The sequence below is a fragment of the Microbacterium sp. 3J1 genome (genome assembly GCF_001049495.1).
In the GTDB taxonomy this organism is placed as follows: domain Bacteria; phylum Actinomycetota; class Actinomycetes; order Actinomycetales; family Microbacteriaceae; genus Microbacterium.
The window spans coordinates 171,019-227,667 of the sequence record NZ_CDWI01000011.1 but is presented as its reverse complement, the minus strand read 5'-3'; the positions used below and the strand labels follow the sequence as shown (position 1 = coordinate 227,667).

General features: G+C 69.9%; 50 protein-coding genes and 1 riboswitch (1 of these 51 only partly in view). Of the genes, 35 read left to right on the top strand and 15 right to left on the bottom strand.

The window, feature by feature from the left end:
• Positions 1–53: 53 nt before the first annotated feature.
• The 8 genes from BN2660_RS10110 to BN2660_RS10075 all read left to right on the top strand — a co-directional run bounded on the left by BN2660_RS10110 (position 54) and on the right by BN2660_RS10075 (position 6,826).
• A complete protein-coding gene (locus BN2660_RS10110) occupies positions 54–473 on the top strand; it encodes a pilus assembly protein CpaE (RefSeq protein ID WP_091231141.1) in 420 nt (139 codons plus the stop codon).
• An 89-nt stretch (positions 474–562) separates the two neighbouring features.
• On the top strand, positions 563–1,540 hold the full coding sequence (gene paaA, locus BN2660_RS10105; protein WP_091233509.1) for a 1,2-phenylacetyl-CoA epoxidase subunit PaaA: 978 nt from the start codon (positions 563–565) through the stop codon (positions 1,538–1,540).
• Positions 1,540–1,845: a 1,2-phenylacetyl-CoA epoxidase subunit PaaB gene (paaB, locus tag BN2660_RS10100; RefSeq protein ID WP_091231138.1), complete on the top strand. Its 306-nt coding sequence runs from the start codon at positions 1,540–1,542 to the stop codon at positions 1,843–1,845. The genes paaA and paaB overlap by 1 nt, the downstream gene beginning before the upstream one ends.
• Positions 1,842–2,684 (top strand): 1,2-phenylacetyl-CoA epoxidase subunit PaaC, encoded by an 843-nt coding sequence (gene paaC, locus BN2660_RS10095; protein WP_091231135.1) that lies wholly within the window; start codon positions 1,842–1,844, stop codon positions 2,682–2,684. Before paaB ends, paaC begins: the two co-directional genes overlap by 4 nt.
• Entirely contained in the window at positions 2,681–3,187 is a 507-nt protein-coding gene (gene paaD / locus BN2660_RS10090) for a 1,2-phenylacetyl-CoA epoxidase subunit PaaD (protein WP_091233508.1), read from the top strand. Before paaC ends, paaD begins: the two co-directional genes overlap by 4 nt.
• A complete protein-coding gene (paaE, locus tag BN2660_RS10085) occupies positions 3,187–4,365 on the top strand; it encodes a 1,2-phenylacetyl-CoA epoxidase subunit PaaE (RefSeq protein WP_091231132.1) in 1,179 nt (392 codons plus the stop codon). Before paaD ends, paaE begins: the two co-directional genes overlap by 1 nt.
• A 10-nt stretch (positions 4,366–4,375) precedes the next feature.
• Positions 4,376–5,146: an enoyl-CoA hydratase/isomerase family protein gene (locus BN2660_RS10080; protein WP_091231128.1), complete on the top strand. Its 771-nt coding sequence runs from the start codon at positions 4,376–4,378 to the stop codon at positions 5,144–5,146.
• A gap of 156 nt (positions 5,147–5,302) precedes the next feature.
• Positions 5,303–6,826 (top strand): ATP-dependent DNA ligase, encoded by a 1,524-nt coding sequence (locus tag BN2660_RS10075; RefSeq protein WP_091231124.1) that lies wholly within the window; start codon positions 5,303–5,305, stop codon positions 6,824–6,826.
• Positions 6,827–6,835: 9 nt separating this feature from the next.
• Here BN2660_RS10075 and BN2660_RS10070 read toward each other — a convergent pair whose 3' ends face one another.
• Positions 6,836–7,345 (bottom strand): phosphoribosyltransferase, encoded by a 510-nt coding sequence (locus BN2660_RS10070; protein WP_091231119.1) that lies wholly within the window; start codon positions 7,343–7,345, stop codon positions 6,836–6,838.
• A 172-nt stretch (positions 7,346–7,517) separates the two neighbouring features.
• On the opposite strand from BN2660_RS10070, the gene BN2660_RS16790 reads away from it, so the two are divergent.
• Both BN2660_RS16790 and BN2660_RS10050 read left to right on the top strand, forming a co-directional pair.
• On the top strand, positions 7,518–9,380 hold the full coding sequence (locus BN2660_RS16790) for a thiamine pyrophosphate-binding protein (protein ID WP_255305112.1): 1,863 nt from the start codon (positions 7,518–7,520) through the stop codon (positions 9,378–9,380).
• Between the two features lie 26 nt (positions 9,381–9,406).
• Positions 9,407–10,258 (top strand): PhzF family phenazine biosynthesis protein, encoded by an 852-nt coding sequence (locus BN2660_RS10050; protein WP_091233506.1) that lies wholly within the window; start codon positions 9,407–9,409, stop codon positions 10,256–10,258.
• Positions 10,259–10,350: 92 nt separating this feature from the next.
• On the opposite strand, the gene BN2660_RS10045 is transcribed toward BN2660_RS10050, so the two are convergent.
• A complete protein-coding gene (locus tag BN2660_RS10045) occupies positions 10,351–10,731 on the bottom strand; it encodes a VOC family protein (RefSeq protein WP_091231116.1) in 381 nt (126 codons plus the stop codon).
• Between the two features lie 661 nt (positions 10,732–11,392).
• The gene (locus BN2660_RS10040; protein WP_091231113.1) at positions 11,393–13,258 is read right to left on the bottom strand and encodes an FAD-dependent monooxygenase; all 1,866 of its coding nucleotides are present in this window, start codon (positions 13,256–13,258) and stop codon (positions 11,393–11,395) included.
• Between the two features lie 132 nt (positions 13,259–13,390).
• Here BN2660_RS10040 and BN2660_RS10035 point away from each other — a divergent pair, with 132 nt between their 5' ends.
• Entirely contained in the window at positions 13,391–14,089 is a 699-nt protein-coding gene (locus BN2660_RS10035) for an IclR family transcriptional regulator (RefSeq protein WP_091231110.1), read from the top strand.
• Positions 14,090–14,291: 202 nt separating this feature from the next.
• Here BN2660_RS10035 and BN2660_RS10030 read toward each other — a convergent pair whose 3' ends face one another.
• Complete coding sequence (locus tag BN2660_RS10030) at positions 14,292–15,671, bottom strand: MFS transporter (protein WP_091231107.1); 1,380 nt, start codon at positions 15,669–15,671, stop codon at positions 14,292–14,294.
• A 161-nt stretch (positions 15,672–15,832) separates the two neighbouring features.
• Between BN2660_RS10030 and BN2660_RS10025 the strand changes: the two genes are divergently transcribed.
• From BN2660_RS10025 to BN2660_RS09995, 7 genes are read left to right on the top strand one after another with little or no spacing between them, the layout of a single operon-like run.
• Positions 15,833–17,353 carry a fumarylacetoacetate hydrolase family protein gene (locus BN2660_RS10025; RefSeq protein WP_091231104.1) on the top strand — a complete coding sequence of 507 codons (1,521 nt, stop codon included), beginning with the start codon at positions 15,833–15,835 and terminating at the stop codon, positions 17,351–17,353.
• A complete protein-coding gene (locus BN2660_RS10020) occupies positions 17,350–18,036 on the top strand; it encodes a GntR family transcriptional regulator (RefSeq protein ID WP_091231101.1) in 687 nt (228 codons plus the stop codon). Before BN2660_RS10025 ends, BN2660_RS10020 begins: the two co-directional genes overlap by 4 nt.
• Complete coding sequence (hpaE, locus tag BN2660_RS10015) at positions 18,033–19,571, top strand: 5-carboxymethyl-2-hydroxymuconate semialdehyde dehydrogenase (RefSeq protein WP_091231098.1); 1,539 nt, start codon at positions 18,033–18,035, stop codon at positions 19,569–19,571. The genes BN2660_RS10020 and hpaE overlap by 4 nt, the downstream gene beginning before the upstream one ends.
• Before the next feature lie 25 nt (positions 19,572–19,596).
• A complete protein-coding gene (gene hpaD / locus BN2660_RS10010; RefSeq protein WP_091231095.1) occupies positions 19,597–20,760 on the top strand; it encodes a 3,4-dihydroxyphenylacetate 2,3-dioxygenase in 1,164 nt (387 codons plus the stop codon).
• Between the two features lie 26 nt (positions 20,761–20,786).
• On the top strand, positions 20,787–21,572 hold the full coding sequence (locus BN2660_RS10005; protein ID WP_091231092.1) for a 2-keto-4-pentenoate hydratase: 786 nt from the start codon (positions 20,787–20,789) through the stop codon (positions 21,570–21,572).
• Positions 21,557–22,360, top strand: a complete 804-nt coding sequence (locus BN2660_RS10000) for an HpcH/HpaI aldolase family protein (RefSeq protein ID WP_091231089.1) — start codon at positions 21,557–21,559, stop codon at positions 22,358–22,360. Before BN2660_RS10005 ends, BN2660_RS10000 begins: the two co-directional genes overlap by 16 nt.
• A 53-nt stretch (positions 22,361–22,413) precedes the next feature.
• Positions 22,414–23,136, top strand: coding sequence for a DUF6882 domain-containing protein (locus BN2660_RS09995; protein WP_091231086.1), 723 nt, complete (start codon positions 22,414–22,416; stop codon positions 23,134–23,136).
• Positions 23,137–23,156: 20 nt separating this feature from the next.
• Here the strand turns inward: BN2660_RS09995 and BN2660_RS09990 are convergent, their stop codons facing one another.
• Positions 23,157–23,633 carry a DUF4188 domain-containing protein gene (locus BN2660_RS09990; RefSeq protein ID WP_091231083.1) on the bottom strand — a complete coding sequence of 159 codons (477 nt, stop codon included), beginning with the start codon at positions 23,631–23,633 and terminating at the stop codon, positions 23,157–23,159.
• 66 nt (positions 23,634–23,699) lie between these two features.
• Between BN2660_RS09990 and BN2660_RS09985 the strand changes: the two genes are divergently transcribed.
• Entirely contained in the window at positions 23,700–24,260 is a 561-nt protein-coding gene (locus tag BN2660_RS09985) for a TetR/AcrR family transcriptional regulator (RefSeq protein WP_091231080.1), read from the top strand.
• A 55-nt stretch (positions 24,261–24,315) separates the two neighbouring features.
• Positions 24,316–24,855: a hypothetical protein gene (locus BN2660_RS09980; RefSeq protein WP_091231077.1), complete on the top strand. Its 540-nt coding sequence runs from the start codon at positions 24,316–24,318 to the stop codon at positions 24,853–24,855.
• A gap of 89 nt (positions 24,856–24,944) precedes the next feature.
• On the opposite strand, the gene BN2660_RS09975 is transcribed toward BN2660_RS09980, so the two are convergent.
• Both BN2660_RS09975 and glyA read right to left on the bottom strand, forming a co-directional pair.
• Positions 24,945–25,823, bottom strand: coding sequence for a bifunctional methylenetetrahydrofolate dehydrogenase/methenyltetrahydrofolate cyclohydrolase (locus tag BN2660_RS09975; RefSeq protein WP_091231075.1), 879 nt, complete (start codon positions 25,821–25,823; stop codon positions 24,945–24,947).
• Positions 25,820–27,094 (bottom strand): serine hydroxymethyltransferase, encoded by a 1,275-nt coding sequence (gene glyA, locus BN2660_RS09970; protein ID WP_091231072.1) that lies wholly within the window; start codon positions 27,092–27,094, stop codon positions 25,820–25,822. The genes BN2660_RS09975 and glyA overlap by 4 nt, the downstream gene beginning before the upstream one ends.
• A 35-nt stretch (positions 27,095–27,129) precedes the next feature.
• Positions 27,130–27,214: riboswitch (ZMP/ZTP riboswitch) on the bottom strand.
• 54 nt (positions 27,215–27,268) lie between these two features.
• Here glyA and BN2660_RS09965 point away from each other — a divergent pair.
• The 6 genes from BN2660_RS09965 (at position 27,269) to BN2660_RS09940 (ending at position 34,735) form a co-directional block, all read left to right on the top strand.
• On the top strand, positions 27,269–28,786 hold the full coding sequence (locus BN2660_RS09965; protein ID WP_091231070.1) for a family 20 glycosylhydrolase: 1,518 nt from the start codon (positions 27,269–27,271) through the stop codon (positions 28,784–28,786).
• Entirely contained in the window at positions 28,783–29,949 is a 1,167-nt protein-coding gene (nagA, locus tag BN2660_RS09960) for an N-acetylglucosamine-6-phosphate deacetylase (RefSeq protein WP_091231067.1), read from the top strand. The genes BN2660_RS09965 and nagA overlap by 4 nt, the downstream gene beginning before the upstream one ends.
• Before the next feature lie 473 nt (positions 29,950–30,422).
• The gene (locus tag BN2660_RS09955) at positions 30,423–32,573 is read left to right on the top strand and encodes a sigma-70 family RNA polymerase sigma factor (protein WP_091231064.1); all 2,151 of its coding nucleotides are present in this window, start codon (positions 30,423–30,425) and stop codon (positions 32,571–32,573) included.
• Positions 32,574–32,602: 29 nt separating this feature from the next.
• Complete coding sequence (locus tag BN2660_RS09950; protein ID WP_091231060.1) at positions 32,603–32,974, top strand: YrdB family protein; 372 nt, start codon at positions 32,603–32,605, stop codon at positions 32,972–32,974.
• On the top strand, positions 32,971–34,335 hold the full coding sequence (locus BN2660_RS09945) for an FAD-binding oxidoreductase (RefSeq protein WP_091231057.1): 1,365 nt from the start codon (positions 32,971–32,973) through the stop codon (positions 34,333–34,335). The genes BN2660_RS09950 and BN2660_RS09945 overlap by 4 nt, the downstream gene beginning before the upstream one ends.
• Positions 34,328–34,735 (top strand): NUDIX hydrolase, encoded by a 408-nt coding sequence (locus tag BN2660_RS09940; protein ID WP_091231054.1) that lies wholly within the window; start codon positions 34,328–34,330, stop codon positions 34,733–34,735. Before BN2660_RS09945 ends, BN2660_RS09940 begins: the two co-directional genes overlap by 8 nt.
• Before the next feature lie 30 nt (positions 34,736–34,765).
• Here the strand turns inward: BN2660_RS09940 and nagB are convergent, their stop codons facing one another.
• From nagB to BN2660_RS09915, 5 genes are all read right to left on the bottom strand, one after another.
• Complete coding sequence (gene nagB, locus BN2660_RS09935) at positions 34,766–35,545, bottom strand: glucosamine-6-phosphate deaminase (RefSeq protein WP_091231052.1); 780 nt, start codon at positions 35,543–35,545, stop codon at positions 34,766–34,768.
• The gene (locus BN2660_RS09930; RefSeq protein WP_176697158.1) at positions 35,538–36,503 is read right to left on the bottom strand and encodes an ROK family protein; all 966 of its coding nucleotides are present in this window, start codon (positions 36,501–36,503) and stop codon (positions 35,538–35,540) included. The genes nagB and BN2660_RS09930 overlap by 8 nt, the downstream gene beginning before the upstream one ends.
• Before the next feature lie 40 nt (positions 36,504–36,543).
• Positions 36,544–37,701, bottom strand: a complete 1,158-nt coding sequence (locus tag BN2660_RS09925) for an ROK family transcriptional regulator (RefSeq protein WP_255305111.1) — start codon at positions 37,699–37,701, stop codon at positions 36,544–36,546.
• A 109-nt stretch (positions 37,702–37,810) separates the two neighbouring features.
• Positions 37,811–41,065 (bottom strand): family 20 glycosylhydrolase, encoded by a 3,255-nt coding sequence (locus tag BN2660_RS09920; RefSeq protein ID WP_091231043.1) that lies wholly within the window; start codon positions 41,063–41,065, stop codon positions 37,811–37,813.
• A complete protein-coding gene (locus BN2660_RS09915; protein ID WP_255305110.1) occupies positions 41,056–42,273 on the bottom strand; it encodes an alanine racemase in 1,218 nt (405 codons plus the stop codon). The genes BN2660_RS09920 and BN2660_RS09915 overlap by 10 nt, the downstream gene beginning before the upstream one ends.
• Positions 42,274–42,298: 25 nt before the next feature.
• Here BN2660_RS09915 and BN2660_RS09910 point away from each other — a divergent pair, with 25 nt between their 5' ends.
• Positions 42,299–42,706: a RidA family protein gene (locus BN2660_RS09910; RefSeq protein ID WP_091231040.1), complete on the top strand. Its 408-nt coding sequence runs from the start codon at positions 42,299–42,301 to the stop codon at positions 42,704–42,706.
• Positions 42,707–42,838: 132 nt separating this feature from the next.
• Positions 42,839–44,353 (top strand): L,D-transpeptidase family protein, encoded by a 1,515-nt coding sequence (locus BN2660_RS09905; RefSeq protein WP_255305109.1) that lies wholly within the window; start codon positions 42,839–42,841, stop codon positions 44,351–44,353.
• 112 nt (positions 44,354–44,465) lie between these two features.
• Here the strand turns inward: BN2660_RS09905 and BN2660_RS09900 are convergent, their stop codons facing one another.
• On the bottom strand, positions 44,466–46,685 hold the full coding sequence (locus tag BN2660_RS09900) for an NADP-dependent isocitrate dehydrogenase (protein WP_091231037.1): 2,220 nt from the start codon (positions 46,683–46,685) through the stop codon (positions 44,466–44,468).
• A 180-nt stretch (positions 46,686–46,865) separates the two neighbouring features.
• On the opposite strand from BN2660_RS09900, the gene BN2660_RS09895 reads away from it, so the two are divergent.
• The 7 genes from BN2660_RS09895 (at position 46,866) to BN2660_RS09865 (ending at position 55,565) form a co-directional block, all read left to right on the top strand.
• Complete coding sequence (locus BN2660_RS09895) at positions 46,866–47,324, top strand: GNAT family N-acetyltransferase (RefSeq protein WP_091233492.1); 459 nt, start codon at positions 46,866–46,868, stop codon at positions 47,322–47,324.
• Positions 47,325–47,535: 211 nt separating this feature from the next.
• Positions 47,536–48,549 carry a LacI family DNA-binding transcriptional regulator gene (locus BN2660_RS09890; protein ID WP_091231034.1) on the top strand — a complete coding sequence of 338 codons (1,014 nt, stop codon included), beginning with the start codon at positions 47,536–47,538 and terminating at the stop codon, positions 48,547–48,549.
• Between the two features lie 130 nt (positions 48,550–48,679).
• A complete protein-coding gene (locus tag BN2660_RS09885; RefSeq protein ID WP_091231031.1) occupies positions 48,680–49,987 on the top strand; it encodes an ABC transporter substrate-binding protein in 1,308 nt (435 codons plus the stop codon).
• Positions 49,988–50,045: 58 nt separating this feature from the next.
• A complete protein-coding gene (locus tag BN2660_RS09880; protein WP_091231027.1) occupies positions 50,046–51,011 on the top strand; it encodes a carbohydrate ABC transporter permease in 966 nt (321 codons plus the stop codon).
• On the top strand, positions 51,011–51,898 hold the full coding sequence (locus BN2660_RS09875; protein ID WP_091231025.1) for a carbohydrate ABC transporter permease: 888 nt from the start codon (positions 51,011–51,013) through the stop codon (positions 51,896–51,898). The genes BN2660_RS09880 and BN2660_RS09875 overlap by 1 nt, the downstream gene beginning before the upstream one ends.
• Positions 51,898–54,132 (top strand): alpha-xylosidase, encoded by a 2,235-nt coding sequence (yicI, locus tag BN2660_RS09870; RefSeq protein WP_091231022.1) that lies wholly within the window; start codon positions 51,898–51,900, stop codon positions 54,130–54,132. The genes BN2660_RS09875 and yicI overlap by 1 nt, the downstream gene beginning before the upstream one ends.
• On the top strand, positions 54,129–55,565 hold the full coding sequence (locus BN2660_RS09865; RefSeq protein WP_091231019.1) for a GH1 family beta-glucosidase: 1,437 nt from the start codon (positions 54,129–54,131) through the stop codon (positions 55,563–55,565). The genes yicI and BN2660_RS09865 overlap by 4 nt, the downstream gene beginning before the upstream one ends.
• A 35-nt stretch (positions 55,566–55,600) precedes the next feature.
• On the opposite strand, the gene BN2660_RS09860 is transcribed toward BN2660_RS09865, so the two are convergent.
• Together BN2660_RS09860 and BN2660_RS09855 are read right to left on the bottom strand one after the other, a co-directional pair.
• Positions 55,601–56,404 carry a hypothetical protein gene (locus BN2660_RS09860; protein ID WP_091231015.1) on the bottom strand — a complete coding sequence of 268 codons (804 nt, stop codon included), beginning with the start codon at positions 56,402–56,404 and terminating at the stop codon, positions 55,601–55,603.
• 136 nt (positions 56,405–56,540) lie between these two features.
• Positions 56,541–56,649, bottom strand: the end of a protein-coding gene (locus tag BN2660_RS09855) for an ABC transporter ATP-binding protein (protein ID WP_091231011.1). Its footprint extends 1,706 nt past the window's final position; 109 of the gene's 1,815 nt are visible here — the last part of the coding sequence; the start codon falls outside the window, past its right edge; it ends in the stop codon at positions 56,541–56,543.

The window sequence follows — 56,649 nt, the reverse complement described above, 5'->3', positions numbered from 1 at the left end:
ATCCACAGCCTGCACCTCGCCATGACCCCGCGCACGTCGTCTAGCGTGGAGAGATGATCACGCGTGAACTGGCCGTATCCCTGCGCGACGCGGGTCTCATCTGGCACCCGGCGGAGGGAGACCGCTTCCAGCTCGACCTCCCCGGCGACGTCGAGCTCGAGGCGGAGGCCGACGTCTTCACGGTCAGCGAGATGACGATCGAGGCGCGTCAGACACCGAGCGGCACCGATCTCGCGTTCAACGGCACGACCGAATGGGCGCTCGACGCCGTCACGCTCGCCGACGCCGTCTGGCTCCCCCAGGAGGATCAGCTGCGGGACCTGCTCCGTGGCACGTTCCGCTCGCTCACCCGCCTCGCCGACGCCTTCGTCGTCGAGGTCGAGATCGCGGGCGAGACGCTGAGGTTCGAGCATCCGGATCCCGCCGAGGCCTACGGCCGCGCGCTGCTCGATCTCGTCTCCCGCTCTCGCTGAGCGGGGCTTCTTGCGTGCCGTCGACCTCCATGTCAGAATTACCTAACGAACGGTCAGTAAAAAAAGGACCGGACACGGAGGAGTCGATGATGACCAGCCCCGCAGACCTCTCGATCGTCGACGAAGAGCTCTCCGACGAGGAGCGGCTGTTCGACGAGCTCGTCGCGAACGAGCAGCGCATCGAGCCCCGTGACTGGATGCCGGACGCCTACCGCAAGACGCTGATCCGGCAGATCTCGCAGCACGCGCACTCCGAGATCATCGGCATGCAGCCCGAAGGCAACTGGATCACCCGCGCGCCGAGCCTCAAGCGCAAGGCCATCCTCATGGCGAAGGTGCAGGACGAGGCGGGCCATGGGCTCTATCTCTACTCCGCCGCGCAGACCCTGGGCATCACCCGCGATGAGATGACCGATCAGCTCATCAGCGGCAGGGCGAAGTACTCGTCGATCTTCAACTACCCGACGCCGACCTGGGCGGACATGGGCGCGATCGGATGGCTGGTCGACGGCGCCGCGATCTGCAACCAGGTGCCGCTGTGCCGAGCGTCCTACGGCCCCTACGGCCGCGCCATGGTGCGCGTCTGCAAGGAGGAGTCGTTCCACCAGCGCCAGGGTTTCGAGATCCTGCTCGCTCTGATGCAGGGTACGGACGAGCAGCGACGGATGGCGCAGGACGCCGTGAATCGCTGGTACTGGCCGAGCCTCGCGATGTTCGGACCGCCCGACGACCAGTCCCCCAACTCCGCACAGTCGATGAGATGGAAGATCAAGCGCTTCTCGAACGACGAGCTGCGCCAGCGCTTCGTGGGGATGCTCGTGCCGCAGGCGGAGATCCTGGGCATCACCCTCCCCGACCCCGATCTGCGCCTCGACGAGCAGACCGGACGGTACGAGATCGGCGAGATCGACTGGGACGAGTTCTTCGAGGTTCTGCGCGGCAACGGACCGTGCAACGCCGAACGGCTCGAGCGCCGCCGCACCGCGCACGAGGAGGGCGCGTGGGTGCGCGAGGCGGCAGCCGAGTACGCCCGCAAGCAGGCACTGAAGACGAAGGCCGTGGCGTGATGGCCACCCCGGGCGCCGACGAACGGGAGCCCTGGCCGCTCTGGGAGGTCTTCGTGCGCGCGAACCGCGGACTCAGCCACGTGCACGTCGGCTCGCTGCACGCACCGGACGCCGAGATGGCGATCCGCAATGCCCGTGACCTCTACACGCGGCGTGGCGAGGGCGTGTCGATCTGGGCGGTGCCCGCGGACTCGATCACGACCAGCGACCCCGACGCCAAGGGCGCCTACTTCGAGAGCGCCGCGGGCAAGAACTATCGGCACGCGGTGTACTACACGGCGTCCGAGGGGGTGCCGCACCTGTGACCCCCGGACACGCGGAGGCGCCCGCCGATGCGCACGGGGACGTCTCGGTCGACCAGCTCCGTCTGAGCGACGAACTCGTCGGCGCAGGATCCACCGCAGCATCCGCCGATGTCGCCGAGTACGCACTCTGGCTGGGTGACGACGCACTGATCCTCTCCCAGCAGCTCGGTGCATGGATATCGCGCGCGCCCGAGCTCGAAGAGGATGTCGCGCTGGCCAACATCGCCCTCGACCTGCTCGGCCACGCGCGCTCGTTCCTCCACTACGCCGGTTCGCACGACGGTCGTTCCGAGGACGACCTCGCCTACTTCCGAGACGAGCCGGCGTTCCGCAGCTCCTGGATCGTCGAGCAGCCCAATGGCGACTTCGCGCAGACGATCGCCCGTCAGTTCGTCGTGTCGACCTACATGGTCGAGCTCTACGGGAGCCTGCGCGACAGCACCGACCGAACGCTCTCCGCGATCGCCGAGAAGTCGGCGAAGGAGGTCGACTACCACCGCGATCACGCCGTCCAGTGGGTGCTGCGGCTCGCGGGCGGCACGGATGAGTCGCGACGCAGGATCATCCGCGCCCTGGCCGACGTCTGGCCCTACGTCGACGAGCTGTTCCGCGACGAGGCGCTGATCGATCGCCTCGGCGAGGCGGCGGCACGGCCGTCGAGCCTGCGCCTCGGCTTCGACGCCGTCGTCGACGCCGTCTTCGCCGAGGCGCAGCTGACCGTTCCCGCGGTCACCGCATCGTCCGCCGGCGGCAGGCGGGGAGCGCACGCGACTCCCCTGGGTCATCTGCTCGCCGAGATGCAGGTGCTGGCGCGACGGCATCCGGGAGCGACGTGGTGACCGGGGCCCTGCGGGCGGACGCCTGGCGGATCGCCGCGGCCGTCCCCGACCCGGAGGTCCCCGTCCTCACCATCGCGGATCTCGGAGTCCTGCGCGGCGTGGAGGTCGACGGCGACGTCGTCCGGGTACACATCACCCCCACCTACAGCGGATGCCCCGCCATGGACACGATCCGCGACGACATCATCCTCGCCCTCACCGCCGCCGGGTTCCCGCTCGTCGAGGTGCGGACGGTGCTGTCCCCCGCGTGGACGACGGACTGGATGTCGGATGCCGGCAGGCAGAAGCTCGCCGCCTACGGCATCGCCCCGCCCACCGGCCGCTCGGCCTCGGGGAGCCGCGGGTCGACGCGGAGCCCGATCCGCATCGCCCTCAGTGTCCGCTGCCCTCGGTGCGGCTCGGTCGACACCAGAGAGGTCTCGCACTTCGGCTCGACCTCGTGCAAGGCGCTGTACGAGTGCCGCGCCTGCCTCGAGCCCTTCGACCACTTCAAGGTGCACTGATGTCGCTGTTCACTCCCCCCGGCGCCGCACCGGCGACCGCTCCGCGCCCCGCCCCTCCGGCGACGAGAAAGCGGGCGCGCTTCCACACCCTGACCGTCGAAGAGGTGCGTCCCCTGACCGACGACTCCGTCGAGGTGACCTTCACCGTGCCCGCCCCGCTCGCCGACGACTACGACCATCTGCCGGGACAGTACGTGGCGCTGCGGACGACGCTCGACGGCGTGGAGGTGCGCCGGTCCTACTCGCTGTGCCGGACTCCCGAGCACCGCTCCGCAGAGCAGATCGCCGCCGGCATCCCCACCCGCCTCAGCGTCGCGGTGAAACGCGACGAGGGCGGACTGTTCTCCACCTGGGCGCAGACGGGGCTGCACCCAGGGTTCGAGATCGACGTGATGAGCCCGCAGGGCACCTTCACCTCGGGGCTCGACGACCTCGACGGCCGCCATGTCGTCGGCATCGCCGCGGGCTCGGGCATCACCCCGCTCATGGCTCTCGCGCACACCGTGCTGACGCGTTCCGAGTCCGCCCGCTTCACCCTCCTGTACACGAACCGCTCGACGCTCGACGTGATGTTCCTCGAGGACCTCGCCGACCTGAAGGACCGCCATCCGGCGCGGCTGACGCTGCACCACGTGCTCTCGCGCGAGCAGCGCACGGCACCGGTGCTCTCGGGGCGCATCGACGAGGAGAAGCTGCGCACGATCCTGGGGATGCTCATCGACCCTGCCGGCGTCGACGAATGGTTCCTGTGCGGTCCCCTCTCTCTCGTCGAACTGTGCCGCGAGGTGCTCGCCGACGTCGGAGTGCCGCGAGAGCGCATCCGGTTCGAGCTCTTCACCACCGGCGACGAGCCGAGGCGCGAGGGGCGTCAGGTCGAGGTGCGCGCCGGCCAGCGCACGACTCGGATCGAGGTGACTCTCGACGGCGTGTCGTCGACCGTCGAGAGCCCGGTCGACGCCCACGAATCCGTGCTGAACGCCGCGCTGCGCGTGCGGCCCGACGCCCCGTTCGCGTGTGCGGGAGGCGTGTGCGGCACGTGTCGGGCCCGAGTGATCGAAGGCAGCGTGACGATGAGCGAGAACTACGCGCTCGAACCCGACGAGCTCGAACGGGGCTACGTGCTCACCTGCCAATCCCATGCGACGAGCGACCGGATCGTCGTCGACTACGACGTCTGAGGAGCACCCCATGATCGATCTCGTCATCGACGACGACGTCGCCACCGTCGTCCTGAACGCACCGTCGAAGCTGAACGCACTCGACGAGCGGGCCGTGAGCGACCTCGGCGAGGCGTATCGCGAGGCCGAGGCGGCCGGGGTGCGCGCGCTCGTGCTCCGCGGTGAGGGGCGCGCGTTCTGCGCCGGGCGCGACATCTCGGCGGTCGACCCCCGAGCCGACGACGTGATCGGCTATCTCGGCGAGCTCGTGACTCCGCTGCTGCAGCGGATGTCGCGCTTCCCGGCCCCGACCTTCGCAGTCGCCCACGGCGCCTGCCTGGGCGTCGGTCTCGGGCTGCTCATCGCGACGGATGTCGTCTACGTCGCCGAGTCGGCGAAGATCGGCTCTCCGTTCGCCGCGCTGGGCGCCGCACTGGACTCCGGCGGGCACGCGCTCTTCGTCGAGCGCCTCGGCGCCCACCGCACTCTCGATCTCATCTACACAGGGCGTCTGATGAGCGGAACGGAGGCCGTGTCGGCGGGGCTCTTCTCCCGTGTCCTCCCCGACGACGAGGTGATCAGCGCGACGACGGATGCGGCGGCGGCCGCCGCCCACGGCGCCACCGCGGCGTTCCTCGCGAGCAAGCAGCTGGTCGCCCGGATCCGCGACGAGCGGCTCGGACTCTGGGACTCCATCGGGATGGAGAACGCCGCACAGGCGGCCCTGTCGAGCACCGACGACTACCGTGAGGGCTTCGCCGCGTTCCAGCAGAAGCGCAGACCCGAGTTCCGTGGACGGTGACGCGCCCGCGATGCTCGCATAGTGCCGCGCGGTGACGCGCCCGCGATGCTCGCATAGTGCCGCGCGGTGACGCGCCCGCGATGCTCGCATAGTGCCGCGCGAACAGGGACCGCAAGGGCATCGCCCGATGTCGGATGCCGGTGCGAGACTGCCCCGATGAAGATCGCTGATGTCGTCGCCACGGCCGAGGAGGTCGCGTCGACCGGTTCGCGCCTCGCCAAGATCGACGCTCTCGCGCGGCTGCTCGCACGCGCGGACCGCGAGGAGATCCCTACGCTCGTCGGACTCCTGCTCGCCGCTCCTCGGCAGGGGCGGCTCGGCGTCGGCTGGCGCGGCATCGCGGCGCTCGACGTGCAGCACGCGGCAGAACCCACCGTGACGCTGACCGACGTCGATGCCGCGTTCGATGCGCTCACGGCATCCGCCGGATCCGGGTCAGCGGGGCGCCGCACCACGATCCTGTCGGGCCTCGCCGCTCAGGCCACAGCCGCGGAGTGGGACTTCCTCTCGCGGGCGATGCTGGGCGAGCTCCGCACCGGAGCACTCGCCGGCGTGCTGATCGACGCGATCGCCCGGGCCGCCGATCGGCCGGTCGTGCTCGTCCGTCGCGCCGCCATGCTGTCCGGCGATCTCGGTGAGACGGCGATCCTCGCCCTCACCGGCTCGCCCGACGACCTCGAGGCCGTCGGGCTCGTCGTCGGTCGACCGGTGCTGCCGATGCTCGCGTCGACCGCCGCTACTCCTACCGCAGCGCTGGAGATCACGGGCGCCGCGTCCGTCGAGTACAAGCTCGACGGCGCGCGCATCCAGGTGCATCGCCGCGGCGACGAGGTGAGCGTGTACACCCGCAGTCTCGCCGACATCACGCATCGGGTCCCCGAGATCGTCGACATCGTGCGCCGGCTCCCCGCGGACGACCTGATCCTCGATGGCGAGACGCTCTCGTTGGACGAAGACGGCGGTCCCCGGCCGTTCCAGGAGACGATGTCGCGCTTCGGCGCCGATGCCTCGCGCGACCTCGCTCTCCGACCCTGGTTCTTCGACATCCTGCACGTCGACGGCCGCGACCTCCTCGACGAACCGCTCGCGGCACGCCTCGCCGAGCTCGAACGGGTCGTCGGCGATTGGCGCATGCCCGGCATCGTCACGGCCGACCCCGACGCGGCCGAGCAGCTGTCGCGGGACGCACTGGCCGCCGGGCACGAGGGCGTGCTGGTGAAGGGCATCGAGTCGAGCTACACCGCCGGACGACGGGGCAAGTCCTGGGTGAAGGTCAAGCCCGTGCTGACCTACGACCTCGTCGTGCTCGCCGCGGAGTGGGGGTCGGGCCGACGGCGCGAGTGGCTGTCGAATCTGCATCTCGGCGCGCTCGATCCCGACGGGGAGTTCGGCGAGCCGGGGGGACTCGTGATGGTCGGCAAGACCTTCAAGGGCCTCACCGACGAGCTGCTGCGCTGGCAGACGACGTCGTTCCCCGAGCACGAGGAGAGGCGCACGGCATCCACGGTGTTCCTGCGTCCGGCGTTCGTCGTGGAGATCGCGATCGACGGGGTGCAGCGCTCCCCGCGCTACCCCGGCGGCATCGCCTTGCGCTTCGCGCGGGTCAAGGCGTATCGACCCGACAAGACCGTCGCCGAGGCCGACACCATCCAGACGCTCCGCACACTGCTGCGCGGCTGACCGCAGCTGTCACGCGGTCGGTGCGAGACCGAGGTCCTCTTCGCGCACCGTGCCCTGGAACGACCACGGGAAGTCGATCCACAGGTCGGTGTCCTTCCAGGCGTAGTCGGGCTGGATCATCGTCGACGGCTTGGTGTAGATCGTCACCGACCGCACCTCCGCGCCCTTGTCGGTCAGCAGCTGCACGGCGAGGGCGAGGGTGCGCCCGGAGTCCGCGACGTCGTCGACGAGCAGCACGCGGCGACCGTCGAGATAGGCCATGTCGAGTTCGGGCGGGAGGATCTCGGGGGCGTCCAGCACGGTGCCGATCCCCGTGTAGAACTCGACGTTGATCGCGCCGCAGTTCTTCGCGCCGAGACCGTAGGCGATCGCGCCGGCCGGCAGCAGCCCGCCGCGAGCGATGGCCACCACGACCTCGGGCTCGAAGCCGCTGTCGAGGATGCGGCGCGCGAGATCCCTCGTCGCCGATCCGAAGCCGTCCCAGGTGAGCGTCTCGCGCTCGGTCGAAGCATCCGTCATCGTGCCATTCTCCCGCACGGCCCGCGCCTGCACGGCGCCGGGTCTAGAATCGACCCGTCCGGCATTCTGAGATGCCGGTGCTTGAAAAAGAAGCACGAAGCTCCGCGACGTCGCGGGCGAGACACATACGGAAACGCACTCGATCTCCGTCCCTGTCTCGAAAGGCTCTCGCATGCCCACCGTCTCCGCGCACGTCGCACTCACTCTCGCCCAGCACATCGACGCCGTCTTCGGCGTCATGGGCAACGGAAACGCCTACTTCCTCGATGCGCTCGAGACGCAGACCGATGCCGTCTTCACCGCGGTGCGTCATGAGCAGGGCGCGGTCGTCGCGGCGGACGCGCACTTCCGCGCCTCCGGTCGTATCGCCGCCGGCACCTCGACGTACGGCGCGGGATTCACCAACACCCTCACCGCCCTCGCCGAGGCGGTGCAGGCTCATGTGCCCCTCGTCCTGGTGGTCGGCGACGAGCCGACGTCGGGCCCGCGTCCGTGGGACGTCGACCAGATCGCGCTCGCCTCCGCTGTCGGAGCCCGCACCTATACCGTCGGCCGAGCGGATGCCGCGGCGACCACCGTCATCGCGATCGAACACGCCCTCACGTACCGCGTGCCGGTCGTGCTGGCGATCCCCTACGACGTCGCGTCGCTCGAGGCCGGCCCCGTGCCCGAGGCTCCCGCGCCGCGCCTCCCTGCTCCGCTCACCCCCCGCGGCGAGTTCGCGGACGGGATGCTCGACGAGATCGCCGCCGCACTCCGCTCGGCATCGCGTCCCTTCCTCCTGGCCGGCCGGGGTGCGTGGCTCGCAGGCGCCGGGCCCGCCCTCGGAGAGCTCGCCGCCCGCACGGGTGCGCTCACCGCCTCATCGGCCCTCGGCCGCGGCGTCTTCCCCGCGACGGAGTACGACCTCGGCGTGACCGGAGGGTTCGGCGCCGACGGAGCCATGGAACTCGTGCGCACCGCCGACGTCGCCGTCGTGTTCGGCGCGTCCCTCAACCAGTTCACGATGCGCTTCGGCGAGCTGTTCGCCCCCGGCACCCGGGTTTTCCAGGTCGACATCGCACCGGCGGCGACCCATCCGCACGTCGGCGGCTTCGTCCGGGCCGATGCTCGCGTCGCGGCAGAGGCTCTCGTCGAGCGCATCGACGCCCTGGCTTCCCCGTCCCCGTCCCCTTCGCCCTCCCCTTCCCCTTCCCCTTCCCCTTCCTCTTCCCCTTCCCCTTCCCCTTCCCCTTCCCCCTCCGTCTCACCCTCCCCTTCCCCTTCCCTCTCCCAGGGGCACAGCTTCGGAGCCGACGCCGGACACGCCGACGACGACGCCGATGCCTCCGGCGTGTCGCGCGCGGCATCCGCTGTCGTGCCGGAGGAAAGCGTCCGCCCGTGGCGCGAGACGGTGGACGTCGCCGCCGCTCGCACCTATGACGCCGGCGACGAGCTGGCCCCGGACGGCCGCCTCGACCCGCGGTCCGCCGCACGCCGCATCGCCGAACTCCTGCCGAGCGACCGGGTCGTCGTCTCGGATGGCGGCCACTTCATCGGCTGGGCGAACATGTACTGGCCGGTCGAGGCGCCCAACCGCATGATGATGGTCGGCACCGCGTTCCAGTCCATCGGACAGGGCTGGCCGAGCGTCGTCGGAGCTGCTCTCGCCCGTCGCGAGTCGACGGTCGTCCTCACCTCGGGAGACGGCGGCGGTCTCATGGCGATCGCCGACCTCGAATCTGCGGTCCGCGCGGCTCAGGGCCGGGGAATCGCGGTGATCTGGAACGACGCGGCGTACGGCGCGGAGGTCAACCTCTACGGCCTGAAGGGACTCGCGGAGGGCCCGATGCGCATCCCCGAGGTGGACTTCGCGGCCTTCGGCGCCGCCGTCGGCGCCGAAGGGGTGGCGGTGCGGACGCTGGCCGATCTCGACCGGCTGCGCACGTGGGCCGAGGAGGATGCCGCATCGCGGCGATTCCTGCTGCTCGACCTCCGGATCTCTGGTGATGTGATCGCGCCGTACCAGCAGGAGATCATCCGCGTGAACTCGTGATCCGAGCGATCGATAGGCTCGTCGACATGTCAGATGATGTCGATGTGCTCCGGTTCAGCGCGTTCGCCGCGACGCCCGAGGGCGGCAATCCTGCGGGCGTCGTGCTCGACGCGAGCGAGCTGACGGATGCCGACATGCAGCGCATCGCACGGGACGTCGGTTTCTCGGAGACCGCGTTCCTCGTCAGTCGTACGGATGCCGAGAACGTGACCCGCTACCGCGCGCGCTACTGGTCGCCGGTGGCGGAGGTGCCGTTCTGCGGGCATGCGACGGTCGCCACCGCCGTGGCCCTCGCCGAACGCGACGGTGCGGGGGATGTCGTGTTCGACACGAACGCGGGCCCCGTGAGCCTGCGGTCGCGGGTCGAGGACGGCGCCGTGACGGTGTCGTTCACGAGCGTGGAGCCTCAGGTGCGGGAACTCGACCCTGCGGTGCTCGATCGTCTGCTCGCGCTTCTCGGTGTCACACGCTCCGACCTCGATGCGAGCTTCCCTCCGCGCGAGGCCTTCGCCGGCAACTGGCATCCCGTGATCGTGATCGCTGATCGCGAGCTGTTCGATCAGTTCCGGTTCTCCCCGGTCGAGGTCGCTGCTCTCATGCGTGAGCAGGACTGGCTCGGCACTGTCACGGTGCTCCATGCGGCGAGCGCGACGGACTTCGATGCGCGCAACCTCTTCCCCGTAGGCCGCATCACGGAGGACCCGGCCACCGGCTCGGCCGCCGCGTCGACAGGCGCCTACCTACGAGACCTGGGACATGGGGAGTCGACGATCCGCATCCACCAGGGCGCGCACGTGCGTCGCCCGAGCCTCATCACCGTGACGATCCCGCCGAGCGGTGGCGTCGAGGTCTCGGGCGGCGCCACCCGCCTCCGGTGACCCACCGCGACCACATCCGCAATCGCATCCGCTGAGCTTGGAGATCGAGCGCTGAGGTCGGCGCCCGCTTCGTGCCGACCTCAGCGCTCCGCTCAGCTCTGCGCGCTGTAGTCGGGCAGCTCCTGCAGCGTCCACGTGTTGCCGTCCGGATCGTCGAACGTCACGAACCGGCCCCACGCCTGTTCGTCGACGCCCTGCGCCTCGACGTCGAGGCCTCGCAGATGTGCGAGCGCCTCATCGGCATCCGGAACGACCACCTGGATCGTGTTCTGCTGCCCGGGCTCGAGCCCTTCGCCGAGCCCCGAGCCGAAGGCGATCGAGCAAGCCGACCCCGGCGGAGTCATCTGCACGAAGCGCAGGCCCTCGTATGGCACCTGGTCATGGTCGGCGTTGAAGCCGATCTTCTCGTAGAACGCCTTCGACCGGTCGACATCCGAGACCGGGACGAAGATCAACTCGATCTTCCAATCCATCACGCTCTCCTCTCGGCGGGCGTCGGCGCCCGTCCGGGTCTCAAGCTACGCGGGGCCACGGACATCGCACCAGAGCATCCGCCGCCCCGCCATCACCACTTCCGCGCCACTTCCGCGTCCCCCGCGTCCCGCGCCCCCTCCGCGTCTCCGCGTTCCCGCGTTCCCCGCCCCTACGCGTCGGGAGGAGAACTCCGTCGCGGGCGCAGGAATCCTGCCCAGTCGTCCGCCCCATAGGGAGAACTCCGCCCGACGCGTGGTGGCCTCGCCCCGAAGATCGCCGCCTCCGCGGGGCGAGGAGAACTCCGTCACGGGCGGAGGAATCCTGCCCATTCGTCCGCCCCACAGGGAGAACTCCGCCCGAGGCGTCGTGATCTCGCCCCGAGGACCCCCTTCCGCCCTACGCGTCGCGGCCTCGACTCGAGGGCAGCCCCTACGCGCCAGGAGGAGAACTCCGCCCTACGCGTCGTGACCGCGACCCGAAGGCCGACCCCTACACGTGGGGAGGAGAACTCCGCCACGGGCGGAGGAATCCCGCCCACTCATCCGCCCCGCAGGGAGAACTCCGCCCGACGCGGCGCGAGGCGGCGCGAGCCGGCGCGAGGGGCGCGAGGAGAGCGAGCGCGCGCACGCGACGCCACACACCCGCACCCCGGCGAAGCGCTCAGGATGCCGGCAGCAGCGCCCCGTCGAAGAATGCGGCCAACTCCTCGACGCCGTCGAGCGGAAGGATCGCCGCGACGTACTGGTCGGGACGGACCACCACGACGACGCCGTCCCGCGACAGCTCCCTCGCCTCGAAGATGTCGGTGGTCGTCCACTTCGACGGACCGGCGGCGTAGACCTTCTCCCAGTCGGTCAGCCCGAGCGGGCCGGTCTTCGGCTGGAAGAGCGCCGGGGTCGACGTGACCTCCACCTCCTCGTACGGCTGCTGGTAGATCGCCTTCACGTCGAAGACCGCGTCCGCATCGGCATCCGCCGGGGTGAAGCGCGCGAACAGCGGCGCCGCACGATCCGCCCAGGCCTCGAGTGCCGAACCGTCCCTGTCTCCGAAGGCGTACACGCGCCAACGCCCGTCAGCCTTGGCGTGGTGACCCAGGTGGATCGCGTTGCCGTCTCCCACCCGCACGACCTCGGCCGACTTGAACCGCTTGCCGAGGGGGTATCCCGCAGCGAGGGCCTGATGCGCGTCCGTCCCGGTGATCATCGACGACGTGTACTGCGTCATGAACCCGGAGGGGAACTCGGCGGTGGCGAGGTAGTAGGTGGCGAGGTCGTTCGGATCCGTGATCTCCGAAGGTTTGCGCGCCATGAGCGACGACCACTCGCGATCGAAGTCGATCAGCTGCTGCGCGACCGGCCGCCGCTCGGCGCCGTAGGTGGCGAGCAGCGCCTCGGGCGCCCGACCGGTCAGCACCGAGCCGAGCTTCCACCCCAGGTTGAACCCGTCCTGCATCGAGACGTTCATGCCCTGCCCGGCCTTGGCGCTGTGCGTATGGCACGCGTCGCCCGTGAGGAACACGTGGGGCGTGCGCCCCGATCCGTCGATGACATCGTCGAAGCCGTCGGTGACCCGGTGGCCGACCTCGTAGACGCTGTGCCAGGCCACCTCCTTCACGTCGAGGGTGTACGGGCTGAGGATCGCGTTCGCCTTGCGGATGATCTCCTCGATCGGCGTGCGCCGCACGGCGTGGTCGTCGTCCGCCGCGACCTCGCCGAGGTCGATGTACATGCGGCTGAGGTACCCGCCCTCGCGCGGGATGTGCAGGATGTTCCCTGCCTCCGAGTTGATCGCGCATTTGGTGCGCCAGTCGGGGAAGTCGGTGTTCACGAGAACGTCCATGACGCCCCAGGCGTGCGCGGCGCTGGCGCCGACGTGGGTGCGGCCGATCGCCTGGCGCACGCCGCTGCGCGCCCCGTCGCAGCCGACGACGTACTTCGCCCGCAGGGTGCGCTCTTCGCCCGCGCGCTCCCCGGCGACGTGGCGCACGCTCACCTCGACGGGGAACTCCCCCTCGTCGTGCACGGTCAGACCGACGAACTCCACGCCGTAGTCGGGGGCGATCCGGGCGGGACCATGGGCTGCGGCCTCGGCGAAGTAGTCGAGCACCCGGGCCTGGTTGACGATGAGGTGCGGGAACTCGCAGATGTCATAGGCGTAGTCGGCGGTGCGCGACGTGCGCACGATCTCACCGGGGTTCTCCGGGTTCGGGCCCCAGAAGTTCATCCAGCCGATGTTGTACGCCTCGGCGACGATGCGCTCCGCGAACCCGAACGCCTGGAACGTCTCGACACTGCGGGGCTGGATGCCGTCGGCCTGACCGAGCACGAGGCGACCCTCGCGCTTCTCGATGATCCGGGTCGTCACCCCGGGGTACTGCGACATCTGCGCCGCGAGCAGCATGCCCGCCGGTCCCGAGCCGACGATGAGGACGTCGATCTCGTCGGGAAGATCGGCGCTTCGCTCGGCGACCTGGGCCGGAAGGACCCTCGGGTCACCCGAGACATAGCCGTGGTGGTGGAACTGCATCGTCGTCGATTCCTTCCGGACATCGCTGTCGGGGTTGCGGAGCGAACATCGCGTGTTCTATATTCGAACACAGTGTTCTACTAATGAACACAGCTTAGACAGCACCCCCGCCGGATGCAAGGGAGCACCCACATGCCGCACGCACCCGCCTCTCAGACGCTGAGCCGCGGCATCCGCATCCTCGAGGTGCTCGCGGACGCTCGCGGAGCGCTGACGATCGACGAGATCGCCGGCCGACTGGACGTCCACCGTTCGATCGCATATCGACTGCTGCGCACCCTGGAAGACCACCGGCTCGTCGGCCGCGACGCCGCGGGCGCGGTCACGCTGGGGCCGCGCATGGCGGCGCTGGCGGCGGGCGTGGCCCACGACCTTCAGGCCGAGGCCCTCCCCGAGCTGACCGCGATCGCGAACGAGCTCGGCATGACATGCTTCCTCGCGGTGCTCGACGGCGACGACTGCATCACCCTGGCGAGCGTCGAGCCGCGCCACGCGATCGCGAGCGTCGCCCAGCGCCCCGGAGCCCGTCATCCCGTGACGGTCGGCGCCCCCGGCAAGGCGATCCTCACCCAGCTCTCGCCCGCGGAGTGGCCCGAGGGCGGGCCGGCATCCCTCCGCAGCGAGGTCGGTGCGGCACGGGAGCAGGGCTTCACGACCAGCCACGACGAGGTGATCCCCACCGTGCGTTCGATCGCGGTGCCGCTCGCCCTGCGCGGACACCGCCCCGCCGCGATCGCCGTCGTGCATGTGGCGACCGACCTCGACGATGCGACGATCGCCCGCCGGCTGCGGGAGTCGGCGGCCGTCATCCGCTCCGCACTCGAGGGCTGACCCTCCGCGCGCCAGACCTCGTCTCCACCGGCGACGCCGGCACACACGAGCACACACTCGCACTCACACCCGCAGGCACGAGCACACACACGAGCACACACGAGCACACACGAGCACACACGAACGCTCCCGCCGCACCCTGCCCCGCCGGTCGCAAGAAGCGGGGAGAGGAGGATGCGGCGGGAGCGCGGCGACGTCCGGGTCAGGCCTTGGCGAATCCGTAGATCGGGCTCACGGACTGCTCGTCCTCGTGATCCGGGCCCAGCGGGATGCCGGAGCGATCGCGCAGCAGCAGCGTCGCGATGAATCCGAGCACCGTCATGCCTGCGAGGTACCACGTGACCGCCTGGGTCGACCCCGTGGCCTGCACGATGGCCGTGGCGATGGTGGGCGCGAACGCGCCGCCCGCGATCGCACCGATCGCGTACGAGATCGAGACGCCGGAGAAGCGGATGCTCGCGGGGAAGAGCTCCGTGTAGAGCGCGGCCTGGGGGCCGTAGGTGAAGCCGAGGCCGATGGTGAGGATCGCGAGTCCTGCGAAGAGCAGGCCGATCTCGCCCGTGTTGACCAGGGGGAACAGCGTGAAGACGCCGACGAGCTGCATCACCCAGCCGATGAGGTACGTCGTGCGGCGGCCGATCCGGTCGGAGATCCAGCCGGCGAGCAGGGTCGTGAGCAGCCAGGTCACTGCGGAGCCGGCCACAGCCCACAGCACCGGACCGCGCTCGAGGCCGATCGGCCCCTCGGGGTTGGTGGCGTAGCCCTGGATGTAACCGCCGGTGGTCATGTAGCCGACGGCGTTGTTGCCGGCGAACACGAACGCCGCGATGATCACGAGCAGCAGGTGCTTGCGGAAGAGCTGCACGATCGGCATCTTCGCCTTCTCCTTGCGCTCGGCGAGCTCGGTGAAGACAGGGCTCTCCTCGACCCGGCGGCGCACGTAGTAGCCGACGAGGATCAGCACGACGCTGAGCAGGAACGGGATGCGCCAGCCCCACTCGAGGAACTGGTCGCCGGGGGCGATCGCCGTCATGAGCGCCATGACGCCCGAGGCCAGCAGCAGTCCGAGCGGAACGCCGATCTGCGGCGAGGCGCCGAAGATGCCACGCTTCTTGCGCGGCGCGTGCTCGACGGCCATCAGCACCGCTCCGCCCCACTCGCCGCCGGCGGAGATGCCCTGGATGATGCGCAGGAGCACGAGGAGCACGGGCGCGGCGATGCCGATCGCCTCGTACGTCGGAAGGATGCCGATGAGCGCCGTGGCGGCGCCCATGAGGATCAGCGTCCACATGAGCACGGTCTTGCGTCCGAGCTTGTCGCCGTAGTGTCCGGCCAGGAACGCTCCGAGCGGCCGGAAGAGGAAGCTCACGCCCACGGTCGCGAACGCGATGAGTGCGCTGTTGGCTCCCAGAGGCTCGAAGAACAGCTGACCGAAGACGAGGCCGACGGCCGTGGCGTAGATGAAGAAGTCGTACCACTCGACGGTGGTGCCGACGACGGTGGCGAAGACGACGCGGCGCCGGTCGGCCGCTGTCGCGATGGTTCCGGTGGGCGTGAACCCAGCTTGTGACTGCCCGCTCATGGGGGTGTCTCCTTTGATTGTGACCGCATTGTCACGGCTCGCGTTACGAGGTGATCGAGTTGCTTGCCGAGGGGTGACACGATGATATATGATTTCGGATACGACGCACAAGGCGTCGGATCCAGCGCTCCGGCGCCGGCGACAGCGCGAGGAGGCGCCCCGTGACGGCATCCATCACCCGCCCCGGCAAGATCATCGCGATCCACCTGAGCTATGCCTCTCGTGCCGACCAGCGAGGTCGCCGCCCGGCTGCACCCTCGTACTTCTTCAAGCCCGCGAGCTCCATCGGAGTCTCCGGCGGCACCGTCGAGCGCCCGGCCGGCACGGAGCTCCTCGCCTTCGAGGGCGAGATCGCTCTCGTGATCGGCACCCCCGCGCGTCGCGTCTCGCTCGAAGACGCCTGGGAGCACGTCGCCGCGGTCACGGCCTCCAACGATCTCGGCCTCTACGATCTGCGGGCGAACGACAAGGGGTCGAACGTCCGCTCCAAGGGCGGCGACGGCTACACCCCGCTCGGCCCCGAGCTCATCGACGCCCGCTCGGTCGATCCCGCAGCGCTGCGCGTGCGCGCCTGGGTCAACGGCGAACTCCGTCAGGACGACACCACGGCCGGTCTCATCTTCCCGCTCGCGCAGCTCGTCGCCGACCTGTCGCAGCACTTCACCCTCGAGACCGGCGACGTGATCCTCACCGGCACACCCGCCGGCTCGTCCGTCGTCGTCCCTGGCGACGTCGTCGAGGTCGAGGTCGATGCTCCGGACGCCGATGACTCCCCCTCCTCGGGCCGACTCGTCACCACCGTCACGCAGGGCGAGGTCCCCTTCGACGGCGACCTCGGCTCGCTCCCCGCCGTCGACGACCTGCAGCGCACCGAGGCATGGGGCTCCCGCGACGCGGCGGGCCTCCCGTCCGAAGAGCAGCCCGGTGCGCGGCTCTCCCCCGAACTCCGCGCCAAGCTGCTCGAGGCGCCGACCGCAGGCCTGTCGGCGCAGCTGCGCAAGCGGGGGCACCACTCGTGCTTCGTCGACGGCGTCGCGGCGAACATCGCCGGATCCAAGATCGTCGGCACGGCGAAGACCCTGCGATTCGTCCCCTTCCGCGAAGACCTCTTCGCGTCGCACGGCGGCGGCTACAACGCCCAGAAGCGCGCGTTCGACGCCGTCGACGAGGGCGAGGTCATCGTGATCGAGGCCCGCGGCGACGCGACGACCGGCACTCTCGGCGACATCCTCGCGCTCCGCGCCCGTGCCCGAGGGGCGGCCGGAGTCGTCACCGACGGCGGTGTGCGCGACTTCGACGCTGTCGCCGAGATCGGGCTGCCCGTGTTCTCGCAGGGCGCGCACCCGTCGGTCCTCGGTCGCAGGCACGTCCCCTGGGATGTCGACGTGACCATCTCCTGCGGCGGCGCGACCGTGCAGCCCGGCGACATCATCGTGGGCGACGGAGACGGCGTCATCGTCATCCCGCCCTCGCTCGTCGACGAGGTGGTGGACGCCGCCCTGGCCCAGGAGATCGAGGACGCCTGGATCGCCGAGCAGGTCGCCGCCGGGCACCCGGTCGACGGGCTGTTCCCCCTCAACGCCGACTGGCGGGCGAAGTACGAGGCCGCCACCGCGGCCGCGCCGGCATCCGCACGCGCCTCCGCACCCGCGCCCGAGAACGGGGACGAGGACGAGCGATGAGCACCGTCTCGAGTGCCAGCAAGTCGGAGCAGGCGTACGCCTGGATCCGCTCCCGGATCTCGGGGCATGCGTTCGGCCCCGGGTACCGGCTCGTGCTCGGGTCGATCGCCGACGAGCTCGGCATGAGCGTCGTCCCGGTGCGCGAGGCGATCCGTCGCCTGGAGGCCGAGGGGCTCGTGACGTTCGAACGCAACGTCGGCGCCCGCGTCACCCTCGTCGACGAGAGCGAGTACGCCCACACGATGCAGACGCTCGGGCTGGTCGAAGGCGCGGCGACGGCACTGTCTGCTCCGCTGCTAAACGCCGCGACGCTGGACGCTGCCGAGGAGGTCAACGAGCGGATGACGCAGATGCTCGGGCACCTCGACGCCCATGCCTTCACCGAGCTCAACCGCCAGTTCCACTCGCTGCTCTTCGAGCCGTGCCCCAACCCGCACCTGCTCGACCTCGTGCACCGCGGGTGGGCGCGGCTCTCCGGCATCCGCGACTCGACGTTCGCGTATGTCCCCGGCCGTGCCCAGCACTCCGTCGAGGAGCACACCCAGATCCTCGAGCTGATCAGAGCGGATGCGGATCCCCTCGAGATCGAGCTCGCCGCCCGAAACCACCGTTGGCGCACGAGGGACGCGTTCCTCGATGCCCTTCACGCCCGTTCTCACCACGATTCAGGAGACGCGTCATGACCGATTCCCGCATTCCCGCAGACCTGCCCGATCACATCCGGCACTACATCGACGGCGCCTTCGTCGACTCGACCGACGGCGACACCTTCGACGTCCTTGATCCGGTGACGAACCAGACCTACACGACCGCAGCCGCAGGCAAGAAGGCCGACATCGAGCTCGCCGTCGCCGCCGCGAAGCGCGCGTTCGACGAGGGGCCCTGGCCCCGGATGCTCCCTCGTGAGCGCTCGCGCGTGCTGCACAAGATCGCCGACATCGTCGAGTCCCGTGACGCGCGCCTCGCCGAGCTCGAGTCCTACGACTCCGGCCTCCCCATCACGCAGGCGCTCGGTCAGGCGCGTCGTGCCGCAGAGAACTTCCGCTTCTTCGCCGACCTGATCGTCGCGCAGTCCGATGACGCCTTCAAGGTGCCGGGCAAGCAGATGAACTACGTCAACCGCAAGCCGATCGGCGTCGCGGGTCTCATCACGCCGTGGAACACGCCGTTCATGCTCGAGTCGTGGAAGCTCGGGCCCGCGCTGGCGACAGGCAACACCGTCGTGCTGAAGCCGGCCGAGTTCACGCCGCTCTCCGCATCGCTGTGGGCGGGCATCTTCGAGGAGGCCGGACTCCCGAAGGGCGTCTTCAACCTCGTCAACGGTCTCGGTGAAGACGCCGGCGACGCCCTGGTCAAGCACCCCGACGTCCCGCTCATCTCGTTCACCGGCGAGAGCCGCACCGGGCAGATCATCTTCGGCAACGCCGCCCCGTTCCTCAAGGGTCTGTCGATGGAGCTCGGCGGAAAGTCCCCGGCCGTCGTCTTCGCCGATGCCGACCTCGAGGCCGCCGTCGACGCCACGATCTTCGGTGTCTTCTCCCTCAACGGCGAGCGCTGCACCGCCGGCTCGCGCATCATCGTCGAGCGGTCGATCTACGACGAGTTCGTCGAACGCTACGCGGCGCAGGCCAAGCGGGTCACGGTGGGCTACCCCCACGACCCGGCGACCGAGGTGGGAGCTCTCGTGCACCCCGAGCACTACGACAAGGTGATGAGCTACGTCGAGATCGGCAAGACCGAGGGCCGCCTCGTCGCCGGCGGCGGACGCCCCGAGGGATTCGACGAGGGCAACTTCGTCGCGCCGACGGTCTTCGCCGACGTCTCCCCCGATGCGCGCATCTTCCAGGAGGAGATCTTCGGGCCGGTCGTCGCGATCACCCCGTTCGACTCCGACGAGGAGGCGCTCGCGCTCGCCAACAACACGAAGTACGGCCTCGCCGCCTACATCTGGACGAACGATCTGACGCGCGCCCACAACTTCGCGCAGTCGGTCGAAGCAGGCATGGTGTGGCTGAACAGCAACAACGTGCGCGACCTCCGCACCCCGTTCGGCGGCGTGAAGGCCTCGGGCCTCGGCCACGAGGGCGGCTACCGCTCGATCGACTTCTACACCGACCAGCAGAGCGTGCACATCACGCTCGGCGGTGCACACAACCCCACCTTCGGCAAGCAGGATCCGCACGAGCCCACCGATCTCGACGACCCGGACCCCCGCTGACCACTTCGCGAGCAAGGACGCTGACATGACGAACCGCCAAGAGATGACGCTGACCTCCTCGGGCTACTACGTGAGCCAGGAGGCTCCCATCCAGACCGACAACCCGATCGCGACGCCCGAGAGCACTCCGCCGGACGTGCTGCGTTGCGCCTACATGGAGCTGGTCGTCACCGACCTCGCGGCCTCCCGGGTGTTCTACGTCGACGTCCTCGGCCTGTACGTGACCGAGGAGGACGACGAGGCGATCTACCTCCGCTCGACGGAGGAGTTCATCCACCACAACCTCGTGCTGCGCAAGGGCCCGATCGCCGCGGTGGCCGCGTTCTCGTACCGGGTGCGTTCGGCGGAGGACCTGGATCGCGCCGTCGAGTTCTACACCGAGCTCGGCTGCGACGTCCGCCGCAACCCCGACGGCTTCGTGAAGGGCGTCGGCGACTCGGTGCGCGTGGTCGACCCGCTCGGGTTCCCCGTCGAGTTCTTCCACCAGTCCGACCACGTCGAGCGGATGTCGTGGCGCTACGACCTGCACATCCCCGGTGAGCTCGTACGGCTCGACCACTTCAACCAGGTCACCCCCGACGTGCCCCGTGCCGTGAAGTTCATGCAGGACCTCGGGTTCCGGGTCACCGAGGACATCCAGGACGACGAGGGCACCGTCTACGCCGCGTGGATGCGCCGCAAGCCCACCGTGCACGACACGGCGATGACCGGCGGCGACGGTCCGCGCATGCACCACGTGTGCTTCGCTACCCACGAGAAGCACAACATCCTCGCGATCTGCGACAAGCTCGGCGCGCTCCGCCGCTCCGACGCGATCGAGCGCGGACCCGGTCGCCACGGCGTCTCGAACGCGTTCTACCTGTACCTCCGCGACCCCGACGGCCACCGCGTCGAGGTGTACACGCAGGACTACTACACCGGTGACCCCGACAACCCCGTGATCACGTGGGACGTCCACGACAACCAGCGCCGCGACTGGTGGGGCAACCCGGTCGTGCCGTCCTGGTACACCGAGGCCTCGCTCGTGCTCGACCTCGACGGCGCCCCCCAGCCCGTCGTCGCGCGCACCGACAGCTCCGAGATGGCCGTCACGATCGGCGCCGACGGCTTCTCGTACACGCGCCAGGACGACGACCGGGACATGCCCGAGTACAAGCAGGGCGAGTACAAGCTCGGCCACCAGCTGTAATCGTTCCGAACACGGAGGAGAGACGGATGCTGTCAGCGGACACCGTCACGCAGATCGCTGCCGAACTGGCCGAGGCCGACCGGAGCCACGGGGTGATCCCGCGCATCACGGCGAGGTACCCCGAGGCCACGGTGGAGGACTCGTACGCGATCCAGGGAGTGTGGCGCGACTCGCAGATCGCTGCCGGCCGCACGCTGGTCGGTCGCAAGATCGGGCTGACCTCCAAGGCGATGCAGCAGGCCACGGGCATCACCGAGCCGGATTACGGCGTGATGTTCGACGACACGGTCCACCCGTCGGGCGCGGAGATCCCGGTCGACCACTTCTCGAACGTGCGCATCGAGGTCGAGCTGGCGTTCGTGCTCAAGCATCCGCTCGAGGGTCCGGACTGCACGCTCGACGACGCGCTCGCGGCGATCGACTATGCGGTGCCGGCCCTCGAGGTGCTCAACTCCCACATCGAGCTCGAGGGCCGGACGATCGTCGACACGATCAGCGACAACGCCGCCTACGGCGCGATGGTGCTGGGCACGGTGCGCAAGCGCCCCGATGAGATCGACCTCCGCTGGGTGCCGGGGGTGCTCTCGAAGAACGGCGAGATCGAGGAGACGGGCGTCGCCGCCGGCGTCCTCGGCCACCCCGCTACCGGGGTCGCGTGGCTCGCGAACAAGTTCCACCAGCACGGCGCGCGTCTGGAGGCCGGGGAGATCATCCTGGCAGGATCGTTCACGCGCCCGATGTGGGTGTCGCGCGGCGACGAGGTGCTGTGCGACTACGGACCGATGGGAACGATCGAATGCCGCTTCATCTGAGTCCTTCCTTCCGCGAGCATCTCGCCGGAGCCAGCCGACCACTCATCGGGATGTGGGCCTGCTCCGGGAGCGCGCTCGTCACCGAGGTCGCCGCCGGATCCGGCCTCGATTGGCTGCTCATCGACATGGAGCACTCGGCGAACACCCTCGAGTCCACGCTGCTGCAGCTGCAGGTCGTCGCCGCGTACCCGATCACCCCCGTCGTGCGGGTGCCGTCCAACGACGCCGTCGCGATCAAGCAGGTGCTCGACCTCGGTGCGCAGAACATCATCGTGCCGATGGTGTCGTCGGCCGACGAAGCACGGTCTGCCGTCGCCGCGACCCGCTATCCGCCCGAGGGAGTCCGCGGAGTCGGCAGCGCACTCGCGCGCAGCGCGCGATGGAACCGCGTCGACGACTACCTGCGCGACTCGTCGCGCCACACGTCGCTGACTGTCCAGATCGAGACTGCGGCCGGCGTCCGGGCTGCGGCCGATATCGCGGCGGTCGACGGGGTGGATGCGGTCTTCGTCGGTCCCTCGGACCTCTCGGCGTCGATGGGCCACCTCGGCCAGCAGACGCACCCCGATGTCGTCGCCGCCGTCGAGCAGGTCTTCACCGCGGTGAAGGCCGCCGGCACGTCGGTCGGAGTGAACGCCTTCGACCCGTCCGCTGCGGACGCCTACATCGCTGCCGGCGCGGACTTCGTCGCCGTCGGAGCCGACGTGGCGCTGCTGGCTCGGGCTTCCGAGGCGCTCGCCGCTCGATTCATCCCGGCATCCGACGGCGCGGCCCGTTCCAGCTACTGACGTCTCCGCTGCCGGGTTGGCGGATTCATAGCAACCGGGGCCAGACTGTCGGCATGACCTTCGCCGCGCTCCAGCCCCTCGCCGACCGTGCCGCACTGTTCACCGCGCTCCGTCAGGACGCACTCGCGTCGGCCCTCGAGACTCTCGGCGACAATCGCTGGGATGCCGACATGACGGCGGGCACCATCACCTTCACGTCGAACGCCGACGCCACCCGCCAGCTCGTCGCCCGCGCGCACCTCATCGCGACGATCGCGCCGGGGCCGCGCTCGCTGCTGTGGGCCTGGGCGCACCCTCAGGGCGATGCGGCCGGCGTGGCCTCTCCCCTGCGCGAATTCGGCGCCGAGCACGGCATCGCCGCACTCACCGACCCTGAACTCCCCTTCCCCGCCGACGCCGCGGGCGACGACGAGTGGATCAGCGCGGCGGCGCACACGATCGGCGGCGTCGCGGTCGAGCTCACCGGACGCTCCCCGTACTACGTCGCACCCGTCGGCGGCGGCACCTGCGCGGTGTTCGTGCTCGATGCTCCGATCCCCCCGCTCACGGTCGCCTCCGCGGCGATCGCACTACCGCGCATCCTCTCCGAACTCGCCCTGCCGGATGCCCGCACCGGGGTGTGGGATGCCGCGCGGCTCGCAGGATGGACTCTGAACTGGACCGACGAGTCGTTCTCCGGAGCCACCGTCTCTGACACGACCGGCACCGCGACCTTCCGCTTCGACGACCAGGCCCGCATCACGAACATCGAGAGCACCCTCCACCCGCAGGGCTGACCCCTCACGACGACGGCGCGTCAGCGCCCCATCCGCTGGCGCGCCGTCTTCATGCCCGGCCCCACCGGAACATGTGCGGTCGCCGCCGCGAGCCCGAACGCGGGCATGTCGACGTAGACCGCTTCGAGGTCCGCGACGGGCACCTGATACGTCTCGTGCCAGATGCCCACGCTTCCGGTCCCCTGCAGCGTGCGCATGAAGTCCCGCCAGGGCTGCAGGTGCGGCGCCTCGCGATCCGCGGCGAAGCGCTGCAGGTGCTCGGGACTCTCCCAATACGAGAGCAGCAGCGTCGTCCGGCCGAACCAGCTGTGCGCGCCCAGCATCCCCGCGTCCGGGTGAGTGCCGAGGTGGATCAGCATGGGCGGCATCCTGCTGGCCGTCCACCACACCTTCCCCAGCTGCCACCAGCGATTGGCACGCATGCCGATCAGGAACACGGTGACGTCCGTGCGATCGGACGCGGCCGTGAAACGACCTGGGAAGACCTGCTGAGTCATGCCGCACTCCTTCGAACGATATTGCGTAACGGTGTTATGGAACAACGTTACGATAGGATCGGCCCCATGGCAAGACCACCTCTGTACGACGACGCCCTCCGCGGTCGCCTGCTGGATGCGACCGCCGAGATGGTGGACGACAAGGGTCCCGAGCGGATCAGCCTCCGTGACATCGCGCAGAGCGCCGGCACGTCGACGTCGGCGGTGTACGCACTGTTCGGAGGAAAGACCGAGCTGCTCGTGGCCGTCATCGAGCACGCGTTCGCGTCTTTCGGTGAGGCGCAGGCCGCCGCCGAACCGCAGGGGCTTCGCGCCCTCGGGTTCGCGTACCGGACGTGGGCGATGGAGAATCCCGCACTCTACCGCCTCATGTTCGGCGGCGGAGTGGCGACCGAGGACTGCCGCCCCGACGACGCGACCATGAGCACGGCTATGGCACCGCTCGTGCGGTCGCTCGCCGCTCGCGTCGAGGAGTCCGACGTGATGGCCGCCGCTCTGACCGTCTGGGCGCAGGTGCACGGCGCCGTGAGTCTCGAACTCGCCGGGGTCACTCCCCCGCTCGTGCCGTGGGAGTCCGTCTACGACACGGTGGTCGATGCGGTCGAGCGCGCCTTTCCCGCGCGCTGATTGCCGTCCGGCCGACGGAGATGCCGCGCATGCGGGAGTGTGGAAGTCTGGACGGATGAAGAACGGAATCGTCCGGTTCATCGCGCTCTACGCGTTCACCGTCGTGGTCCTGCTGCTGCTCGGCGCGGTATCCCCCGGGGTGACCGTCGGGTTCGACGCACTCTGGGCGGCCGTCATCCTCACGCTCGCCGCCCTCTTCGTGAAGCCGGCGCTCACGGCCGCTTTCCGCAAGGCCGCCGCGAAGTCGGCCGCCGATCGCACGATGCTCGGCGAGAAGATCGTGCAGTACGTCCTCGTCTACCTCGTCGAGCTCCTCATCTGGGTCGCGGTGGTGTGGTTGAGCGGAGTGCGCGCCTCCGGGTTCTGGAGCTATGTGCTCCCGCCCCTGCTTCTGCTGATCGGATGGATGATCTACGACCAGGTCGACGACAGGCTGCGCGCCAAGGCGGGCGAGCTCTACGACGTCGTGCAGGCGCGCGTGTCCCGCACACCCTCCTCATCCGCTCCGGCCTCCTCTGCCGGCGAGGATGCGCGTTCCGAGCCCGATGACGGCCTCACCCCCGAGCAGCGGCGCATGCTCGACGAGCTGGGCTGACCCGCGACAGGCAGCAGGAACACAGAACGTCGCAGGGGATCACGCGATCCCCTGCGACGTTCTGCGTCTCTGCGAGAGCGGGCGGATGCTCAGACGAGGCGTTCGGCCGCCTCGACGACGTTGGTCATGAGCAGTGCGACCGTCATCGGGCCGACTCCACCCGGGTTCGGCGACACCCAGCCGGCGACCTCCGACACGTCCGGATGCACGTCGCCGAAGACCAGGTTCTTGCCGGTCTCGGGGTCGGTCACCCGTGTCACGCCCACGTCGAGCACGGCGGCGCCCGGCTTGACGTCCTCCGCACGGATGAGGTGCTTCACCCCGGCGGCGGCGACGATCACATCCGCCTCGCGCAGATACCGCCGCATGTCGACCGTGCCCGTGTGGGTGAGCGTGACCGTGGCATTCAGGTCGCGCCGCGTCAGCAGCAGCCCGATCGAGCGGCCGATCGTCACGCCGCGCCCCACGACCACCACGTGCGTGCCGGCGAAGTCGTAGCCGTTGCGCAGCAGCAGCTCGATCACCCCGCGCGGCGTGCACGGCAGCGGGGTGTGGATCGGGTTGTTGACGTTGAGCACGAGCCGGCCGAGGTTGGTCGGGTGCAGCCCGTCGGCATCCTTCGCGGGGTCGATCCGCTCGAGGATCGCATCCGTGTCGATGTGCGCCGGCAGAGGCAGCTGCACGATGTAGCCGTGGCAGTCGGCGTCGGCGTTGAGCTCGTCGATCAGCGCCTCGACATCGGCCTGGGTGGCGTCCGCCGGCAGCTCGCGCTGGATCGAGTTCATGCCGATCGCCTCGGACTGGCGGTGCTTCATGCCCACGTAGAGCTGCGACGCCGGGTCGGCGCCCACCAGCACGGTGGCGATGCCGGGGACGATGCCCTTCTGCTTCAGCGCGGCGACCCGCTCGGTCAGCTCTGCCTTGATCGCGGCCGACGCTGCCTTGCCGTCGAGGATCTTCGCGGTCACTGCTGCAGGTCCGGGTAGAGCGGGAAGCCTGCGGCGAGCGCGTCGACGCGGGCCCGCAGCGCCTCGACGTCGGCACCGGGCTGCAGCGCGAGGGCGATCACGTCGGCGACCTCGGTGAACTCGGCGTCGCCGAATCCGCGCGTGGCGAGGGCGGGCGTTCCGATGCGCAGCCCCGAGGTGACCATCGGCGGACGCGGGTCGTTGGGCACCGCGTTGCGGTTCACGGTGATGCGGATGTCGTGCAGCAGGTCTTCGGCCTGCTTGCCGTCGATCTCGGCGTCGCGGAGGTCGACGAGCACGAGGTGCACATCGGTCCCGCCCGAGCGCACGCCGATGCCGGCATCCTTCACGTCCTGCTGCGAGAGGCGCTCGGCGAGGATGGACGCTCCGCGCACCGTGCGCTCCTGGCGCTCTTTGAACTCGGGGGTGCCTGCGAGCTTGAACGCGGTCGCCTTGGCGGCGATCACGTGCATGAGCGGACCACCCTGCTGGCCGGGGAACACGGCCGTGTTGATCTTCTTCGCGAGGTCGGCGTCGTTCGTGAGGATGAAGCCAGAGCGCGGTCCGCCGATGGTCTTGTGCACGGTCGACGACACGACGTGCGCGTGCGGCACGGGGTTCGGATGCAGCCCCGCGGCGACGAGTCCGGCGAAGTGCGCCATGTCGACCCAGAGCAGCGCGCCGACCTCGTCGGCGATGGCGCGGAAGGCGGCGAAGTCGAGGGTGCGGGGGTAGGCCGACCAGCCGGCGATGATGACCTTGGGCTTGTGCTCGATCGCGAGGCGACGCACCTCGTCCATGTCGATCGTCGAGGTCTCGGGGTCCACGCCGTAGGCGACGATGTCGTAGAGACGGCCCGAGAAGTTGATCTTCATGCCGTGGGTCAGGTGCCCGCCCTGGTCGAGGGCGAGGCCGAGCAGCGTGTCGCCGGGCCGGGCGATCGCGTGCAGGACGGCGGCGTTCGCGGATGCGCCCGAGTGCGGCTGGACGTTGGCGAACTCCGCGCCGAACAGGTCCTTGGCGCGCTGGATGGCGAGCTCCTCGGCGACGTCGACCTCTTCGCAGCCGCCGTAGTAGCGGCGGCCCGGGTAGCCCTCGGCGTACTTGTTCGTCAGCACCGACCCCTGCGACTGCAGCACGGAGACGGGCACGAAGTTCTCGGAGGCGATCATCTCGAGGAACGTCTGCTGGCGCCGGAGCTCGCGGTCCAGGACCTGCGCGATCTCGGGATCGACCTCGGAGAGGGGGGCGTTGAAGTAACGGTCGGTCATGACATGCTCCTCTGACAACGGATTCGAAGGGTGTACCTATCGGCCCAGGCGCGCGGTCGAATTCCGTGGTCAGTCGCTCCCCGGTGGTAGTCCACCCAGACGCCAGTCGCGACGATTACGAGCATAGCCGATTTCCCCCTGTGCACTCCGGATCACGCAGGGTAGGTTTTGTTCATGGTCCTTCCCCATTCCATGCCCCTCGTCCCCCTCCCCCTCTCCGCCAGCGTCGGCGACGGCCGGATGCCGATCGGCGAGGCCACGCGCATCACCGGCGATGCCGCCGCCGCCGCGCAGCTCATCGATGCCGTGGCGCAGCGCACCGGCATCCGGCTCCCTCTCCCGTCGGACGCCGACCGCGCCGCCGACATCCACCTGCGCATCGACCCCGGAGCCGCGGCGCTCGAGGGGTACCGTCTCACGATCGGCGACACGGCCGAGATCGTGGGCGGCGATGAGGCCGGCCTCTTCTACGGCGTCCAGTCACTGCTCCAGCTGCTCCGGCAGGACGACGAGGGCTGGGGCGTCGCCCGTGCAGAGATCTTCGACGCACCGCGATTCGCGCGCCGGGGAGTGATGCTCGACGTCGCGCGGCACTTCTTCGGGGTCGACGACGTCAAGAAGTTCATCGATCACATCAGCGCCCTGAAGTTCAACCACCTGCACCTGCACCTCAGCGACGATCAGGGCTGGCGCATCCAGATCGACTCGTGGCCGAAGCTGACAGAGCTCGCGGCGTCGACCGCGGCCGGCGGGGCACCCGGCGGCTTCTACACGAAGGACGACTACCGCGAGATCGTGGCGTACGCCGCCTCGCGGCATATGATCGTCATCCCCGAGATCGATCTCCCCGGGCACACGCACGCGATCGGCGTCGCCTATCCGGAGCTCGTCGAGGCCCCCGTGATGAACGACGGCCTCATCTCCGAGTCGAAGCGCCTCGGCCAGGAGCTCCCCGTCGCCGGAGAGCCGTATCTGGGCTGGGGCGTGGGCCACTCGAGCGTCCGCATCCATGACGAGCGCACCTACGACTTCGTGCGCGACGTCGTGCGGGAGCTCGTCGAGATGACGCCCGGTCCGTACATCCACATCGGCGGCGACGAGTCGCTCGGAACACCCCAGGCCGACTTCGACCACTTCGTTGAGCGTGCGACCGCGATCGTGTTCGAGGAGGGGAGGACCCCGGTGGCCTGGCACGAGGTGGGAGCCGCGGCCGATATCGCTGAGGGAACGATCGGGCAGTACTGGGGCAAGGCGACCCCCGACGGCACCCACGCGGCCGAGGCCGCGCACTTCGTCGAGCGCGGCGGCGCCCTCATCATGTCGACGGCCGACAAGACCTACCTAGACATGAAGTACGCACCGGACTTCCCGCTCGGACTCACGTGGGCGGCCATCATCGACGTGCGCTCCGCCTACGAGTGGGAGCCCACCGAGGTGCTCGACGTACCGGACGAGGCGATCCTCGGCGTCGAAGCCCCGCTCTGGAGCGAGACGACGGCGACGATCGGCGAGGTGGAGCAGCTCGTCTTCCCCCGGGCCGCCGCCCAGGCCGAGGTCGCCTGGTCGTCACGTGACGCACCCGAGCGCACGTGGGAGTCGTTCCGGGAGCGTCTCGGGAGCATGGCACCGCTGTGGAAGGCTGGAGGCGTGGACTTCCACCCCGCAGACGACGTCCCCTGGAGCGAACGATGAGCATCGGCGCCGCAGCGACGGGCTCGCTCGTCATCCACTCGGCCCGACTCGTCGATCAGGGCACCGTCACCGAGGACGCCTGGGTGCGGATCGAGGACGGCCTGGTCGTGGAGCGCGGAACGGGACGCACCTGGGCGGAGGCGGATGAGATCGTCGACGCGGCGGAGGCGGCCGGAGCGGATGCGGTGCTCACGCCCGGCTTCATCGACATCCACGGCCACGGCGGCGCCGGCGCCTCGTTCGACGACGGTGCGGACGCGATCCGCACGGCCCGCGCCCTGCATCGGGACCACGGCACGACCAGGGCCGTCGTGTCCCTCGTCACCGCGCCCCTCGACGACCTGGCGCGGAGGGTCGCCGAGATCGCCGACCTCAGGGAGACGGATGCCGACATCCTCGGCTCCCACCTCGAGGGTCCCTTCCTGGACCCGGCGCACCACGGCGCGCATGAGCCGACGCTCCTCCGCGCCCCGACACCGGCCGACGTCGCGCGTCTGCTCGACGCCGGTCGCGGCACCATCCGGCAGGTGACGATCGCGCCGGAGCTGCCGGGAGGGCTCGACGCCGTGCGCCTCGTCGTCGAGGCCGGTGCTGCCGCCGCCGTGGGGCACACCAGCGCCGACGCGGACATGGCGGTCGCCGCATTCGAGGCCGGCGCATCGATCCTCACCCACGCGTTCAACGCCATGCCCGGCATCCATCACCGCGCCCCCGGCCCCGTGCTCGCCGCCGCCGCGGACCACCGCGTGGTGCTCGAGGCGATCGCCGACGACGTGCACCTCGACCCGCGCGTCGTGCGGCTGCTGTTCGACTCGGCCCCCGGCAGGGTCGCCCTGATCACCGACGCGATGGCCGCGGCAGGGAGCGCTGACGGGCACTACGACCTCGGCGCGGTGAGCGTCACCGTCCGCGACGGGATCGCCCGCGCCGACGACACCGGGTCGATCGCCGGCTCGACGCTCACGCAGGATGTCGCTCTGCGGAAGGCGGTGGCTGCGGGCGTCGCCCTGGTGGACACGGTCCGCGCCCTCACCGAGACTCCCGCTCGGGCGATCGGCCTCGCAGAGCGCCTCGGTCATCTCGCACCCGGATACGTGGGCGATGCCGTGCTGCTGGATGCACAGCTGCACGTGGTGCGCGTCTGGACGGGCGACCGCCCCTGAGCGCGGGGCACTGAGCGTCGCGCAGCCCTGCGGTCTCCGGCCCTCCGCATACGAGGGGAGGGGCCGTCGTTCCCCAGATCGACGGCCCCTCCACTGTTCCCCCCCGTGACGAGAACCGGCGGGCCGGGAACTCCTCCCCCGAGGCGCCCGACCCGCCATGCCGGTGCATTGCCCTTCGCACCAGCGCCTGAGCTCCGCCCCCCCGGTGGAGCTCGATGGCTGTCTCTACGTGATGAGACGACGCAGCGGGCCATTCATTACGCGACTTCTCAGATCTTTTTCGACGTTCTTCCCCGCTTCCGAAGAAAGCCCGGATGATCGGCGATTTCGCTCGCCGCGCGCATCGGCTCATCCGTTCTCGAATCGGGGTGGCGAGGCTGGGAGATTGGAGGGAGAATGGAGGGGACGCGTGATGAAGAACGGTTTCACGCGTCTCTTCATGTGGAGGCGCATCCGCACTCCACGACAGATGGATGACAGTGGACCACGACAGCACATCGAACGAAGCCTCGATCGCAGACGCCGATCTCGTCCTGCGCACCCGCTCGGGTGACGCGGAGGCCTTCGCCGAACTCTGGAGACGTCACTATCCCTCGGGCATGTCCGTCGCGCGATCCATCACGTCGACGATCGATCCGGACGACCTGGTCCAGGAGTCCTATACCCGCATCTACCAGGCGATCATCAAGGGCGGCGGGCCCAACGGCTCGTTCCGCGCCTACCTCTTCACCAGCATCCGCAACACCGCCGCCGCGTGGGGGCGCTCGCGCCGCGAATCCGCGATCGACGAGCTCGACACGGTCGCCGACCCCGACAGCACCGAGCAGGCCGCGAACGAGGCACTCGACCGCAGCCTCACCGCTCAGGCCTTCCGCAGCCTGCCCTCCCGCTGGCAGGAGGTGCTCTGGTACACCGAGATCGAGCAGATGAAGCCGCAGGAGACGGCGCCCCTCCTCGGCATGAAGGCCGGAGCCGTCTCGCAGCTCGCCTTCCGTGCGCGGGAGGGGCTGCGCGAGGCGTGGATCCAGGCGCACCTGCGCAGCGCAGCGCCCGGCTCCGACTGCCAGTGGACCATCGAGCACCTAGGGGCGTACTCGCGCGGCAACCTCAGCACCCGCGATCACCGGCGACTCGAACTGCACCTCGAGGACTGCGCGCGATGCATGATCGTCGCGGCCGAGGCGAAAGACGTGTCGAAGAGGCTCGCGCTCGTGCTGCTCCCACTCGTACTGGGTGTCGGCGGCTCCGCCGGATACCTCGCCACACTGCAGGGTGGCGGAGCGCCGATCGTCGCCCTCGCCGCCATGCCGTCCGCGGTCACGCACGGTGCGGTCGTGGTCGGCGACGGCGGCGTGGGAGCTGCCGGCGGTGCCGGAGCAGGAGCATCCGTCGGCGCGACCGGTGGAGCGGCGAGCGGCGCAGTGGGCGGCGGGATCCTGAGCGGCATGGGCGCACTCGTCGGTGCGGGCTCAGCGGCCCTGGTCGTGGCCGGCGTCGTCGCCGCGGCGACCATCATCCCGAGCCTCACGGGAGGCAGCCCGGCGGCCTCGCTGCCGAGCGCCGGAGACAGCGACTCCTCGATCAGTGCCGATGTCGGCCCGGACGCATCGATGTCGGCAGACGAGAAGACCCTCCTCGAGCAGTCGGACGACGAATCCGACCGAGAGGACGATCCGGACGAGCCTCCCTTCGCGCCGCCGCCCGTCGACGAGCCCGCCGACGAGGAAGCGCCCGTGGCCGCCGCTCCGACGGCTCCCGCGACTCCGGTGACTCCGCCGCAGCCGATCGAGCCGGAGGTTCCGGACACCGAGGACCCCGGCGAGACGCCCGGAGGCGAAACCCCCGGAGGCGAGACGCCCGGCGGCGAGACGCCCGGCGGCGAGACCCCCGGCGGCGAGACGCCCGGTGGCGAGACCCCCGGCGGCGAGACCCCCGGCGGCGAAACCCCCGGCGGCGAAACCCCCGGCGGCGAGACACCCGGTCTTCCCGAGGGCGCCCCGACGTTCTCTCCTGCGTCTGTCGAGATCGTCATCGGCGGCGATCTCGTGACCACTCACTACATCGTCCCGGTGTCCGGCGTCGCCGGCGCCACGGTGAGCTCGACGATCGCCGGCAGCTCCGGCGGCAACGGCACGGCCGTCCTCGCCGCGTCCGACGAGAACCCCGCGGTGGGATCCGGATTCATCGACCTCCGTCCGACGCTGCAGCAGATCTGCGCCGACGCTCCCGTCGAGTTCTTCTATGTCGCAGCCGGCGAGACCGGCGCCCCGGCGACGACGACCCTCCGGCAGCTGAACGACTTCGATCCGAGCCTGCTGTGCCTGCTGCTCGCCGACCCCGCCTCCGGCGCGGAGGCGGACGACGCGGTTCCCGACGACGCAATGGTCTCGGCCCCGCCCGCTGCCCCGGCCAGCGAGGCGCCCGCGCCCGTCGAGGAGACCGCTCCCACCGAGGACGCCGCACCGGTCGCACCCGCACCGGTCGCACCCGCACCGGTCGCACCTGCACCGGTCGCACCTGCACCCGTCGCAGAGCCCGCGCCGGCCGTGCCCGCTCCCACCGCACCGCCGGTTCTCACGGAGCAGCCCGAGGCCGTCGTCGACGCCTCCGCTCCCCTGCTCTGAGGCCCGACAGCGGCGAATAGACTGGATCCATGTCCCCGGATCCTGCACCTGTCCCCGGCGTCGACCGCCCGAACCTCACCGCTCTCGACGTCGTCCGCTCGATCGTCCTGGTCATCGCTGTCGGCACCCTCGCGCTGTGGGGCTTCGCGACCTGGCCGCTGCCGTGGAACATCGTCCTGGGCATCGGCGCACCCGTGATCGTCATCCTGATCTGGGCTCTCTTCCTCTCGCCGCGCCCCGTGCTGCGCCTGCACCCGTTCCTGCGTGCGGCCGTCGAGCTGCTCATCTACGTCGGCGTGACGATCGCCTGGTGGCTGATGGACCAGCCGTTCATCGGAATCGCCTTCGCCGTGGTCGCCGTCGGCACCGGCGTGGTGAGCGGACGGCGTCGCATCGCATGACCGCGCTCGACCAGCTGATCACCGCCCTGGGTGCGCTCGTCGACACCGATCCCGCGTCGCTCGACGAGGCGCGCGCCGACCAGTCCGGCCACGCGGCTCCCGGTCGCCCTCTGGCCGTCGTGCATGCCGAGACCGTCGAGCACGTGCAGACCGTGATGCGGATCGCCACCGAGACGCGCACCCCCGTTGTCGTGCGCGGCGCCGGGACGGGCCTTGCCGGTGCAGCCAACGGCGGCGACGGCGAGATCGTGCTGTCCACCCGACGCATGACCGCCATCCGCGAGATCAGAGCCGACGACCTGCTCGCCGTCGTCGAGCCGGGCATCCTCAACGCCGACCTCAACGAGGTGCTCGCCGAGCACGGCCTCTGGTGGGCTCCGGACCCCGCCAGCCGTGCGATCTCGACCGTCGGCGGCAACATCGCCACGGGCGCCGGCGGCCTCCTCTGCGCCAAGTACGGAGTGGTGCGCGACGCCGTGCTGGGTGTCGACCTCGTGCTGGCGGACGGACGTCTGCTCCACCTCGGCCACCGCAGCGTGAAGGGAGTGACGGGCCTCGACCTCACCTCGCTGGTGATCGGGTCGGAGGGGACTCTCGGCGTCGTGGTGGGTGCGACGCTCAAGCTCCGGCGGCTCCCAGAGGGTACGACGTGCACCCTCACCGCGACCTTCCCCGACGTCCGCGCCGCCGCCGCCGCATCCGCCGCCGTCACGGCCTCCGGAGTGCAGCCGGCGATCATGGAGCTCATGGATGCGGCGAGCCTCGCTGCCGTCGCCACCATGCTCCAGCTGCCCCTCCCGCAGCCGGGCACGGCGCAGCTGACGATCCAGACCGACGGCCCGGGCTCCGTGACGGAGGCCACCACGATCGCCGCGATCCTCACGGCGCACCACGGCGACACCCAGGTCTCGCACGATCGCGAAGAGGGCGAACGTCTGCTCGCGATCCGCCGTGCCATGCACCCTGCCATGGCGCTCCTGGGTACAACCCTGATCGAGGACGTCTCGGTGCCGCGCAGTGCGATGCCCGCGATGTTCGACGAGATCGCCCGCATCGAGCAGGCGTACGCGATGACGATCCCGACGGTCGCTCACGCGGGCGACGGCAACCTGCACCCCAACTTCATCTTCGAAGGCACCGAGCCGCCCGCGCACATCTGGGCGGCCGCCGACGAGCTCTTCCGGGCGGCGATCGCACTGGGCGGCACACTGACCGGCGAGCACGGCATCGGCACCCTGAAGAGCCGCTGGCTGGCCGACGAGCTCGGAGACGATCAGTGGGAGCTGCAGCGGCAGATCACCCGGGTCTTCGATCCCCTCGGCATCCTCAACCCCGGCAAGGTGTTCGCAGCGGATGCCTGACATCCACGTCAGCGCCGCCGTCATCGTCGACGACGCAGGTCGGGTGCTCGTGGTGCGCAAGCACGGCACCACGAGGTTCATGCAGCCCGGGGGCAAGCCGGAGCCCGACGAGACCCCGTCGCAGACGCTGATCCGCGAACTCCACGAGGAGCTCGGACTGCAGCTCGACGAGGGAGACCTCGAACCGCTCGGCACATTCGTCTCCGAGGCTGCGAACGAGCCGGGTCACCGCGTCGTCGCCGAGGCGTTCTCCGTCTCGATCGCGTCCGCCGAGGTCGCGGTGCAGGCCGAGCTCGCCGAGCTGAGGTGGATCACGCCCGCGGATGCCGAGACGCTCCCCCTCGCCCCTCTGAGCGTCGAGCACCTGCTGCCGCTGGCGTGGCCGGTCGCCGACCGCTGAGGTCGGGACCGGGCACAGCCCCAGTGGGGGTCAGATGCCCTGCCAGGCCGGCTTGTTCGCGTAGGTGTAGCGGTAGTAGTCGGCGAGCTTCAGTCGCGACGCGGCCGCCTCGTCGACGACGACCGTCGCATGCGGGTGCAGCTGGATGGCCGAGCCGGGCAGGATCGCCGACAGCGGGCCCTCCACGGCATCCGCCACGGCCTGCGCCTTGCCTTCGCCGAAGGCGAGGAGCACGAGGTGGCGTGCGCGGAGGATCGTGCCGAGACCCTGCGTGATGCAGTGCCGCGGGACGTCGTCGATGGAGTCGAAGAAGCGGGCGTTGTCCTCACGGGTCTGCTCGGTGAGCGTCTTCACGCGCGTGCGGGAGGCGAAGGACGAACCCGGCTCGTTGAAGCCGATGTGGCCGTCGGTGCCGATGCCGAGGATCTGCAGGTCGACGCCGCCCGCGCCGTCGATGGCCGCCTCGTAGTCGTCACCCGCGTGCTGGATGGTCTCCTGCGCTCCGTTGGGCACATGGATGCGCCGCGGGTCGAGGCCGAGGGGCTCGACGACCTCGCGGGTGATGACGGAGCGGTAGCTCTCGGGGTGGGCGGGGTCGAGGCCGACGTACTCGTCGAGTGCGAAGCCGCGCACCTGCGAGACGTCCCGGCCGGCGAGACGGGCGCGCAGCGCCTGGTACACCGGCAGCGGGGTCGACCCCGTGGCCAGACCGAGCACCGCATCCGGGCGCCCGTCGATCAGCTCGACGATCTCGGCGGCGACCAGCGCGCCCGCCGCATCGGAGTTCTCGACGATCACGACTTCAGCCATGGGGGACTATCTCCTTCGAGGGGGTGGTTGCGCCGACGATCGCCGCGCCGAATGCCGCGGCGGGCGATCCGTCCGGAAGCAGTTCGATTCTGTCATCGAGCTGCAGCGACCGCATGAACGGTGACGCTTCGGCTCCGGTACGCAGAGCTCCGCGGATGCCGGTGAACAGCCTGTCGCCCAGCGCCGTGAGGCCGCCGCCGATGATCACGCGCTCGACATCCGCCGACAGCACGAGCGCGCGCACCGCGGCAGCGGCTCCGTGGAAGAGGTCTGCGCGCAGAGCCGTGGCCGTCGGGTCGCCGCTCTCGGCGGCATCGAGGATGTCCCGCACGGGCAGCGCGCCGGGGCGACCCCAGGCCCGCGCGAGCGCCCCGCCGCCGCAGAAGGTCTCGATGCAGCCGCGCTGTCCGCATCCGCAGACCCGACCGTTCGGGTCGACCGAGAGATGTCCGACCTCGCCCGCGGTGCCGCGCGACCCGCGCCAGATCGCGCCGTCGACGACGATGCCGGCGGCGACACCGGTGCCGAGGTTGAGGTACGCCATGGAGCCCTCGATGCCGCGCAGAGCGGCGGCGCCGAGTGCCGCCGCCTTGACGTCGTTCTCGACCCTGACCGGCGCACCGACGATCGCAGAGGCCCGCTCCGAGAGGTCGAGCGACTCGACCCCGAGGTTGACCGCATGCAGCACGCGTCCGGTGTCCGCGTCGACGAGACCGGGGATGCCGACACCGACCGTTCCCACGGCCGTCGAGGCGAAACCGCCGTCGACGGCGAGGTCGGTGATCACGTCGACGATGCTCGCGACGACGGCGTCCTCTCCCCAGCCCGTCGGGCGGCGTCGGCGGGCGATGATGTCCCCCGACGGGTCCACGGCGACGGCGTCGATCTTGGTGCCACCGACGTCGAGGCCCACACGTATCGGCCGACCGGCGAGGTCGGCGGTCATCGCATCCGTCATCGGATGGTGCTCCTGCACGTCTCGTTCCCTGATCCGCAGATCACGAGACGCCCAGCTGGCCGGACAGCACCATGACGGCGGTGCCGCGCAGCACGATGTCGTCCTGGTGGGTGCGACGGATGAGGGCGTCTTCGAAGACCCCCTCGAGTGTGCGGGCGTGCAGCGTCTCGACGGCGGCGTCGATCAGGACGCCGTCGAGGAGGTCGGCCGGGCCCGAGAGAACCACTTCGGAGAGGTCGAGGGCTGCCACGATCGGAGCGATGGCGATGGCCATCCGGGTACCGGCGTCGCGGAGGATGTCGTCGCGGTCGTCCGGTGCCGCGTCGATCGCGGGCCGCAGCCGCGTCTCGCTGAGCCATGCCTCGAGGCAGCCGTCCTTGCCGCACGCGCAGCGGGGTCCGCCGTCGGTGCCGACCACGACGTGGCCGATCTCGCCCGCGGCGAAGCGACTGCCGACGAGAGGCTGGCTGCCGGTGATGAGACCCGCACCCACACCGCGTCCGATCCGGATGAGCATGAAGTCCGCTTTGGCGTCGCCGAAGGTGTACTCGGCGAGCACCGCCGCATTCGCGTCGTTGCGCACCAGCACCGGAAGGTCGAGGTCGACCCCGAGCTTGGCCTCGAGAGGCAGATCCGACCATCCCAGGTTGGGCGAGCTGAGCACCATGCCGTCGGGTCGCACGACACCCGGTGTGCCGATGCCCACCCCGAGCACGGGCTGCGATGCGGTCTGCACCAGCGCACGCGCGAGTTCGAGGGTCGCTGCGTACGCGGCGTCGCCGTCGGGGGTCTCGGGTCGCGGCACCTCGCGGCGCTCCAGGACATCGCCGTCGAGGCTGAGCAGCGCTCCGACGAAGGCTCTCGGCCCCGACAGGTCGATGCCGATGATCTGGTGCCCCACGCGGTCGATGTCGATGAGGATCGGCGGCTTGCCCGGTCCCACCGTCTCGCGGACGCCCATCTCGATGACGATGCCGTCGGCGATGAACTCGGCCACGAGATCCGAGATCGTGACCCTCGTGAGGCCGGTCTCCCGAGAGAGGTCGGCGCGGCTCATCGCCCCGGAGTGGTAGAGAGTCTGCAGCACGAGCGCGCGGTTGTGCCCGCGCGCGTGCTCGGGAAGCACCTTCGAGCGCGAGCGCAGGTGGCGTCCCGGGCCGAAGGCGTGGGCGCTCCCCCCGGCGTACTCCGACGCCATCGATGGAGCGTGATCACCCGAAACGGACATGTTTGTTAGTAGACCTTACGAACAAAAATTCTGCAACCCCCGCCCGGTGTGGTACCGGGAGGGTTACCGAAACGTTACATTACTCTCCGAGCCGCTCGTCGGCGGCGTCCGATCGAGCGATCAGAAAGGCCACGAGGCCCGCCACGATCTCCTCGCGCGCCTCGCGCGTCATCGGCTTTCCCGGCACTCCCGGACGACGCTGTGAGGGCGTCGGTCCGTCCAGAGGACGATACCGCACCCCCGACGCCGCGAGCCGACGGAGGTGCGTCGGCAGACGCCGTCCGAAGTCCTCGAACGGTCCGGGCTCGCCCCCGTCCCACAGCCGCTCGGCGATCGCCGCGAGCCGGGGGAAGAGCGCGAAGTCGAGGCGATCCCTCGTGGGAAGATGCTCGGTCCACACGTTCGCCTGGCCGCCCGCCGCGCCCTCCTCGACCCGCAGCGAGTAGGCCCGCTCGATGGTGAGAGGCGGCCCGACCCGGATCGGCTCCTCCGCCGAGTCGGACTGCGGGTAGTCGAGGTACACCTCGAGATCGGGACACGCGACGACGGGGATGCCGCGCCGCAGCGCCTCACGGATGGCCACCGGCCCGCGCCAGGCGAGGATGCTCACCCCTTCGGGGACGTCACCCTCGAGAACCTCGTCCCAGGCGAGAGCGACGCGCCCGTGCGCCCGCACGGCGGCGACGAACTGCGCCGTGAACCAGGGCTGCACGTCGTGCGGCGATTCGACGCCCCACTCCCGCATCCGCTCGGCCGCCGCCGGGCTCTCGGACCACTCGGTCACCGGGACCTCGTCGCCGCCGATCCCGATCCACGGCGAGTCGAAGAGATCGCACAGCGCCGCGATCGCCGCCCTCCCGAACTCGAGCGATTCCTCCGTCGGAGCGAGCGTTCGGGGGTTCACGCCGAAGCGCTCCCACGGGGTCGTGACAGGCTCCCCCACATCCGTGTTGCCGAGAACCGGGTAGGCGGCGAGCGCCGCCTGCACGTGTCCGGGGAGCTCGACCTCCGGCACGATCGTGATGAAGCGCTCCGCCGCGTACCGGACGAGGTCGCGCAGCTCGGCATCCGTGTAGTGCCCCTCGTGCACCCCCGGTTCGACGGTGGCGAGCGGCCCGTGTCCGAGCTGGGTGGCCTCCCGGCGCGCGCCCATCTCGGTGAGCCGCGGATACCCGGGCACCTCGAAACGCCAGCCCTGGTCGTCGGTGAGGTGCAGGTGCAGCACGCTGAGGTGGTGGTCGGCCAGCTGGTCTAAGAGACGACGTACGTCCTCGGCCGGGCGGAAGTGCCGGGCGACGTCGAGCATCGCGCCCCGCCACGCGTAGGCGGGCGCCCCCTCCCAGACTCCGGCGGGGATGCGGTGCCGCTCGGCGCTCGGGTCGCGGAGCTGACGGAGCACGGTGACGCCGCGGAAGACGCCGGCCGGCGCGGCGCCGGAGACCTCGACTCCGTCGGCGGACACGACGACCCGGAAGGCCTCGTCGACGACCCGGCCGCGGGCGAACGGCTCGGCGCCGAGCGATTCGTCGAGCCGCAGGGTGATCGCAGGGGTCGAGTCGTCCCGCGAGGCCTTCGCCCCGAGGCGCGCCGCGCTCGTGGCGAGCGCCGCCGGCGCGGAGACCGGTGTGTTCTCGGTCCAGACGAACGGCGGCGCAGACGGGTCGATGAGCGAGTGCGCCCGGGGAACCGTCGCACGATGAGCCGGCGGAGGCATGCGCAGTGCGCGACCGGGCGTCGCACCCGTCACCTCGCCGGCGGCCACGACCGGCACTCCCCCGACGAGCACCTCGATCACACCCCGCGGAGCCTCGAGCGGCGCGTCGAAGGTCGCTCCGGCGTCGATCGTGTCGGGGTCGAACAGCACGAGATCGGCCGCAGCACCCTCTCTGATCACGCCCCGCGGCGCATCGCCGCGGTCGAGTCCCAGCCGCGCAGCGGGCGTTCCCGAGAGGTGCCGGACTGCGTCCTCGAGGGACAGCACTCCGAGTTCCCGCACGTAGTGCCCGAGGTACCGCGGAAACGTGCCTCGGCCTCGGGGATGCGGCCTGGCGCCGATCAGGATCCCGTCGCTGCCGCCGCTGTGCCGCGGGTGGCGCATGATCGCCCGGACGTTGTCCTCGTCGCCGATGTGCATGAGGATGCCGGTCGCACCGGCATCCGCGACGATCGTGTCGAGCACCACGTCGACCGCCCGACGCCCCGACGTCTCGGCGATCTCCGCCACCGTCCGGCCGACGAGCGCCGCGAGAGACGGATTCCTCGTGCCCGCGATCTGGATGGCCGACCAGTCCGCGCGTTCGCCGTGGAATCCGTCGCACCCGATGTCCTCGAGCTCGACGCGCACGGCTTCTCGCCCGTCGGCGTCCAGGGCGGCGATCGCGGCGATGAGGTCCCCGCCCTCCGAGAGCCGGCTGGGCAGCAGCGCAGCGAGCGTGGTCGCGCCGGGGAGATAGGGGTACGTGTCGAGGGTCACGTCCACGCCGTCGGCGAGCGCATCGTCGACGAGCGCCAACAGCTCGGCGGCGCGGCCGCGATTCGGCGCGAAGTTCATCGTCGCGTGGGTGAGGTGGATGGGGCACCCCGTCCGGCGCCCGATGTCCAGCGCCTCCCGGTACGCGTCGAGGGCCGAGCCGCCGTAGCTGCGCGTGTGCGGCGCCCAGTATCCGCCGCGCTCGGCGACGACCCGGCACAGCGCCTCCAGCTCCGCCGTGTCGGCGTACATGCCCGGCGTGTAGGTGAGCCCGCTGGACATGCCGAAGGCTCCCGCGTCCAGCGCGTCGCCGAGCAGCGTCGACATCGCGTCGATCTCCTCGGCGGTGGCGCGACGGTTCTCGTGTCCCACGACGATCATGCGGAGGTTGCCCTGCGGCACGAGCAGTGCGGCGTTCGCGGCGGCCGCATCGTCGATCGCGGCGAGAAGGTCGTCCATCGTCCGCCACGGCACGTCCACCGGCATGCCGTTCCAGCCCGCGATCTGCGCGGGGATGACCGCTGCCGACGCGTCGTCGAGGGGCGCGTACCCGAGCCCGTCCTGCCCGAGCACCTCGGTCGTGACACCCTGGCGGATCTTCGCGTCGTGCGCGGCCCCCTGCAGAACCGCGAGCTCGCTGTGCGCGTGCATGTCGATGAAGCCCGGTGCGAGCACGAGTCCCGACGCCTCGATCTCGACCGCGCCCTCGGGGAGCTCGAACGCGACGCCGTCGGCACCCCGGGTCACCCCCACCACCCGCGCACCCTCGACGGCGACGTCGGCGACGAAGCGGGCGGCGCCGGTCCCGTCGACGACGGTCGCGCGACGGTAGACCCTGACCGGCTTCTCGGTACTCAGAAGCACGTCGCCACCGCCCCGATCACGCGCGGGTCGGCCGCATCGGGGTCGTCGATGATCGCGACCACGCGCCACTTGTCGAATGCGGTGCACGGGTGTGACAGCCCCAGGCGCACCACGTCGCCCGGCTCGACCGTCGCACCGGGGGCGAGGGTCAGGAAGGCATGCTGGTCGTTCAGCGCGGTGATCGCACCGTCGACCGACTGCGGCACCGGCAGGTCGATGTCGAAGGGAACGTCCCGACGACCGGCGTCGAGCAGCGCCAGACCCTCTTCGGGCTGCGAGACGACGCGAGCCCAGGCGTGCATCGCCGAGCGGAGCGGTGCGGTGCCGGTGAGCGGGCCGAACGGGGACATGCGCGAGTAGAACCCGTCGTCGTGGATCTGGAACGCCCCCGATCGCAGCACGACGTCGTTCTGCTCGCGGTGGGGCGAGAGCACGGCAGCCGCGCGGTCGGGGAACGAGCTTCCTCCGGCGCTCAGCACGGGGCGGATGCCGTCGGTGTAGTCGAGCCGCGAGTGCAGCTCCACGAGGGTCTCCAGGTAGGCGTCGACGGCCTCGACGGAGGAGTCGCTCCGATCCGGGCCGAAGGGCCCCTCGTAGCCGGTGACCCCCGCGAGCCGCAGTCCCGGGGCGGCGGCGATCGCCGCAGCTATCGCTTCGCCCTCCTCGAGACTGCGGGCGCCGGTGCGTCCGCCCATGCCGCCGAGCTCGACCAGCACGTCGAGAGGACGCTCCGCGTCGACCAGCGCCTCTGCGAGTATCCGCACCGTGGCGGTCGAGTCCGCCCAGCAGAGGATCCGCAGCCCCTCGTCGGCCGACAGGAGATCGCCGAGACGACGGGCCGCCGCCGCATCCGTGACCGCGTTGGCGATGAGCACGGTCGGGACGCCGACGGAGACGGCGAACTCCGCCTGCCAGGGCGTCGCGACCGAGATGCCCCACGCGCCCGCATCGAGGAGCCGCTGCCAGAGCGCCGGCGCCATCGTCGTCTTCCCGTGCGGCGCGAGCAGCACGCCCTGACGCCGGGCCCACTCGAACACGGTTGCCTCGTTGTGGGCGAGCGCCGCCTCGTGCACCGTGAGCACCGGCGTCGCGAGGTCGGACAGACGCAGACCGGCCTGCGGCACCTCCGAGAGCGCGAGTCCGGCGGCGTGCGCGGGGAAGCCCTTCGTCCAGCTGCCGATGACGGGATCCGGGATTTGTAGAGGCATCTAACAAGGCTACTAGGCTGTCGGTATGACTGCGAAGATCCGTGTCTCGACCGACGCCGCCCCCGCCCCCGCCCACACCTTCTCACAGGGTGTGCGCAAGGGCCCGATCGTCCAGGTCTCGGGTCAGGGCCCGGTCGACCCCGTGACGAGCGAGTATCTCTTCCCCGGCGACGTGGCCGCGCAGACCACCCGCACGCTCGAGAACGTCAAGGCGATCGTCGAGGCGTCGGGAGCGACGTTCGACGACGTCGTCATGCTGCGCGTCTACCTGACCAAGCGCGAGGACTTCCCGATCATGAACGACGCCTATGGCGCCTTCGTCACCGCCCACACCTCGGGCGACGTGCTGCCGGCCCGCACGACGGTCTTCACCGGCCTCCCCCGCGAGGAGATGCTCGTCGAGATCGACGGTCTCGCGGTGGTCTCCGACTGACCGGGCAGCCGGCCCCGAGCGGTCGGTGCGGCGTCCTGCGCGCGTGATATCACGACCGTTGCCTCTTCGTTACCTCCCATCCCGTACCATTGAGCGATATACAGGCCACGCGAGTACCGGGGGGTGAAGTTCGTGACCGATCTGATCGCAGCGCAGGACGCGAAGACCGAGAAGCTGACCGAGGCGAACGCCTCGGTCGACGTCGACGGGTCCGCGACCGCGCACTCTGACGGCGATGCACCCACCGAGGCGCTGCCTCCGGGCGACGGCGACCAGCCTCTCGCATGGGCCCCGATCGAGCCCACGCCGAAGAAGAAGCGTCTCGGACTCTGGATCGGGCTGGGCGTCGGAGCTGTCGTGATCGGCGCGGGTGCCGCATCGATGATCCTCATCGCGCCCGGTACCACCGTCGCCGGGATCCCCGTCGGATGGATGACCCCGGGCGCCGCGGCCGACGCCATCAGCGCACACGTCGCCGACACCGAGGTCACGTTGACCGGCGCGGGCGGCGACGTCGTGCTCACCGGCTCCCAGCTCGGCGCCGAGGTCGACGCGACCGCACTCGCCGACCAGGCCTTCGCAGAGCGACCGCTCTGGAACGTCACCGCCTGGATGGGCGACGCGGTTCCCGGCGACATCACCCTCGATCCGGCCACCGCCGACTCGGTTCTGCGCGATGCGGTCCCCTCGAGCTTCGTCGACCCCGTGAACGCGGGCGTGGTCTTCGACGCGGCGACCGGCGCGTACGTCATCACGCCATCCGAGACCGGCTCCGCCGTCGACGTCGACGCCCTCGGCGCCGCGCTCACCGACACGATCGCCGACGGAGGCCGGAGCCTGGAGTTCTCGGGCGACCCCGCCGAGGCGGCACCGGCGATCTCCGATGAGGACGCGACGGCCATGGCCGCATCCGTCAACACCATGCTCGGCTCGATCGGGTTCTACCTCGGCGAGGAGCGTACCGTTCCCGTCGACGCGGCGACGGCAGCCACCTGGTTCACCGTCGTCGACGACGGCGGTGAGCTCAAGATCGCCGCTGACCAGGCCGCGATTCAGGCGACCGTCGACGCTCTGCCCGCCGCGGTCGACCGCGCGCCCGTCAACGCGACGAACATCGTGAACTCGTCCGGAGAGATCCTCCGCGTCGAGACCGAGGGCGTCACCGGCCGGGCGATCAGCGACACCTCGAACCTCGCATCCGACGTGGCCGGCAAGCTCGAGGCCGGGGAGGGAATCTTCCCGATCGCGGTCACGGAGACCCCGTTCCAGTCCGTCAACCTCAAGCGCAACATCGTCGTCGACCTCAGCGCCCAGACCGCCACGGCCTACGAGAACGGCGCGGTGGTCAACTCCTGGAAGATCTCCTCGGGCAAGGCTGCGACGCCTACCGATGTCGGCAACTTCACGGTCTACGCCCACGTGCGCACCCAGACGATGAAGAGCCGCGAGCCCGACGGGTCGATCACCGAGACGCCGAACGTCCCCTGGGTCACCTACTTCAACGGGGACGAGGGTTTCCACGGCACCTACTGGCACAACGCCTTCGGGTCGCCGCGGAGCCACGGATGCGTGAACATGCCCATCGACGTCGCGAAGTACGTCTACAACTGGTCGCCGGTCGGCATGGAGGTCTCGGTCCAGTACTGACCGAGACGGTCCGGTACTGAATCTCTCGGTCCGGTACCGACTCCGCTCCCCCGCCGAGGCGGGATAGACGAAGGGGCCGGATGCTCTCGCATCCGGCCCCTTCGTCGTCGGTTCAGATCAGCGGGTCGACGATCCCGTTGAGCGTCGCGGACGGGCGCATGGCCTGGGCGACGAGCGCCTCGTCGGGACGGTAGTAGCCGCCGATCTCGACGGGCGTACCCTGCACCGCGTTCAGCTCTGCGACGATCGTGTCCTCGTTCTCCGCCAGCGCCGCGGCGATCGGCGAGAAGGCGGCAGCGAGTTCCGCGTCCTTCGACTGCGCAGTCAGCTCCTGAGCCCAGTACAGGCTCAGGTAGAAGTGGCTTCCGCGGTTGTCGATCGTGCCGAGCGCACGGCCCGGCGAGCGGTCCTCCTCGAGGAAGGTGCCCGTGGCGGCGTCGAGGGTCTCAGCGAGGACTCGGGCCTTCTCGTTCGCTGTCCGGTCCGCGAAGTGCTCCAGCGAGGCTGCGAGGGCGAAGAACTCCCCCAGCGAGTCCCAGCGGAGGTAGTTCTCCTCGACGAGCTGCTGCACGTGCTTCGGCGCCGAACCGCCGGCACCGGTCTCGAAGAGTCCGCCGCCCGCGAGCAGCGGGACGATCGAGAGCATCTTCGCGCTGGTGCCGACCTCGAGGATCGGGAACAGGTCCGTGAGGTAGTCGCGCAGCACGTTGCCCGTCACCGAGATGGTGTCGAGACCGTGGCGCATGCGCGCCAGCGTGTACCGCGTCGCCTCCTCGGGCGCGAGGATCGTGATGGTGAGGCCCTTGGTGTCGAGCGTCGCCAGGCCCTGGTGCACCTTCGCGATGATCTGCGCGTCGTGCGAGCGGTTCGCGTCGAGCCAGAACACCGCCGGCACGCCGGTCGCACGGGCACGGGAGACGGCGAGCTTCACCCAGTCCATGACAGGGATGTGCTTCGTCTGCGTCGCACGCCAGATGTCGCCGACCCCGACCTCGTGCTCGATCAGCACGGTGCCCTCGCTGTCGAGCACCTGCACGGTGCCGGCCGCGGCGATCTCGAAGGTCTTGTCGTGGCTGCCGTACTCCTCGGCCGCCTGAGCCATGAGACCGACGTTCGGCACGGTGCCGATCGTCGCGGGGTCGAGCGGACCGTTCGCGATGACGTCGTCGATGACGGCCTGGTAGACGCTCGCGTACGAGGAGTCCGGGATGACCGCGAGCGTGTCGGCCTCGCCGCCGTCCTTGCCCCAGAGCTTGCCTCCGTTGCGGACGAGAGCGGGCATCGACGCGTCGACGATCACGTCGCTCGGAACGTGCAGGTTCGTGATCCCCTTGTCCGAGTTCACGTAGGAGAGGCGCGGGCCCTCGTCGATCGCCTTCGAGAATGCGGCGGCGATCTCGTCGCCGCCGGCGATGTCGCCGAGCCCGGCGAGGATCGACCCGAGGCCGTCGTTCGGCGTGAGGCCCGCGGCGGCGAGCTGGTCGCCGTACTGCGCGAAGACGTCCGTGAAGAAGGCCTTCACGACGTGGCCGAAGATGATCGGGTCGCTGACCTTCATCATCGTGGCCTTGAGGTGCACCGAGTAGAGGATGTCGTCGGCCTTCGCCGTCTCGAGAGTCTCCGCGAGGAAGGTGTCGAGGTGCTGAGCCGACAGGAACGTCGCGTCGATGATCTCGCGCGGCAGGACCTTGAGTCCCTCCTTGAGGATCGTGACCGTGCCGTCGGCCGCCGTGTGGCGGAAGCTCAGCACGTCGTCGTGAGCGGCGACCCACGAGCGCTCGTTGCTCTTGAAGTCGTCGTGGCCCATCGTCGCGACCCTGGTCTTCGACCCCTCGGCGAACGGCTTGTTGCGGTGCGGGTGCTTCTTCGCGTAGTTCTTCACGGCGAGCGGCGCCCTGCGGTCGCTGTTGCCCTCGCGGAGCACGGGGTTGACCGCCGAGCCCTTGATGCGGTCGTAGCGCGCGCGGACGTCCTTCTCCTCGAGCGACGAGGGCTCGTCCGGGAAGTCCGGGATGTCGTACCCCTGCGCCTGCAGCTCGGCGATCGCGGCCTTGAGCTGCGGGATCGATGCCGAGATGTTCGGCAGCTTGATGATGTTCGCCTCGGGCAGGGTGGCGAGTCCGCCGAGCTCGGCCAGAGCGTCGCCGACCTGCTGCTCAGGGGTGAGCTTCTGCGGGAAGGCCGCGAGGATGCGTCCGCCCAGCGAGATGTCACGGGTCTCGACCTCGATGCCCGCCTGGCCGGTGTAGGCCTTGATGATGGGCAGGAAGGAAGCCGTGGCGAGAGCCGGAGCCTCGTCCGTGTAGGTGTAGATGATGGCGTCGTCGGTCACCAGGAGGTTCTCCGTTCGCGAGGGCAGATTTGTCTCGATACCAAGATACCTGAGCGCCTCGTCGCGCACGTCCGCCCGCAGGTGCCGCGCCGATCGACTTCCGGCATCGCGCACGCGGTCACCCCTGACGAAAGTCGACGTTTCGACGTCGGAGGCGTCCGGAGGGGTTAGCCTGTGATCATGTCCGAACTGCGCATGGTCGAACTCTCCGCCGCGACGATCGTCGCGGTGAACAACCTGTCGCTCAAGCCCGGACAGGAGCAGTTCCTCGCTCCGGTGTCCTATGGCATCGCCGCGACCGTGATCAACCCCCAGACCTCCTGGCAGCGGGTGGTGCTCGACGGCGAAGAGGTGGTCGGGTTCGTCAGCGCCAACTTCGACGAAGACGCACCGGAGGAGCACTTCCGCTCCGTCCTGTGGCGCATCAACGTCGACGCGGACGACCAGGGCAAGGGCGTCGGCCGCTTCGCGGTCGAGCAGCTCGTCGAAGAGGCCCGCGCGCGCGGCGTCGACCATGTCAACGTCATCTACGAGGCCGGCGAAGACGGTCCCGAGGCATTCTTCCTCCGCGTCGGCTTCACGCCGGTCGGCGAGACCGAGTACTCCGAGGTCATCGCCGAGATCCGCGTCACACCTTAGGCCGGCGGCGGGGTCTCGAATCCCCTCCCCCATCGAGGCCCCGTCGCCCTGTCAGGTCGATTCGCGGGAACGCTCCCATCCTGCCCCCGAGCTATTTGTTGCCGTGCGCCACAAAAAGCTTGCGTCCGAGGCCGGTCCGTGCCTATCATCGCTCTGAGGCGCAAGCGAAGCGCTTCGACGATTCCGACGAACAAGCGACGACGAGGTCACGATGACGACGATCCACGAGGTGGCCGACGCCGCCGGGGTGTCGATCAGCACCGTCTCCTACGCCCTCAGCGGCAAGCGCCCGGTGTCCGAGAACACCCGCCGCCGCATCGAGGACGCAGCCCGTTCCCTCGGCTACGAGCCTGACGCCGGAGCCCGGATGCTCGCGGGCCGCCGCACCCACATCTTCGCTCTCACCGAGCCCCTGCGGGCCGACACGCACGCGCCCACGCACATGGCCTTCGTGCTCGCGACAGCGGTCGCGGCACGCCGCCGCGGCTACGACATCCTGCTGCTCACGGACGAGCAGACGGCCGACGGCATGAACCGGGTCGCCGCGAGCCGACTCGTCGACGCCATCCTGGTCCTCGACGTGGCGCCCGACGACGAGCGCGCAGCCATCGCTCGGACGGTCCGCACGCCGACCGTCTTCATCGGGATCCCCGACGACCCCGACGGCCTCACCTGCGTCGACCTCGACTTCGAGGCCGCAGGGCACCTGGCGGTCGACAGGATCGCGGATGCCGGCCATCGTCGCGCGACGCTGCTCGGCCAGACCGAGGTCTCGTACCGCAGGTCGAACTTCCCCCGGCGTCTCCTGCGCGGCGTGCAGGACCGCTCGGACGAGCGCGGGGTCTCCCTCTCGTGGGTCACGACCGGCGCCGTGTCGACGGATCCGGCTGCTGTGCGGTCGGCCACCGAGGCGGCCCTGGCACGCGGCGACCGGGCCTTCATCGTCCACGCGGTGGGCGACGTCCACGAGGTGCTCCTGCGCACTCTCGACGCGCACGGGCTGCGGGTGGGCGAGGACGTCTCCGTCGTCTCGGCCGCGGCCTCCTTCGACACCTCGGCCCTCGCGGTCCCCGTCGACACCATCCCGCTCATCCCGCAGCAGTCCTGCGAGGTGGCCGTCGAACTCGCCGAACGTCACCTGGACGATCCGGGGACGCCGCCGCAGATCCACCTCATCCCGCCCGAATACCACTCCGCCGGTTCCATCGCTCCCGCCCGGGAGTGATTCTCCGGTTCGGAGCCCCTTCCGCATCGCCGAGGTCGAAACGCTTCGACGACGCGCAGCCACAACTGAACACGCAGTCCGACCCACCGAAGTGTCCGGCCTCAGGGCCACCGAGAAAGGAGTGCCGACGATGGCACGCAACATCCGCAGGACGAAGACGCTGGCCGCTCTGGCCGCGCTGACAGCGACGGGCATCGCGCTGAGCGGCTGCACCGCCGGCGGCTCCGACGAAGGCGGCGACGGCCAGACGCTCAAGCTGTGGCACTACGAGGGTGCCGACAGCGCGATGGGCAAGGCCTGGGCCGAGGCCATCTCGATCTTCGAGGAGGAGACGGGAGCGACCGTCGAGTTCGAGGAGAAGTCGTTCGAGCAGATCCAGAAGACGGCCAGCCAGGTCCTCGACACGGACGCGGCTCCCGACCTGATGGAGTTCAACAAGGGCAACGCCACCGCCGGCTTCCTCGCGTCGACAGGGCTGATCGCCGACATCTCGGACGCCGTCGAGGAGTACGGCTGGGACGAGAAGCTGGCGCCCTCGCTGCAGACCACCGCCAAGTACTCGGAGGACGGCGTCATGGGCGGCGACACCTGGTTCGGGATCCCGAACTACGGGGAGTTCGTCGGCGTCTACTACAACAAGGATGCCTTCGCCGCCGCGGGCCTCGAGATCCCGACCACCTACGACGAGTTCGTCGACGTGCTCGACGCGTTCGTCGCCCAGGGAGTCACCCCGCTCGCCGAGGCCGGGGCGGAGTACCCGCTCGGTCAGCTCTGGTACCAGCTCGCGCTCAACGAGGGCGATCGCGGTTTCGTCGACGACTACCAGCTCTACGAGAACCCGGTCGACTGGCAGGGCCCCGAGATCACCGGGGCGACCGAGACGCTGAAGGAGTACGTCGACAAGGGGTACATCGCCTCCGACGTGTCCTCCGTCAAGGCCGAGGACGCCGGTGTCTCGTTCATCAACGGCACCTCCCCGATCTTCGTGTCCGGGTCGTGGTGGTTCGGGCGCTTCGTCGCCGAGGCCACCGGCTTCGACTGGGAGATGACCGCATTCCCGGGCTCGGACCTCTCGCTCGGCTCGTCGGGCAACCTCTGGGTCGTCCCCGAGAACGCCGCGAACAAGGAGCTCGCCTACGAGTTCATCGACATCACGATGCGTCCCGAGATCCAGGCGATCATCGGCAACAACGGCGGCCTGCCGGTGGCTGTCGACACCGCCGACATCACCGACGAGAAGAGCGCCGCCCTCATCGAGACCTTCAACGGAGTGCTCGACGCCGACGGACTCTCGTTCTACCCGGACTGGCCCGCACCCGGCTTCTACGACGTGATCGTCCAGGAGCTGCAGGGTCTGATCACCGGGTCGCAGGACGCGGAGACCACGAACACGAACCTCGGCGAGCAGTACGACGAGGGCACCGCAGAATTCCGTTGATCGACTCGCGGGGGCGGCGGCCGGACGCCGTCGCCCCCGCATCCTCCTGGAGATGAACATGTCACTCGCCACCCGACGCGAGGGCCGCACGAAGCTGCCGCCCGAAGAGCCGTCGATCCCGCAGCGCAGCGGCGGGACCGGGGCCTACTGGATGTACCTGCTGCCCGGCTTCGTGCTGCTGCTCGTCGTCGTCATCGTTCCGCTGATCTGGAACGTGTACCTGACCTTCACCAAGTGGAAGGGGGTGCGCACGCCCGAGTTCATCGGTCTCGAGAACTGGCAGAAGATCCTCACCGACAGCGACTTCTGGACCTCGTTCACCAACTCGGTGTGGATGATCATCGCCATGGTGGTCATCCCCACCATCGTCGGCCTCATGGTCGCCGCGCTGCTGTTCGACGTGGTCGGACGCAAGTTCGGCGGCAAGATCGGCAGCTTCCTCCGCGCCACCTACTACCTGCCGCAGATCCTCCCCATCGCGGTCGCCGGCATCGTGATCGGCTGGATCGTGCGGCCGGGAGGCGACGGCGCGCTCAACCAGATCCTCGGTGCGTTCGGCATCCCCGCCTACGACTGGCTCGGCCAGATGCCGTCGGCGCTCATCGTGCTGATGGTCGTCATGGTGTGGGTGCAGCTCGGCTACCCCGTCGTGGTGTTCATGGCCGCTCTGCAGCGCGTCGACCCCGAGCTGTACGAGGCAGCGGAGCTCGACGGCGCCAACTGGTTCCAGCGATTCTCCGCCATCACCATGAGCATCATCCGCCCGGAGATCTTCGTGGTCACCCTGACCTGCACCATCGCCGCTCTCAAGGTCTTCGGCCCGGTGTACATCATCACGCGCGGTGGCCCGGCCGGCTCGACGCTCGTGCCCGCGTACTACGCCTACCAGGAGTTCTTCACGAAGCGGAACGTCGGGTACGGCGCCACCATCGCCACGGTCCTCACGATCGTCGTCGTCATCGTGTCGATCATCTTCATCCGCGTCCAGAACTCGCTCGAGCGCAAGGAAAGGGCGGGTCTGTGATGCACGCCACCACCGCCATCGTCACCGGCAAGCCCGTCAAGAGCCGCCCCCGCGGCGGCATGACCAAGAAGCGGCCGATCGACTGGCTCATGCTCGCCCTCGTCGTCATCGGGGCGCTGCTCGTGATCGCGCCGTTCTACCTCGTGCTGGTGAACTCCTTCAAGTCCCCTGTCGACTACGCGACATCGGGGCCGCTCGCGTTCCCGGAGACGCTCGACTTCGGCGGCATCATCAAGTTCTGGGAACGTGTGAACTTTCCCGAGAAGGTCTGGAACTCGATCTTCATCTCGGGTGTCGTCGCACTCCTCGCCGTCGTGATCTCCATGCTCAACGCCTTCGCGATCGGCATCGGACGCGTGCGCGGCCGCAGCTGGATCGTGCTGCTCTTCCTGCTCGCGAACCTCCTCCCCCAGGAGGCGCTGCTGTACCCGCTGTACTACATGTTCAAGTCGGTCGGCATGTACGACAACGTCTGGTCCGTGATCATCGTGTTCACGGTCATCCAGGCGGCGTTCGGCACCTACCTGCTGTCCTCCGTGTACGGCACGTTCCCGAAGGAGATCCTCGAAGCCGCGTCCCTCGACGGCGCCAGCCGCTGGCAGATCCTCTGGCGCGTCGTCTTCCCGATCAGCCGTCCCACGCTGTCGGTGCTGCTCATCTTCTTCTTCATCTGGACCTGGAACGAGTTCCTCATCCCGCTCACGTTCCTCGCCTCGAACGCGAACCAGACCGTCCCGGTCGCGATCAGCGTGCTGCAGGGCGACCGGTTGATGGACGTCACCACCACGAGCGCGTCGGCACTCCTCGGCATCATCCCCACGCTCATCTTCTTCCTCATCTTCCAACGCACACTCACGCGCGGCATCACGGCAGGAGCAGTCAAGTAATGAAGTTCACCGACGGGTTCTGGCAGCTTCGCCCCGGCGTCACGGCGCTCTACGCGCAGGAGGCGTACGACATCGCCGAGACCTCCGACACGGCGGACGGGGACGGCATCGTCATCACAGCGCCGACCATGGTGATCGCCAAGCGCGGCGACACCCTTAATCGGCCCGTGCTCACCACGACGCTGTCCTCCCCGGCCGAAGGCGTGATCCGCGTGCGCATCGCACATCACGAGGGCAGCCGCTGGCACGGCGGCTTCGGGCTGCCCGGCGCGCGCCCCGGGTCGGCCACGGCCACCGTCTCCGACACCGGCGGCATCCTCGACGCCGGCGCCCTGGTCGCACGGATCACCCCCGGGGCACCGTGGGACCTGTCCTTCGAGGTCGACGGCCGCCGGGTCACCGGCAGCGGGCACAAGGCCCAGGGGTACGTCCGTCTCGCGTCGGACGCCCAGGTCGACGCCGGCATCGTCGGAAACGCCCGCCAGGGCGGCTCCACCCCGCACAGCTCGTCCTTCGTGCACGAGCAGCTCGACCTCGGGGTGGGCGAGCTCGTCTACGGTCTCGGAGAGCGCTTCGGTCCCCTGGTGAAGAACGGCCAGTCCGTCGACATCTGGAACGCCGACGGTGGAACCTCCAGCGAACAGGCGTACAAGAGCATCCCCTTCCATCTCTCCAATCGCGGCTATGGCGTGCTCGTCAACGACCCCGGGCACGTCTCCTACGAGATCGGATCCGAGACCGTCGAGCGCGTGCAGTTCTCCGTCTCGGGCGAGGTGCTCGAGTACTTCGTCATCGCAGGGCCCACGCCGAAGGACGTCCTCGGGCGCTACACCGCGCTGACCGGCCGGCCGCCCGTGGTCCCCGCCTGGTCGTACGGCCTCTGGCTCTCGACGAGCTTCACCACCGACTACGACGAGCAGACCGTGAACTCGTTCATCGACGAGATGGCCGCGCGGGAGCTCCCGGTCTCGGTCTTCCACTTCGACTGCTTCTGGATGCGCGAGTTCAACTGGTGCGACTTCGAGTGGGACCCCCGGGTCTTCCCCGACCCCGAGGGGATGCTCGCCCGCCTGCACGACAAGGACCTGCGCGTCTGCGTCTGGATCAATCCGTACATCGGCCAGCGGTCGCCACTCTTCCGCGAGGCCGCGGATCAGGGCTTCCTGGTCCGCCGGCCCGACGGCTCGGTGTGGCAGTGGGACCTGTGGCAGGCGGGCATGGGGCTCGTGGACTTCACGAACCCTGACGCGACCGCGTGGTACCAGGCCAAGCTCCGAGCGCTTCTCGACCAGGGCGTCGACTGCTTCAAGACCGACTTCGGCGAGCGCATCCCGACCGAGGTCGTCTGGGCCGACGGCAGCGATCCCGAGCGGATGCACAACCTGTACACCGACCTGTACAACCGGGCCGTGCACGACGTGCTCACCCAGGCGCGCGGCGTCGACGATGCGGTGCTCTTCGCACGTTCCGCCACGGCCGGCGGACAGAGCATGCCCGTGCACTGGGGCGGCGACTCCACCTCGACCTTCGCCTCGATGGCCGAGACCCTGCGCGGCGGACTCTCACTGGCGCTCAGCGGCTTCGCATTCTGGAGTCACGACATCGGCGGCTTCGAGGGCATGCCGGATGCCGGTGTCTTCAAGCGCTGGACGGCCTTCGGCCTGCTCGGCTCGCACTCGCGCTTCCACGGGTCGAGCTCGTACCGGGTGCCGTGGATGTTCGACGAGGAGGCGGTGGACGTCACCCGGCGCTTCACCCACCTGAAGATGCAGCTCATGCCGTACCTCTACCAGCAGGGGCTCGACGCCACCCGCACGGGGGTGCCGCTGATGCGTCCGATGCAGCTCGAGTTCCCGGAGGACCCTGCGGTCGGGTACCTCGACAGGCAGTACATGCTCGGTCCCGACCTGCTCGTCGCTCCGGTGCTCTCCGCCGACGGCTCGGTCGAGTTCTATCTGCCGGCCGGCGAGTGGACCTCCCTTCTCACGGGAGAGACCGTGACGGGCGGCGGCTGGCGTCGCGAGACGCACGGCTTCGACACGCTGCCGCTGTACGTGCGCCCGGGCAGCGCCCTGCCCTGGGGTGCCCGCACCGACAGGCCGGACTACGACTACCACGACGGGCTCACGGTGCGCGTCTTCACGGGCGGCTCGGGCAGCGCGGCGGTCACCGTCACGAACCCGGACGGCCTCGAGCGCGTCTACCCCGTCGATCTCGCGGAGGTGACCGGATGAGCGGCCTGACTCCCGCCGGAGACTACCGCGGCACGGGACTCGTGTTCCCCGAGGGCTTCACCTTCGGCTCCGCCACCGCCTCGTACCAGATCGAGGGTGCGGCCGCCGAGGACGGCCGCACCCCCTCGATCTGGGATACGTTCAGCCGAACGCCGGGGCTGGTCTGGAACGGCGACACCGGCGACGTCGCGTGCGACCACTATCACCGCGTCGACGAGGACCTCGATCTCATAGCCGACCTCGGCCTCGACGCGTACCGGTTCTCGATCGCCTGGCCACGGATCGTGCCGGCGGCCGGCGGCCGGGTCAACCGTGCGGGCGTGGACTTCTACTCGCGCCTGGTCGACGGGCTCCTGAAGCGGGGCATCCGTCCTGTGGCGACGCTCTACCACTGGGACCTCCCGCAATACCTCGAGGACGCCGGAGGATGGACCTCTCGTTCCACCACGGATGCCTTCGAGGACTACGCGAGGATCATGGGCGCAGCCCTCGGAGACCGCGTGCACACCTGGACCACGCTGAACGAGCCCTGGTGCTCCGCGTACCTCGGCTACGGGCAGGGCGGCCACGCACCGGGACGCCACGAACCCGCGTCCGCACTCGCTGCCGTGCACCATCTCAATCTCGCCCACGGACGAGCGATCCAGGCGCTCCGCGCGACGTCGACGGGCGACCCCGACTACTCCGTCACGCTCAACTTCCACGTGCTGAGAGGACAGGGCGACGGCGCGGCCGAGGCGATGCGCCGGATCGACGGCCTCGCGAACCGGGCGTTCACGCACCCCATGCTGCGCGGCGAGTACCCGGAGGATCTGCTGCAGGACACCTCAGGTGTCACGGACTGGGCGTTCGTGAAGGACGGCGATCTCGCGACCATCGACCAGCCGATCGATGTGCTGGGGGTCAACTACTACTCGACCGCCACGGTGCGCCTCTGGGACGGGGTCTCGGAGAAGCAGCAGAACGACGGCCACAAGGGCACGTCGGGCGGAACCGCATGGCCGGGCAGCGACCAGCTCGTCGAGTTCGTGGAGCAGCCAGGCCCGTATACGGCGATGGGCTGGAACATCGCACCCGAAGGGCTCGAGGAGCTGCTCGTGTCATTGTCGGAGCAGTTCCCGGAGCAGCCTCTCATGGTGACCGAGAACGGTGCGGCCTTCGACGACGAGGTGGCCGAGGACGGCTCAGTGCCCGACCCCGAGCGCACCGACTACCTGCGGCGGCACTTCACCGCCGCACACCGGGCGCTGCAACGGGGAGTCGACCTCCGCGGGTATTTCGTGTGGTCGCTGCTCGACAACTTCGAATGGGGATACGGGTACGCCAAGCGCTTCGGCATCGTCCGCGTCGACTTCGACACGCTCGAGCGCACGGTGAAGGACTCGGGCCACTGGTACCGCGAGCTGGTGCGGACCAGGACGGTCGAGGCCTGACGGTCGCGTCCTGACGGCAGGGGCCGGACGCCGGCTCAGCGCTTGTCGTCGGGGCGACGGCGTTCGTTCCAGGCGGCGAGCGCGGATGCCGCGGCCCCTGCCGCCCTGTCGATGGCCTCGGTCGATCGAGAGAAGAGATCCTGCGCGGCACCCTGCCAACTCGACACCGTGGGCGACTCCCCCGCCTGCACCCTGGCAGCGTGCTCCGCCGCTTCCAGAGCACGATCGAGATCGGCGACGGCGTCGCGGTACTCGGCATAGGCGGCAGGATCGACAGAACCGGTGGCCGACCGCCGCGCCTCCACGGCACGACCCGCGGCGCGGGCATACGCCGCTGTCGCCGGCTGCTTCACATCGGTCATCGACGGATACGCGATCTGCAGCGCGGCATCCGTCTCGTAGCGCATCCAGCGCGCGGTGATCGCGTCATGCTCTGCCTGCAGGCGCTCGAGAGGGCGAGGGGCGGATGCCGCGGGCACGGCCGCTCGCGCGGCGCTGAGCCGCACCTGCTTGGCGCGCACATCCGCGACGGCGGCTCTCGCGTCGTTCTCCCGTTCGCGGAGCATCCGCTTCGCCCCGGCGACCTGCTCGCTGGTGGCCCTCCGCGCGGAGCGCTCGGCACTGATGCGCACCACCTCGGCCCGTGCCAGCTTCGCCGCCATCCGGCGCTCGATGGCCTTCTGCTGTGCCGCCTTCAGGTCGTGCCTCGCAGCATCGACCTCGAGACGTCGTCCGCTCCTGACGCTGCGTCGCCGCATGGTGATCGCTCCTGCCGTCACTCCGCCCATCCCGACCGCAGCGGTCCACCACCACTCACCGAACAGGATCAACGGGTCCATGCATCGATGCTACCCAGCCCATGATGCACCGGCCAGTCGCACGGCTACAGAACGACGGCCCCGCCCACCTGCGGGACCGAGGTCGCACCGGGGCCGCGCGCGTCAGCGCGCCGCCCCGGCGTCGACCCCGCCCTCGTTAGACCAGCGTCTCCTGCCAGGCCGCGTGCAGCTGCGCGAACTTGCCGGTGCCGCCGATCAGGGCGTCCGGGGTGTCGTCCTCGATGATGCGTCCGTGCTCCATGACG

What these genes read in the sequence shown, in the direction of transcription:
- BN2660_RS10110 (WP_091231141.1), top strand. Translation starts at nt 54, where the DNA reads ATGATCACGCGTGAACTGGCCGTATCCCTGCGCGACGCGGGTCTCATC.
- paaA (WP_091233509.1), top strand. Translation starts at nt 563, where the DNA reads ATGACCAGCCCCGCAGACCTCTCGATCGTCGACGAAGAGCTCTCCGAC.
- paaB (WP_091231138.1), top strand. Translation starts at nt 1,540, where the DNA reads ATGGCCACCCCGGGCGCCGACGAACGGGAGCCCTGGCCGCTCTGGGAG.
- paaE (WP_091231132.1), top strand. Translation starts at nt 3,187, where the DNA reads ATGTCGCTGTTCACTCCCCCCGGCGCCGCACCGGCGACCGCTCCGCGC.
- BN2660_RS10080 (WP_091231128.1), top strand. Translation starts at nt 4,376, where the DNA reads ATGATCGATCTCGTCATCGACGACGACGTCGCCACCGTCGTCCTGAAC.
- BN2660_RS10075 (WP_091231124.1), top strand. Translation starts at nt 5,303, where the DNA reads ATGAAGATCGCTGATGTCGTCGCCACGGCCGAGGAGGTCGCGTCGACC.
- BN2660_RS10070 (WP_091231119.1), bottom strand. Translation starts at nt 7,345, where the DNA reads ATGACGGATGCTTCGACCGAGCGCGAGACGCTCACCTGGGACGGCTTC.
- BN2660_RS16790 (WP_255305112.1), top strand. Translation starts at nt 7,518, where the DNA reads ATGCCCACCGTCTCCGCGCACGTCGCACTCACTCTCGCCCAGCACATC.
- BN2660_RS10050 (WP_091233506.1), top strand. Translation starts at nt 9,407, where the DNA reads ATGTCAGATGATGTCGATGTGCTCCGGTTCAGCGCGTTCGCCGCGACG.
- BN2660_RS10045 (WP_091231116.1), bottom strand. Translation starts at nt 10,731, where the DNA reads ATGGATTGGAAGATCGAGTTGATCTTCGTCCCGGTCTCGGATGTCGAC.
- BN2660_RS10040 (WP_091231113.1), bottom strand. Translation starts at nt 13,258, where the DNA reads ATGCAGTTCCACCACCACGGCTATGTCTCGGGTGACCCGAGGGTCCTT.
- BN2660_RS10035 (WP_091231110.1), top strand. Translation starts at nt 13,391, where the DNA reads ATGCCGCACGCACCCGCCTCTCAGACGCTGAGCCGCGGCATCCGCATC.
- BN2660_RS10030 (WP_091231107.1), bottom strand. Translation starts at nt 15,671, where the DNA reads ATGAGCGGGCAGTCACAAGCTGGGTTCACGCCCACCGGAACCATCGCG.
- BN2660_RS10020 (WP_091231101.1), top strand. Translation starts at nt 17,350, where the DNA reads ATGAGCACCGTCTCGAGTGCCAGCAAGTCGGAGCAGGCGTACGCCTGG.
- hpaE (WP_091231098.1), top strand. Translation starts at nt 18,033, where the DNA reads ATGACCGATTCCCGCATTCCCGCAGACCTGCCCGATCACATCCGGCAC.
- hpaD (WP_091231095.1), top strand. Translation starts at nt 19,597, where the DNA reads ATGACGAACCGCCAAGAGATGACGCTGACCTCCTCGGGCTACTACGTG.
- BN2660_RS10005 (WP_091231092.1), top strand. Translation starts at nt 20,787, where the DNA reads ATGCTGTCAGCGGACACCGTCACGCAGATCGCTGCCGAACTGGCCGAG.
- BN2660_RS10000 (WP_091231089.1), top strand. Translation starts at nt 21,557, where the DNA reads ATGCCGCTTCATCTGAGTCCTTCCTTCCGCGAGCATCTCGCCGGAGCC.
- BN2660_RS09995 (WP_091231086.1), top strand. Translation starts at nt 22,414, where the DNA reads ATGACCTTCGCCGCGCTCCAGCCCCTCGCCGACCGTGCCGCACTGTTC.
- BN2660_RS09990 (WP_091231083.1), bottom strand. Translation starts at nt 23,633, where the DNA reads ATGACTCAGCAGGTCTTCCCAGGTCGTTTCACGGCCGCGTCCGATCGC.
- BN2660_RS09985 (WP_091231080.1), top strand. Translation starts at nt 23,700, where the DNA reads ATGGCAAGACCACCTCTGTACGACGACGCCCTCCGCGGTCGCCTGCTG.
- BN2660_RS09980 (WP_091231077.1), top strand. Translation starts at nt 24,316, where the DNA reads ATGAAGAACGGAATCGTCCGGTTCATCGCGCTCTACGCGTTCACCGTC.
- glyA (WP_091231072.1), bottom strand. Translation starts at nt 27,094, where the DNA reads ATGACCGACCGTTACTTCAACGCCCCCCTCTCCGAGGTCGATCCCGAG.
- BN2660_RS09965 (WP_091231070.1), top strand. Translation starts at nt 27,269, where the DNA reads ATGGTCCTTCCCCATTCCATGCCCCTCGTCCCCCTCCCCCTCTCCGCC.
- nagA (WP_091231067.1), top strand. Translation starts at nt 28,783, where the DNA reads ATGAGCATCGGCGCCGCAGCGACGGGCTCGCTCGTCATCCACTCGGCC.
- BN2660_RS09955 (WP_091231064.1), top strand. Translation starts at nt 30,423, where the DNA reads ATGACAGTGGACCACGACAGCACATCGAACGAAGCCTCGATCGCAGAC.
- BN2660_RS09950 (WP_091231060.1), top strand. Translation starts at nt 32,603, where the DNA reads ATGTCCCCGGATCCTGCACCTGTCCCCGGCGTCGACCGCCCGAACCTC.
- BN2660_RS09945 (WP_091231057.1), top strand. Translation starts at nt 32,971, where the DNA reads ATGACCGCGCTCGACCAGCTGATCACCGCCCTGGGTGCGCTCGTCGAC.
- BN2660_RS09940 (WP_091231054.1), top strand. Translation starts at nt 34,328, where the DNA reads ATGCCTGACATCCACGTCAGCGCCGCCGTCATCGTCGACGACGCAGGT.
- nagB (WP_091231052.1), bottom strand. Translation starts at nt 35,545, where the DNA reads ATGGCTGAAGTCGTGATCGTCGAGAACTCCGATGCGGCGGGCGCGCTG.
- BN2660_RS09930 (WP_176697158.1), bottom strand. Translation starts at nt 36,503, where the DNA reads ATGACGGATGCGATGACCGCCGACCTCGCCGGTCGGCCGATACGTGTG.
- BN2660_RS09925 (WP_255305111.1), bottom strand. Translation starts at nt 37,701, where the DNA reads ATGGCGTCGGAGTACGCCGGGGGGAGCGCCCACGCCTTCGGCCCGGGA.
- BN2660_RS09915 (WP_255305110.1), bottom strand. Translation starts at nt 42,273, where the DNA reads ATGCCTCTACAAATCCCGGATCCCGTCATCGGCAGCTGGACGAAGGGC.
- BN2660_RS09910 (WP_091231040.1), top strand. Translation starts at nt 42,299, where the DNA reads ATGACTGCGAAGATCCGTGTCTCGACCGACGCCGCCCCCGCCCCCGCC.
- BN2660_RS09895 (WP_091233492.1), top strand. Translation starts at nt 46,866, where the DNA reads ATGTCCGAACTGCGCATGGTCGAACTCTCCGCCGCGACGATCGTCGCG.
- BN2660_RS09890 (WP_091231034.1), top strand. Translation starts at nt 47,536, where the DNA reads ATGACGACGATCCACGAGGTGGCCGACGCCGCCGGGGTGTCGATCAGC.
- BN2660_RS09885 (WP_091231031.1), top strand. Translation starts at nt 48,680, where the DNA reads ATGGCACGCAACATCCGCAGGACGAAGACGCTGGCCGCTCTGGCCGCG.
- BN2660_RS09880 (WP_091231027.1), top strand. Translation starts at nt 50,046, where the DNA reads ATGTCACTCGCCACCCGACGCGAGGGCCGCACGAAGCTGCCGCCCGAA.
- BN2660_RS09875 (WP_091231025.1), top strand. Translation starts at nt 51,011, where the DNA reads ATGCACGCCACCACCGCCATCGTCACCGGCAAGCCCGTCAAGAGCCGC.
- yicI (WP_091231022.1), top strand. Translation starts at nt 51,898, where the DNA reads ATGAAGTTCACCGACGGGTTCTGGCAGCTTCGCCCCGGCGTCACGGCG.
- BN2660_RS09865 (WP_091231019.1), top strand. Translation starts at nt 54,129, where the DNA reads ATGAGCGGCCTGACTCCCGCCGGAGACTACCGCGGCACGGGACTCGTG.
- BN2660_RS09860 (WP_091231015.1), bottom strand. Translation starts at nt 56,404, where the DNA reads ATGGACCCGTTGATCCTGTTCGGTGAGTGGTGGTGGACCGCTGCGGTC.